Source organism: Shewanella sp. Shew256, from assembly GCF_002196695.1.
In the GTDB taxonomy this organism is placed as follows: Bacteria; Pseudomonadota; Gammaproteobacteria; order Enterobacterales; family Shewanellaceae; genus Shewanella; species Shewanella mangrovisoli.
The window spans coordinates 173,015-218,378 of record NZ_NAJR01000007.1 but is presented as its reverse complement, the minus strand read 5'-3'; the positions used below and the strand labels follow the sequence as shown (position 1 = coordinate 218,378).

The 45,364-nt window shown below is 47.3% G+C and carries 46 protein-coding genes, 4 tRNA genes and 2 pseudogenes (1 of these 52 only partly in view); 30 read left to right on the top strand and 22 right to left on the bottom strand.

What is annotated here, in order from left to right:
- Positions 1-207 (bottom strand): annotated as a pseudogene (locus tag B5P39_RS15085) (IS4 family transposase); the annotation flags it as partial.
- A gap of 101 nt (positions 208-308) precedes the next feature.
- Between B5P39_RS15085 and B5P39_RS15080 the strand changes: the two are divergent.
- A pseudogene (locus tag B5P39_RS15080) lies at positions 309-608 on the top strand (methyl-accepting chemotaxis protein); the annotation flags it as partial.
- Positions 609-837: 229 nt separating this feature from the next.
- A complete protein-coding gene (hpf, locus tag B5P39_RS15075) occupies positions 838-1,194 on the top strand; it encodes a ribosome hibernation-promoting factor, HPF/YfiA family (RefSeq protein ID WP_023266557.1) in 357 nt (118 codons plus the stop codon).
- 156 nt (positions 1,195-1,350) lie between these two features.
- Here the strand turns inward: hpf and B5P39_RS15070 are convergent, their stop codons facing one another.
- A complete protein-coding gene (locus B5P39_RS15070; RefSeq protein WP_254915793.1) occupies positions 1,351-2,028 on the bottom strand; it encodes a response regulator transcription factor in 678 nt (225 codons plus the stop codon).
- Between the two features lie 45 nt (positions 2,029-2,073).
- The gene (locus B5P39_RS15065; RefSeq protein WP_441347616.1) at positions 2,074-3,201 is read right to left on the bottom strand and encodes a sensor histidine kinase; all 1,128 of its coding nucleotides are present in this window, start codon (positions 3,199-3,201) and stop codon (positions 2,074-2,076) included.
- 399 nt (positions 3,202-3,600) lie between these two features.
- Here B5P39_RS15065 and B5P39_RS15060 point away from each other — a divergent pair, with 399 nt between their 5' ends.
- Positions 3,601-4,146 (top strand): cysteine hydrolase family protein, encoded by a 546-nt coding sequence (locus B5P39_RS15060; protein WP_088212098.1) that lies wholly within the window; start codon positions 3,601-3,603, stop codon positions 4,144-4,146.
- 55 nt (positions 4,147-4,201) lie between these two features.
- On the opposite strand, the gene B5P39_RS15055 is transcribed toward B5P39_RS15060, so the two are convergent.
- On the bottom strand, positions 4,202-4,924 hold the full coding sequence (locus B5P39_RS15055; protein WP_088212097.1) for a YebC/PmpR family DNA-binding transcriptional regulator: 723 nt from the start codon (positions 4,922-4,924) through the stop codon (positions 4,202-4,204).
- A 391-nt stretch (positions 4,925-5,315) separates the two neighbouring features.
- On the opposite strand from B5P39_RS15055, the gene B5P39_RS15050 reads away from it, so the two are divergent.
- The gene (locus B5P39_RS15050) at positions 5,316-6,887 is read left to right on the top strand and encodes a methyl-accepting chemotaxis protein (protein WP_088212096.1); all 1,572 of its coding nucleotides are present in this window, start codon (positions 5,316-5,318) and stop codon (positions 6,885-6,887) included.
- A gap of 314 nt (positions 6,888-7,201) precedes the next feature.
- Positions 7,202-7,426: a TIGR02922 family protein gene (locus tag B5P39_RS15045; protein ID WP_011621944.1), complete on the top strand. Its 225-nt coding sequence runs from the start codon at positions 7,202-7,204 to the stop codon at positions 7,424-7,426.
- Between the two features lie 126 nt (positions 7,427-7,552).
- Here B5P39_RS15045 and B5P39_RS15040 read toward each other — a convergent pair whose 3' ends face one another.
- Positions 7,553-8,134, bottom strand: coding sequence for a TetR/AcrR family transcriptional regulator (locus B5P39_RS15040; RefSeq protein ID WP_088212095.1), 582 nt, complete (start codon positions 8,132-8,134; stop codon positions 7,553-7,555).
- Positions 8,135-8,263: 129 nt separating this feature from the next.
- On the opposite strand from B5P39_RS15040, the gene B5P39_RS15035 reads away from it, so the two are divergent.
- The gene (locus B5P39_RS15035; RefSeq protein WP_088212094.1) at positions 8,264-9,331 is read left to right on the top strand and encodes an alkene reductase; all 1,068 of its coding nucleotides are present in this window, start codon (positions 8,264-8,266) and stop codon (positions 9,329-9,331) included.
- Between the two features lie 67 nt (positions 9,332-9,398).
- On the opposite strand, the gene B5P39_RS15030 is transcribed toward B5P39_RS15035, so the two are convergent.
- The gene (locus tag B5P39_RS15030) at positions 9,399-11,816 is read right to left on the bottom strand and encodes a Lon protease family protein (RefSeq protein ID WP_088212093.1); all 2,418 of its coding nucleotides are present in this window, start codon (positions 11,814-11,816) and stop codon (positions 9,399-9,401) included.
- Between the two features lie 396 nt (positions 11,817-12,212).
- Here B5P39_RS15030 and B5P39_RS15025 point away from each other — a divergent pair, with 396 nt between their 5' ends.
- A complete protein-coding gene (locus B5P39_RS15025; RefSeq protein ID WP_088212092.1) occupies positions 12,213-14,852 on the top strand; it encodes a bifunctional diguanylate cyclase/phosphodiesterase in 2,640 nt (879 codons plus the stop codon).
- A 129-nt stretch (positions 14,853-14,981) separates the two neighbouring features.
- Positions 14,982-16,211, top strand: a complete 1,230-nt coding sequence (locus B5P39_RS15020; protein WP_088212091.1) for a DEAD/DEAH box helicase — start codon at positions 14,982-14,984, stop codon at positions 16,209-16,211.
- A 262-nt stretch (positions 16,212-16,473) separates the two neighbouring features.
- On the opposite strand, the gene B5P39_RS15015 is transcribed toward B5P39_RS15020, so the two are convergent.
- The gene (locus B5P39_RS15015) at positions 16,474-16,983 is read right to left on the bottom strand and encodes a hypothetical protein (RefSeq protein ID WP_088212090.1); all 510 of its coding nucleotides are present in this window, start codon (positions 16,981-16,983) and stop codon (positions 16,474-16,476) included.
- Positions 16,984-17,184: 201 nt separating this feature from the next.
- Between B5P39_RS15015 and B5P39_RS15010 the strand changes: the two genes are divergently transcribed.
- From B5P39_RS15010 to B5P39_RS14955, 12 genes are all read left to right on the top strand, one after another.
- Positions 17,185-18,138: a YbgA family protein gene (locus tag B5P39_RS15010; RefSeq protein WP_088212089.1), complete on the top strand. Its 954-nt coding sequence runs from the start codon at positions 17,185-17,187 to the stop codon at positions 18,136-18,138.
- 74 nt (positions 18,139-18,212) lie between these two features.
- Positions 18,213-19,271, top strand: a complete 1,059-nt coding sequence (locus tag B5P39_RS15005; RefSeq protein WP_088212088.1) for a MerR family transcriptional regulator — start codon at positions 18,213-18,215, stop codon at positions 19,269-19,271.
- Positions 19,261-20,742, top strand: coding sequence for a deoxyribodipyrimidine photo-lyase (phrB, locus tag B5P39_RS15000; RefSeq protein WP_088212087.1), 1,482 nt, complete (start codon positions 19,261-19,263; stop codon positions 20,740-20,742). Before B5P39_RS15005 ends, phrB begins: the two co-directional genes overlap by 11 nt.
- Before the next feature lie 45 nt (positions 20,743-20,787).
- Entirely contained in the window at positions 20,788-21,234 is a 447-nt protein-coding gene (locus B5P39_RS14995; protein ID WP_011625607.1) for a nuclear transport factor 2 family protein, read from the top strand.
- A complete protein-coding gene (locus tag B5P39_RS14990; protein ID WP_088212086.1) occupies positions 21,234-22,034 on the top strand; it encodes an SDR family NAD(P)-dependent oxidoreductase in 801 nt (266 codons plus the stop codon). The genes B5P39_RS14995 and B5P39_RS14990 overlap by 1 nt, the downstream gene beginning before the upstream one ends.
- A complete protein-coding gene (locus B5P39_RS14985; RefSeq protein ID WP_088212085.1) occupies positions 22,031-23,281 on the top strand; it encodes an NAD(P)/FAD-dependent oxidoreductase in 1,251 nt (416 codons plus the stop codon). The genes B5P39_RS14990 and B5P39_RS14985 overlap by 4 nt, the downstream gene beginning before the upstream one ends.
- The gene (locus B5P39_RS14980; RefSeq protein WP_088212084.1) at positions 23,278-24,069 is read left to right on the top strand and encodes a DUF1365 domain-containing protein; all 792 of its coding nucleotides are present in this window, start codon (positions 23,278-23,280) and stop codon (positions 24,067-24,069) included. The genes B5P39_RS14985 and B5P39_RS14980 overlap by 4 nt, the downstream gene beginning before the upstream one ends.
- 1 nt (position 24,070) lies before the next feature.
- A complete protein-coding gene (locus B5P39_RS14975) occupies positions 24,071-25,327 on the top strand; it encodes an SAM-dependent methyltransferase (protein WP_088212083.1) in 1,257 nt (418 codons plus the stop codon).
- Between the two features lie 12 nt (positions 25,328-25,339).
- The gene (locus B5P39_RS14970; protein ID WP_088212082.1) at positions 25,340-25,885 is read left to right on the top strand and encodes a DUF2878 domain-containing protein; all 546 of its coding nucleotides are present in this window, start codon (positions 25,340-25,342) and stop codon (positions 25,883-25,885) included.
- 53 nt (positions 25,886-25,938) lie between these two features.
- The gene (locus B5P39_RS14965; RefSeq protein WP_088212081.1) at positions 25,939-26,511 is read left to right on the top strand and encodes a chalcone isomerase family protein; all 573 of its coding nucleotides are present in this window, start codon (positions 25,939-25,941) and stop codon (positions 26,509-26,511) included.
- A complete protein-coding gene (locus B5P39_RS14960; RefSeq protein WP_088212080.1) occupies positions 26,499-27,047 on the top strand; it encodes a DUF3833 domain-containing protein in 549 nt (182 codons plus the stop codon). Before B5P39_RS14965 ends, B5P39_RS14960 begins: the two co-directional genes overlap by 13 nt.
- A gap of 96 nt (positions 27,048-27,143) precedes the next feature.
- Positions 27,144-27,353, top strand: a complete 210-nt coding sequence (locus tag B5P39_RS14955; protein WP_088212079.1) for a hypothetical protein — start codon at positions 27,144-27,146, stop codon at positions 27,351-27,353.
- Between the two features lie 94 nt (positions 27,354-27,447).
- On the opposite strand, the gene B5P39_RS14950 is transcribed toward B5P39_RS14955, so the two are convergent.
- Entirely contained in the window at positions 27,448-27,792 is a 345-nt protein-coding gene (locus tag B5P39_RS14950) for a DUF3634 family protein (protein WP_088212078.1), read from the bottom strand.
- Positions 27,793-27,945: 153 nt separating this feature from the next.
- On the opposite strand from B5P39_RS14950, the gene B5P39_RS14945 reads away from it, so the two are divergent.
- Positions 27,946-28,131, top strand: coding sequence for a hypothetical protein (locus B5P39_RS14945; RefSeq protein ID WP_011716270.1), 186 nt, complete (start codon positions 27,946-27,948; stop codon positions 28,129-28,131).
- A gap of 70 nt (positions 28,132-28,201) precedes the next feature.
- Here B5P39_RS14945 and B5P39_RS14940 read toward each other — a convergent pair.
- The 4 genes from B5P39_RS14940 to B5P39_RS14925 all read right to left on the bottom strand — a co-directional run bounded on the left by B5P39_RS14940 (position 28,202) and on the right by B5P39_RS14925 (position 28,981).
- Positions 28,202-28,277, bottom strand: a tRNA-Thr gene (locus tag B5P39_RS14940).
- 6 nt (positions 28,278-28,283) lie between these two features.
- Positions 28,284-28,359: transfer RNA gene (locus B5P39_RS14935), tRNA-Phe, on the bottom strand.
- Between the two features lie 464 nt (positions 28,360-28,823).
- Positions 28,824-28,899 (bottom strand) — tRNA-Thr (locus tag B5P39_RS14930).
- Between the two features lie 6 nt (positions 28,900-28,905).
- Positions 28,906-28,981: transfer RNA gene (locus tag B5P39_RS14925), tRNA-Phe, on the bottom strand.
- A 388-nt stretch (positions 28,982-29,369) separates the two neighbouring features.
- Here B5P39_RS14925 and B5P39_RS14920 point away from each other — a divergent pair.
- Positions 29,370-29,921 carry a cytochrome b gene (locus tag B5P39_RS14920; RefSeq protein WP_088212077.1) on the top strand — a complete coding sequence of 184 codons (552 nt, stop codon included), beginning with the start codon at positions 29,370-29,372 and terminating at the stop codon, positions 29,919-29,921.
- Between the two features lie 4 nt (positions 29,922-29,925).
- Positions 29,926-30,501 (top strand): YceI family protein, encoded by a 576-nt coding sequence (locus B5P39_RS14915; protein WP_088212076.1) that lies wholly within the window; start codon positions 29,926-29,928, stop codon positions 30,499-30,501.
- Positions 30,502-30,586: 85 nt separating this feature from the next.
- Here B5P39_RS14915 and B5P39_RS14910 read toward each other — a convergent pair whose 3' ends face one another.
- Together B5P39_RS14910 and mutY are read right to left on the bottom strand one after the other, a co-directional pair.
- The gene (locus tag B5P39_RS14910; protein ID WP_088212075.1) at positions 30,587-30,865 is read right to left on the bottom strand and encodes an oxidative damage protection protein; all 279 of its coding nucleotides are present in this window, start codon (positions 30,863-30,865) and stop codon (positions 30,587-30,589) included.
- A gap of 9 nt (positions 30,866-30,874) precedes the next feature.
- Positions 30,875-31,993 (bottom strand): A/G-specific adenine glycosylase, encoded by a 1,119-nt coding sequence (gene mutY / locus B5P39_RS14905; protein ID WP_088212074.1) that lies wholly within the window; start codon positions 31,991-31,993, stop codon positions 30,875-30,877.
- Positions 31,994-32,172: 179 nt separating this feature from the next.
- Between mutY and trmB the strand changes: the two genes are divergently transcribed.
- The 5 genes from trmB (at position 32,173) to B5P39_RS14880 (ending at position 36,535) form a co-directional block, all read left to right on the top strand.
- A complete protein-coding gene (gene trmB, locus B5P39_RS14900) occupies positions 32,173-32,889 on the top strand; it encodes a tRNA (guanosine(46)-N7)-methyltransferase TrmB (RefSeq protein ID WP_088212073.1) in 717 nt (238 codons plus the stop codon).
- Between the two features lie 45 nt (positions 32,890-32,934).
- Entirely contained in the window at positions 32,935-33,261 is a 327-nt protein-coding gene (locus tag B5P39_RS14895; protein ID WP_011621970.1) for a YggL family protein, read from the top strand.
- Entirely contained in the window at positions 33,261-34,175 is a 915-nt protein-coding gene (gene glsB / locus B5P39_RS14890; protein WP_011621971.1) for a glutaminase B, read from the top strand. Before B5P39_RS14895 ends, glsB begins: the two co-directional genes overlap by 1 nt.
- Before the next feature lie 178 nt (positions 34,176-34,353).
- Positions 34,354-35,175: a YggN family protein gene (locus B5P39_RS14885; RefSeq protein WP_088212072.1), complete on the top strand. Its 822-nt coding sequence runs from the start codon at positions 34,354-34,356 to the stop codon at positions 35,173-35,175.
- A 418-nt stretch (positions 35,176-35,593) separates the two neighbouring features.
- Entirely contained in the window at positions 35,594-36,535 is a 942-nt protein-coding gene (locus tag B5P39_RS14880; protein WP_011625622.1) for a LysR family transcriptional regulator, read from the top strand.
- 621 nt (positions 36,536-37,156) lie between these two features.
- Here the strand turns inward: B5P39_RS14880 and B5P39_RS14875 are convergent.
- The 8 genes from B5P39_RS14875 to B5P39_RS14840 all read right to left on the bottom strand — a co-directional run bounded on the left by B5P39_RS14875 (position 37,157) and on the right by B5P39_RS14840 (position 44,268).
- Positions 37,157-39,004, bottom strand: a complete 1,848-nt coding sequence (locus B5P39_RS14875; RefSeq protein WP_088212071.1) for a DUF885 domain-containing protein — start codon at positions 39,002-39,004, stop codon at positions 37,157-37,159.
- Positions 39,005-39,156: 152 nt separating this feature from the next.
- A complete protein-coding gene (hemW, locus tag B5P39_RS14870; RefSeq protein WP_088212070.1) occupies positions 39,157-40,314 on the bottom strand; it encodes a radical SAM family heme chaperone HemW in 1,158 nt (385 codons plus the stop codon).
- Positions 40,314-40,931 carry an RdgB/HAM1 family non-canonical purine NTP pyrophosphatase gene (rdgB, locus tag B5P39_RS14865; protein ID WP_011625625.1) on the bottom strand — a complete coding sequence of 206 codons (618 nt, stop codon included), beginning with the start codon at positions 40,929-40,931 and terminating at the stop codon, positions 40,314-40,316. Before rdgB ends, hemW begins: the two co-directional genes overlap by 1 nt.
- A gap of 160 nt (positions 40,932-41,091) precedes the next feature.
- Entirely contained in the window at positions 41,092-41,526 is a 435-nt protein-coding gene (locus B5P39_RS14860; protein ID WP_011621977.1) for a DUF4426 domain-containing protein, read from the bottom strand.
- Between the two features lie 68 nt (positions 41,527-41,594).
- Positions 41,595-41,885 carry a DUF167 family protein YggU gene (gene yggU, locus B5P39_RS14855; protein WP_011621978.1) on the bottom strand — a complete coding sequence of 97 codons (291 nt, stop codon included), beginning with the start codon at positions 41,883-41,885 and terminating at the stop codon, positions 41,595-41,597.
- Positions 41,885-42,433 (bottom strand): YggT family protein, encoded by a 549-nt coding sequence (locus tag B5P39_RS14850; RefSeq protein WP_011716279.1) that lies wholly within the window; start codon positions 42,431-42,433, stop codon positions 41,885-41,887. The genes yggU and B5P39_RS14850 overlap by 1 nt, the downstream gene beginning before the upstream one ends.
- 75 nt (positions 42,434-42,508) lie before the next feature.
- Positions 42,509-43,327, bottom strand: coding sequence for a pyrroline-5-carboxylate reductase (proC, locus tag B5P39_RS14845; protein WP_088212069.1), 819 nt, complete (start codon positions 43,325-43,327; stop codon positions 42,509-42,511).
- Between the two features lie 224 nt (positions 43,328-43,551).
- The gene (locus tag B5P39_RS14840) at positions 43,552-44,268 is read right to left on the bottom strand and encodes a YggS family pyridoxal phosphate-dependent enzyme (protein ID WP_088212068.1); all 717 of its coding nucleotides are present in this window, start codon (positions 44,266-44,268) and stop codon (positions 43,552-43,554) included.
- Positions 44,269-44,303: 35 nt separating this feature from the next.
- Between B5P39_RS14840 and B5P39_RS14835 the strand changes: the two genes are divergently transcribed.
- A complete protein-coding gene (locus tag B5P39_RS14835) occupies positions 44,304-45,341 on the top strand; it encodes a type IV pilus twitching motility protein PilT (RefSeq protein WP_011716282.1) in 1,038 nt (345 codons plus the stop codon).
- A gap of 9 nt (positions 45,342-45,350) precedes the next feature.
- A protein-coding gene (locus B5P39_RS14830) for a PilT/PilU family type 4a pilus ATPase (RefSeq protein ID WP_011716283.1) crosses the window boundary here: on the top strand, positions 45,351-45,364 show its start. The gene runs 1,099 nt beyond the window's last position; 14 of the gene's 1,113 nt are visible here — the first part of the coding sequence; it begins with the start codon at positions 45,351-45,353; the stop codon falls past the right edge of the window.

Sequence of the window (45,364 nt, the reverse complement as noted above, 5' to 3'; positions counted from 1 at the left end):
ATGCGTGTTGCCGAGCAAACGATCAATGCGCTTGATGTTGTGCTTGGTTCGGGCCGTGGTTGGTAAATTTCGACCTAACTCAGTCAAGGTCAGTGTCTTACATTCAATCAGTGCCTTAGAGGCCAGCATCAAGCTGTTTAATCGTTTTAGGTGAAGTTCTGGGCAGTATTGGTGTAAAGAATGTTGTAGGATATTGGCTTCGCGCATCTTGTTGTCCAAGTGTAGTTTTTGGCGAAACCATTTGATCATGCAACAAGATGCGCTTCCACCCTAATTTGATGATTTATTTGTAAATCATCAGGGGATTCTTCAGGGTTAAGCGCTCAGTCTCCTTAGCGCAGGATGCCAGTGTTGCCTTTGGCGAGCTATTATCCTCTATTGCTAGGATCAATTCCTTAAGCGATGACAATGCGGCGGCAATGACGCAACAGACGTCGGTGGCGGCGGAAATTAGCCGTGCTATCCATGTGATCAGCGATTTGGCCCAGCAGAGCTTACAACAGACGCAGGATGCGGCGGCGAGGGGCGATCAGGTATCGCGCTTATCGACTAAAACCCACCACCTGTCGCAACAATTTTGGCAGCAGAGCGTACAGCGTAAGTATTAAATCTAGTCACGTTGCTGGTTGGTTTATATTTATAGTCGATTATAAATCAACCAGTTACTCATTTTTAAAATTCCCTTCAATTGCTATTTCTTTGATTGGTCTCACATTTAGCGACGGCTAATACCCGTTTCAGTCGAAATATTTGTCTAGGGGGCTTGTGTTTTATTTGCCATGCCCCAAGCTCTAATAGTGAAGCGAAAAAAAGTAAAGACACTAAAAGGGACAACCTATGAAAATTAATCTTTCTGGTCACCATGTCGATGTTACTGATTCTGTAAAAGAACACGTTAACGAAAAGTTTTCTAAAATCGCCACTCATTTCCCCACATTGATCGGCCTCGATATCATTATTGCTAAGGAGCATGGCGAGTTTCAGGTTGAAATTAGAACGAATTATGAAGGCAGTCGCATCTCAGCCTCGGGTACGGATGAAATCATGTATCCCGCGATTGCCGCCGCAGCGAAAAAACTCGATGCTGCACTCAAACACCGTAAAGGCCAGTTAAAGGCGGACTTACATGAAAAGCCAACCTGCACTACGCCACCTATCGCCCATGAAATTATCCAAGAGATGGATTTGCGTTAGGGATTAACCTTTACGATGCAATAAAAAAGGGCCTGTTGGCCCTTTTTTATTGGCTGCGATTTGGCTTAAACCAATTAGTTCAAGTCAAAAAATGTAGAACCAAGGCATTTAAGCCAAGGTATTTAAAACCCGTTGCCTTAAACTTGCTGTAATTTCTTAAATCAAAGAAAGCTGCAATCCCTTTAGCACGGCTTGGGTGCGGTCACGGCAATCGAGTTTAGCCAGTATGGTGGAGACGTGGTTTTTGACCGTGCCTTCGGCCAGAAATACCGCATTGGCGATTTCTTTATTGGAAAATCCCCCCGCCATAAAGCCTAAGATCTCCCGCTCGCGGTCGGATAATAAGCCGTGAGTCGGCCCGCTTTGCGCCGTTGGCGAGGATTGCTGTATCTGTTCAAGTACTGAAGGCTCTATCAAGTGTCCGCCCTGAGCGACGGTTTCAATGGCATGCAGTAACTTATCCAGTGACACATCCTTCAATAAGAAACCATTTGCGCCTGCTTGAAGGCTATTTAAAAACAATTCGCTGTCATCAAAGGTGGTTAACATAATCACAGGTAGGGGATTTTGTGCGGCGCGAAGCTGTTTTAATAGACTGATACCATCGAGCACTGGCATGCGTATATCGCTTAGCAACACATCTACGGCATCTGTTTGCAGCAGTTTCAGCGCCTCTTGACCATTCTCAGCCTGCCAAATCACTTTGATATGTTGTGAGATGGCTATTAGGCTGGCGATGCCCTGACGCACCAATTGCTGATCTTCCACTAATCCCACTCTAATCGGGCGAGGCGCTGGCGGATTATCTTCGGTCATTATTTGATGACTTTCCATGAATGTGACTTATTCCTTGGTTAACTGTTCGTTATGAATGCCATTTTACGCTGCGTTGCTGCGCGGCAGACGAATCATTAGTGAGCAGCCTTGGGCGTGCGAACCATCTTCGCTTATGTCATTGGGTTGCAAACGCGCGCTGCCGTGAAAGGGTGACAATCTTTCTTGCATACTGTTTAGGCCAACGCCCTGAGAGGCGCTTTGGCTTATCCCTTGGCCATTATCTTTAAGGCGAATGATAAGCTCTGCTTGCTCCTCTTGCATCGACAGCGTGAGCTGATTGGCCTTGCCATGGCGCACGGCATTACTGATCCCTTCCTGCAACACCAGCAATAAGGCTTGGGCCAGTTCAGTCGATTGGAGCGGCATTAATGATTCATACCGCAGGCTAACATTGGGCAAACGGCTTGCAATGGCATCGAGCGGCGGCGTTAAATCGAGACCAATATTCACCCGCTGCGCGCGAACCACGGCGCGGATACTCTCTAATAATTCCTTGGCAAGCGATTTACTCTGATTGACTGTGGTTTTGAGCTCCGCAGGCGCCTGATGACTTAAGAGCTCAAGTTGCAGTGATAATGCCGTGAGCTGGTGGCCGAGAATATCGTGCAAATCCCGTGAGATCCTTAATCTTTCTTGCTGCTCGCTGGTTTGGCTCAGCAAGGCTCTCGTGGCGATAAGTTGTTGATTAAGCTGTTCCTGTATTCGGCGAGACTCGCGCTCTGACAATCTCGCTTGGCTACTGCTGTAGGCAAACAGCTGGAACCCCATATAAATAAGCACATTAATCATCACACTGTTTGAGGTTTGGGTGTGCAGGATCAGGTAATAACCAATATTAGCTAACAGGATCTGTGCTACTGCGGCGCGGCGATTAAAAAATTCTGGCAAGAGCGAGGCCCAAATCACCAGCAGAATGGGGAGCAATGGATGTTGACTCAACAGCATCAATCCGAAGGCGCTGCCGACGAGTGCGGTGCTTAACAGCCTGCTCAGATTAAGGTTTTTTCGGGGAAACTCCAGTGTCGTTAATAACAAGAAGAGCAAAATAAATAAGGTATACAGGGCGATATGGCTAAAGGTCGCGAGTATGGGGAGCTTTGCTTGCATATCCTGATTGAGCCCTAGCCAAGCGATAAGCGCCCAGGTGAGGCTGCCTGCACCAATCAGCATAGTTTCTGCTCTGATGAATCGATTTCCCTGCACTGATTGGTTTCCTGTTATTCATGCTGCCATCCATTCTAAGGCAAGAATGCAATAAGTCACTAAATCACTAAGCCAATAAGCCACTAAGTCACTATGGCAAATGTGACAGAGTTTCAGCGTCTGTCGGCTCATCAGTAATTTGATTTATTTCATTAAAATGTCATCAATCTTGGCTTGATCTTCTTAAGCGGCTGACATAGTTTGGCCTTATGCACAAATTTATCGTTTACTTCACCCACACTACGACCACAACTGCTTCGGCGGTGCGTGCGTAGCGATTTGTGCCTAAAAAATCGATTACTCAACCCCGCCCAAAGTGGCGGGGTTGTTTTTTCCGTCTTTTGGGCAATAACGCTGGAGAATGTGATGGATAACATGAGCTTGCCTAAAACTGCGCTGTTAATTATTGATATGCAGCAGGGACTGTTTTACGCCGATGCGCCGCCCTTTAATCGGGAACCGGTGCTAAATAATATCAATCTCTTAATTGCCAACGCCCGTGAGGTCGGGGCCCCCATTTGGGCGGTTCGCCATACGGGGCCTGAAGGTTCCCCGATAGCTGCAGGAACGGCAAATTGGCAATTGATTGAATCCTTAGCGATTAATCCGCAGCTGGATAATATCTTTGATAAAACCAAGCCAAGTTGTTTTTATCAAACTGGATTGGCAGAGGCATTAACCCATGAGGGGATCGGTGAGCTGGTGATAGTGGGGATGAAAACCCAGTATTGTATCGATACCACTTGTCGGATTGCGGCAGAGCTTGGCTGGCAGGTGGTGTTAGCCGCCGATGCGCACACTTGTATGGATACGGCGCAGCTCTCGGCTGAGGCAATTATTGCCCACCACAATGCCACGCTCCAGGGCGCTTTTGTGCGTTTAGCCAAGAGCGCGGATATTGAATTTCATTAATGCTTGCAAACAAAAACGCAGCCCTTAGGCTGCGTTTTTTGATATCGGAATCAACTTATTCTTGAATATCTGCGTTGTGATACACGTTTTGCACGTCGTCACAATCTTCTAATGCAGCAATAAACTTATCGAATGTGGCCACATCTTCACCAGAAACTGGCGTCATGTTCTGTGGTACGAAGGTGATGTTTTCCACTTCGAAGTTGATGTCTGGCATCGCATCTGTCAGTGCGGTTTTGACTTTGAAGAATTCAGTGTGCGGCGCGATAACACTGATCATGCCGTCTTCGACTTCCACTTCATTTACATCGACATCGGCCATCATCAGGATTTCGAGGATGGCGTCTTCGTCTTCACCTGGGAATACGAATACCGCAGATTGATCAAACATATGGCCAACAGTGCCTGGCGTACCGAGTTTTGCATCGTTCTTCACGAAGGCTTGACGCACTTCGGTGAAGGTACGTTTTACGTTGTCGGTTAAGCAGTCCACGATAACCATACAGTTGCCTGGGCCGAAACCTTCGTAACGCGCAGTATCATAATCTTCACCGCCGCCACCTTTGGCTTTATCGATTGCACGTTCGATAACGTGTGCCGGCACTTGGTCTTTCTTAGCGCGTTCGATTAAACGGCGAAGTGATAAGTTGCCGTCTGGCTCAACGCCACCTTGTTTTGCGACTACGTAAATTTCTTTACCGTAGCGCGAGTAAAGGCGGGTTTTCTGGCCAGCTGTTTTCGCCATGGATTCTTTACGGTTTTGATATGCTCTGCCCATCTTGATCTCGTTAGCTCAAAAAAATTGCGCCGATATTAGCAGTTTTCAGTCCTGTTGTGCAGTCACTCGAACTGGAATTATTGCGGATAAAGCGATGGATACCACATTTTATGGTGGCATTAATTGTTGGCAGTTTTGACTTGAGGGATTGGGCAATTCTGCAATATCTATACTAAGGTCTAATGCCATAAGCACGATAGAGTGCTGATGATAGCGATATAGCTTATATTTCCTAAGGGTGAATAGTTCAATTTAGTCAGAGGGATAGACTCACTATACCGATCTTAATCTTGCCTATTTAACTTGGCTGCGGCGAAGCGAATAGCAAAGGATAGCATGTGAATGTCCGCTTCTCTCACTCCCCTGGTGCGTGTATTCAGTGAGAAACATTATGGAATTACAACATAAAGTCGCCATTGCGCTCAGCTTTGTTTTGGTCGTACTCAGTAGCCTTCTTCTTAACGCGATAGCATTGTCCGGTTTCATGCAGGCGCTGATCTTAGGGGCAATTGTCTGTGCTTGGGTGCTGTGGATAGTGCAGCGCTTGGTGAGCCATTACACGCCAAAGCCTGAGCAAGTAACGAAGGCATTCAACTCTGTTAACACGCCGGAGCATGAGATAAGCGTGCAAACCAGTAAGATTGCGATTGGCTCGGCTGAGGTATCGCATTTTATTGATCTATTGAATAAATCCATCGAGTCCAATGGTGAACATGCCAGCGTTATTGCGGTAGCGGCGTCACAATTAAGCCATACCACGGCGCTGTTAGGCGACAATGCCACGCATATCTTAGGGCAAACCCAAGAGGCGGAGCGTTTAAGTGTGCAGGGGCGAGACCAAGCGCAAAAGGGCGTATCGGCAATTGAATCATTAAGTGGTGACATCAATACCGCCGCACAGCAAGTGCAAGCGCTAAAATCTAAAGCCGAACAAATTCAAAAGATTACCGAAGTGATTAACTCGGTTGCCGAGCAAACAAACTTACTGGCTCTCAATGCCGCGATTGAAGCTGCGCGGGCGGGCGAGCAGGGCCGAGGTTTTGCCGTGGTCGCCGATGAGGTCCGCAGCCTTGCGGGTAAAACGGCGGGCGCAACTAAAGATATTGGCAATATGCTGCTCGAGATCCGCGCCGAAACCGATAAAACCTCGGGGCTGATGGAGCGGGTCGTCTCGCAAACCGCCGATGTGGTGATGGCGATGGGAACGCTCGATGGCCATTTTACCGACATTTCGACATCCGTTACTCATTCGGCGCAGGCTCTGGGTGATATGGAAGATTCACTCAAACAATATAACCGCACCACCAATGAGATCAGCAGCTCAGTGAGCCAAATTCGCGACTCCCTTACCGTCACAGGCAAACAAAGCCACAGCGTGTCGGAGCAAGCGTTTACCCTGTCTTTAACTACCGAAGGAATCTTTAAAGCGCTGGCGAATTGGGATACTCATACCTTTGACCAACAAGTGTTATTACTCGCCAATGAAGCGGCTAAAGCCTGTGGCGAAAAACTCTCACAGGGATTAGCTAATCGTAGTTTTACCGAGACTGAATTGTTTAACCCACAATATCAGCCCATTGCTAATACTCAGCCGCAAAAGTACAGCACGGCGTTTGACCGCTATACCGATCAACATTTTCCTGCCATTCAAGAGCCTATTCTCGCCAAGCACGCTGAGATTATTTATGCCGGCGCCGTGGATAGAAAAGGCTACTTCCCAACCCACAATAAACGCTTTAGCCAAGCCTTAACTGGTAAGGTGGACATCGATATGGTGCATAATCGCACTAAGCGTTTGTTTAACGACCCTACCGGGATACGCTGCGGCGCCCATACTGAGCCAGTTTTACTGCAAACCTATAAGCGAGATACCGGGGAGGTGATGCACGATTTATCCGTCCCTATTTATGTTAATGGTAAACACTGGGGCGGCTTTAGGGTTGGCTTTAAAGCGAAGTCCTAACTAGTGTATTTATTCTAAATTTATTGCATAACGACCCAGTACAAAATGTTGGGTAGATGTGATCTTTCACGCGTATTTGATTAACAAACTAGAAATAGATTGGCATCCATTTGCTGAAGTGTTTAAATAACTGGATATTCATGGCGCTAAGATGTTCCTATCTGTTGTAATTAGGCTTGTCGCTTGGTATTTTTTAGTTTGTTGATTTTTAAAGGTAAAAAGCATCTTGGAGTTTTGTTGTTATAAGAGATGAAGGGAGACTCTTGCCACTTTGATCGATAGCAGTAGATTCTGCTTAATGTGAGTTAAAAGTTATGCAAGCAACACAAGCGACTGTTACCGTTTTATATTATGACGCCCCTGTCGGGTTAATTATGCATAATGCGGTGTTAGAAGGTTTACCTGTTAGCGACTCTGGTCGTGTGATGATCCCTGCGAGTTTTCGCAAAGGAAAATCGATTATCGCCGTGCTAGAAGGTGAGTGTAAGATATTGAACTCACTCGGTGAGCGGGTGTTTGCACAGGCTAATATAGGTTAACAAAAACGAAAAATAGCACTGGCAAAACATAAAACGAAAAGGACGATAAAGTTGATTTATCGTCCTTTTGCTTTTGGGGCTAAAGCGGCATAAGCCGTGGTCACGCTCGGCTGTTATCTGCAAACATTATCTGCAAACATCGGCAAACAATTTATCGGCCAATTGTTGCAGGATTTCCGCCTGGGGATGGGTATGGGCAAAGGTTCTTAAGCCATAAATGCCCATCATCAAGTATTGTGCCCGCTGCTCACTATTGAGCTCGCCTTGCAATAATCCTTGGGAGGTCGCTAATTCAAATTGTGCCGTCAGCGCATTCTGCCAAAGTTTTAGATTCTGGCTGATAATATCTTGAATTTCATCATCTTGCTCTGCAATCTCGTTTAATGCCTTAGTGAGCAAACAGGCTTGCTGGCTATCACAACTTAAACATTCGACCACGATATTATTTAAGTAGGTCTTCAGATTACCCAGCACCGGGCGGCTATCTGAGAAGATAAGCTTGAACTGCTCGTTTCTATCCTGTTGATATTGCTCGATGGCGGCGATAAGCAATCCACGTTTATTGCTGAAGGCGCAATAAATGGAGCCGGGATGTAACCCCGTTGCTTGGGTCAGATCCTGCATGCTGGTTTTGGTGTATCCCTTGTGCATAAAGGCGGCCATTGCCCCCCTGAGCACCTGCGCCCTATCAAACTCTGCGTTTCGCATTGCAATCTCACCTCTCACCGATACTTGCGGCAGATTCTACCTAATTTTGAACAAACATTCAAAAATGTTCTTGAATGATCGTTCAAATAAGAATATCTTGAATGCACATTCAAGAATGGGGCGACACCAATGACGATTGAACATGCAGTGAATTCCGTGGGTAATTTATTCGACACCTACAAACTTAATGACACTATTACTTTAAAAAACCGTATTTTAATGGCGCCATTAACGCGCTGTATGGCCGATGCGGATTTAGTGCCGACCGATGATATGGTGGCTTACTATGCTCGCCGCGCCGAAGCGGGATTGATTATTTCCGAAGCGACGATCATCCGCCCAGATGGTCAAGGTTATCCAAATACCCCTGGCATTTTTAATCAAGCGCAGATCGCCGGCTGGCGTAAAGTGACGGATGCAGTGCATGCTAATGGCGGTAAAATTTTTGTACAGCTATGGCATACCGGCCGTGTCGCGCACCCACATTTCTTCGGTGGCGGTGATGTACTGGCGCCTTCGGCGGAAAAAGTAGAGGGCAGTGTGCCTAGAATGCGTGAGCTGACCTACGTCACTCCGAAAGCGGCAACGCTTGAAGATATTCAGGGCCTAGTCCGCGATTATGCGAAAGCAGCTGAAAACGCGATTGAAGCTGGATTCGACGGGGTTGAGATCCACGGTGCAAATGGCTATTTAATCGATGCCTTCTTACACCATGACAGCAACCGTCGTACCGATGAATACGGCGGCACGCCTGCCAATATGTCACGCTTTGCCTTAGAAGTAGTGGATGCGATTGCGGCACGTATTGGTAAAGACAGAACCGGTCTGCGTATTTCTCCCGGCGCTTATTTCAATATGGCCGTCGATAACCGTGACCGCGCCGTGTTTGACTATCTGTTACCCGAGCTCGAAAAACGTGAACTGGCCTTTGTGCATATCGGTATCTTCGACGACAGCATGGAGTTCGATTACTTAGATGGCCGTGTTTCAAGCTATGTTCGTGCTAACTATGGCAAAACCTTAGTAGGTGTCGGTGGCTACAGCGCGCAATCAGCCAGTGAAGCGATTGCTGCCGATAAGTTTGATTTAATCGCGATTGGTCGCCCCTTTATTGCCAACCCAGATTACGTGGCAAGAGTGCGCCAAGGTCATGAATTGGTGACCTATAGTGATGAGATGCTTGCCAGCCTAGTGTAACTAAGCGCAATCATTACTGATAAAAAAGGGTTAGCTTAGCTAACCCTTTTTGCTTTTGGTCCTACTATCAATTGGCTTTAGGGAGCGTCCTCAGAGCATTGAGTTTTTGCTGGGCAATCCCGAATACGCACTCTGGGGCATAATGATCTGGGTGTTTCGCATCATCGGCTTTTAAGGTCGCCGCCGTTTTACCCAAGAGTAGGGCCATCGCTTGAGTGACATGACTAATCGCCCAAATATGGAACTCTCCGCGCTCAACGGCTTCAACAATGTCTTGGCGTAACATGAGGTTCGCGATATTCGATTCGGGGATAATTACCCCTTGGCTCGATGAGCGGCCCTTAATCTTACATACATCGAAAAAGCCTTCGATTTTTTCATTTACGCCGCCGATGGGCTGCGCCTCGCCAAACTGATTCATTGAGCCGGTAATGGCAATATCCTGCCTTAAGGGCAACTCACTGATAGCGGAGATAATGGCGCAGCATTCGGCCATTGAGGCGCTATCACCATCGACACCGCTGTAGGATTGCTCGAAGGTAAGATAAGTGGTGAGGGGGATTTGCGCGGTTTTGCCTAATATCGAAGCTAAATAAGCCGTCAGGATTAACACCCCTTTGGAGTGAATGCGGCCACCGAGTTTGACCCTATGCTCAATATCCAGCACTTCACCCTTACCAAAGGCGGTGGTGGCGGTAATGCGATTCGGGAGACCAAATTGATGGTCTGAGGTGGATATAACTGATAACGCATTGATTTGGCCAACAACTTTATCGTGGGTATTGATTAATGTGGTGCCGTTGATAAAGCTCTCCATAATATTATCGTGCAGGCGTGAGACCCGTTGCTCTTGGTTTTTCAGCGCCTGCTCAACATGTTGCTTTTCAATAGATTGACTTGCGGCGGCCTTGGCGCAGAAGTTGGACTCCCGCAGCAGATTGGCGATGTTTGCCGAATGAAGTGAGAGCTTTTGTTGGTCCTGCGCCTCACGGGAACTGTATTCGATGATCCGTGCGATGGCGCTACGATCACAGTGCAACATATTGTTATCGTGGACTATGCTGGAAATAAATCGTGCATACTGCGCCTCCGATACATCGGTTCTGTCCATCACATCTTCAAAGTCGGCGGTGACCCTAAATAACTCACTAAAATCAGGATCATAATGCTGTAAAAGTTGATAGGTTTCGTGATCCCCAAACAGAATGATCTTCACATCTAAGGGAATGGGTTCCGGTGCCAAAGAGATAGTGCCAGAGAGTGAAACCTCCCGCTCTAAGGAGCTTAAATCTAATTTGCGCGAACGCAGCGCGCGTTTCAAACCGTCCCAAACATAGGGGCGCTCCAGTACTTTGATGGCATCCATCAACAACACGCCACCGTTTGCCTTGTGTAAGCTGCCTGCACGGATCAGTGAGAAGTCGGTAAACACTGTGCCCCTAAAGGTGGCATTTTCGACATAGCCAAACAGGCTGTGATAACTTGGGCTTTCTTCCACCACTATGGGGAATGTTTGCTCCCCTTGGCATACGATGACGTTGACTTGATAGCGGCGTGGCATCTTCTTCTCAAGTGAGGCGTAGGCGAGGGCGAGTTGCTCCTCACTCTCCTCAAGGAAAATATCTAAATTACTTAAAATATCCGCCTGCATGCCCGTCAAAAAGGCTCTGACCTCGGGCTGATGTTTGTACTTGTCCTTCAAGGGCTTAAAAAAGTGTATCAGCACATCTTTAGCGACTTGTTCGTCGTGTTCCTGCTGGGTATCGCTAAATTCTTCTTCCCATTCGGTATTTTGGCGAATGATGCCGCGAAGTTTGACTTCGAGCCCATTAATATTGCTTTCAAACTGAGTACGCTCAGCTTCGGTCAAGGCGCCAAAGGAGACTTCGTCATGGGGCTCTTCGCCATTGAGGGCAACCATTTGATAGTCGCCCTGTAGGGTTAAACTGAGACTAATGTTTTTCTGTTTGGCTTCTTCACTCAGCTCAGTCAGTGCGGCTTCTTGTTTTTGTGCCAGCTGGCTTTTGAGCTTTTCGGCACGGGCATAATACATTTCATTATCAAAGGCTAAGGGCAGCGCTTTGACGAGTTTAAGCATGAGTTTTTCGATGGACTTTTTAAACTCTTGCCCCGTTCCAGCGGTGAGTTTGAGCACTTTGGGACTGCGGGTATCGTCAAAGTTGACCACATAGCACCAGTCAAACAGTGATGGCTCGATAGGCTCATGGCGATTCAGGTAACGCAGCATCATAGTGCGTTTGCCTAAGCCGTTTTGGCCAATGGCATAAATGTTATAGCCCTTTTCCTTAATCCCCATGGCGAATTCCACCGCCTGTTGGGCACGTTCTTGACCGACAATATCATCGAGTGGGGTGAGCTGAGCGGTAGACTGGCACTCAGGGTTAAGCTGTTTAAGGTCGGATTTCCGATAAAGCTGTTGACTCGTTAACGGGATGGCGGGTGTGGCTGTGGGCACGGTAGGCATAGAGATCCTTGTTTTTCATCCTGATTATTTCCATTGTAGACAATAAGATAAGGTTTTTGTCAATCACAAGGCGGTAATTTACGGTTAAATCAGTGTTGTTGATGACGAGTCGATTTTTGACGGAAGCTAAACTTAAAAACAGTCTATTATCATTAGGATAGATATTGTCATTTGCCCATGCTGGCTCTCGAAACAAAGTAATCGCTGAATGAGTCAAATATTTATGTATTAGTGAATGACGATGCTTGATTGTCTGCGGTAATATGGCCTACAGAATGCGACTATCGCGTTATCCATCTATTGATACTCTGTGTTGGTTATGGCTGTGTTTTATGGTGAGGGAGTGTAAATGCCCTCAGTCACAATGGAATTGTAGAGGCTAGAGTTAGCAAGCTTATGAATGATGTTGCAATTTCACCAAAGCAGTTAGCGAACTGGGCAAGCGACTTACAATTAATTGCCGATATCACTCAGTCACATGCAGCGATTTTTAGGGTTACCCCCGCAGGAGAGCGCAGTCTATTATTGCAGTCGGTGGATTGTGAGCCACGCCATTTAGAGGCGCTCCTTTTACAGGCCAATTTGAAAGCGCATTTTAGCCTGTATCAAAATGCTTCCCCTAAAGCTCAGGTCTTTTCCCAACACTGTGCATCCTATAATCCCTTTAATGAGTCGAGTGCCTTTAGCCACTATCAGGTGAATCTGCCCGAAGATCTCAGTGCTGGTGCTCATCAGCCGTCTGCATTATTGATCCGCGATGTTAACGCCGATCCCCAATGGCGTGCGACTGGGATTGGAAGCTTGATTTACCTGCCGATACTTTGGCCATCTGGCGCTCATTTCGGGGCTTTATGTCTTTATCACAGTGCGGCTTTGCACTTAGACGATAAGGCGTTGCAACTGGCATCCCTTACCGTCAATAGCCTGCAACTAAACTTGGCTGAATTACTCAGGTTGCAACAACAAGATGTGACGGCAACGCGTACAGAGAGCAAAGCCGTCGACGTGATTGGCCTGCAAACCTTTATCGACAGCTTTGAAGAACATATCTGGGTGAAAAATACCGCAGGTGTTTATACCATTTGCAATCAAAGTGTTGAAAAGGCATGGGAATTACCTCGTAGTGAAATCGTCGGCAAGACAGATGAGGAACTCTTTGGTAAAGATATCGCCGAGATTTTTCTTAATGGTGACAGGCTTGCGATTGAAACCGGTGCGCCGATTATTGTCGCCGAGTGTTTGGATGGCGAAAAGCAAAACAAGCACTTATGGCTAGAAACCCTGAAAATTCCCGCCTTAACGCCAGAGGGCACGTTGGCGGGAGTCATCGGCATGACCCGCAATATCTCCAAGCATAAAGAAGTGGAAGAGCAGCTCACGCTGGCGACTAACGTGTTTAAACATTCCCTCGAAGGCGTTGTGGTGACGGATAGACACGGCAATATTACCGATGTGAATGGCGCCTTCTATGAGATCACTGGCTACTCGCGGGAAGAGTTGCTCGGTCAAAACCCACGGTTATTTAACTCGGGTCGTCATGAGAAAGCCTTTTTCGATACCATGTGGACTCACTTACTCGAGACGGGTAAGTGGAATGGCGAAATTTGGAATCGCCGCAAGGATGGCACTATCTTCCCGCAAAATATCACCATCAGCACCATTTATGATGACAGTGGTGATGTGCGCTATTTTGTTGCCGTCTTTGCCGATATTTCCGCTCAAAAACAGAATGAAGCTCAGCTTGCCCATCTGGCCTATTTTGACCCGCTAACCCATTTGCCAAACCGCATGAAGCTGATGATGCAGCTTAAACAGGAAGTGAAGCATGCAAAACGGCTCAATGCCCAGTTAGCGACAGTCTTTATTGATGTGGATTTGTTTAAACATATCAACGACAGTTTTGGCCACAGCATAGGTGATGAGATGCTGGTGGAGCTGGCAAAACGTTTGCGCTGCCAACTGCGGGAGCAAGATGTGCTGTCGCGTATTGGTGGTGATGAGTTTGTGGCACTGATCTCGGGGATCCAAGATCACGAGGATGCCGCCGCGGCCATCAATCAATTACGCCAAGTATTTGAACAACCTTTTGTGGTAAGTACGGGCGATCATCTACGTCTTACCGCCAGTATGGGGGTTTCAATTTACCCTAGCGATGGCAATAAGGCCGATACTCTGTTGCGTAACGCCGATGCTGCCATGTATCGCGCTAAGAGTGAGGGCCGCAATAACTTTGCCTTTTACACTGAGTCACTTACCAAACAATCCTTTGAGCATTTAAAGCTGCAGAGTGCACTCTATGGCGCGCTTGAAGAGAATGCTTTGTATCTGATGTATCAGCCTAAATTGGATTTAGTGACCCGTAAAACCCTTGGCGTGGAGGCGCTACTGCGCTGGAATGACCCCATATTGGGGCAAATATCCCCCGGGGTGTTTATTCCCGTCGCCGAGAAAATTGGACTGATTTACGATATAGGTTTGTGGGTGCTTGAAACCGCTTGTCTACAAGGTATGCGTTGGCTCGCCGAGGGCAAACCCTTTGGCCGAATTGCGGTGAACGTTGCCGGACAACAGCTACAACGTAGCTCCTTTGTTGAAGATGTTAAGCGTATCTTGGCTCAAACGGGCTTACCTGCCACTTGCCTTGAGCTTGAGGTGACAGAGAGCGTGATGATGCATAATCCCGATGTGGCGATTCGTGACTTAAAGCTGCTAGGGGATCTTGGCATCGAACTCTCGGTCGATGATTTTGGAACCGGATATTCCTCCCTTAACTATCTGAAAAAACTGCCTATCCATAAGCTTAAAATTGACCAATCCTTTGTGCGGGATATTCCCTTCGACACCAACAATACCGCTATCGCCAAAGCTGTCATTGCCTTGGGGCATGCGCTGAAGTTAGAGATAGTGGCAGAAGGGGTTGAGACCCAAGCACAGGCCGAGTTTTTAACCCAAAACCTGTGCGATCAGGCGCAGGGCTATCTCTTTAGCCGCCCGCTATTACCCGCGGATGTCGAGGCGTTTTTAGCAAAAGCCTAAGCGCGTCTAGCGAAAATCTAAGTGCAATTGGGCACCATTAAAGCCGTAGCAACTGACAGATGTAATGCAACTGGTCGCTCTAGCGGCGGTCTGTTAACATGGCGCCATTATTGTTTTTGGTGATCTTCCATGTCTTTTAGCGCGCTTTCCTTACATTCTCAGTTAGTGAATACCTTAGCCGAACTAGGCTATCAGCAGCCCACGCCCATCCAGATTGAAGCCATTCCCGCTATTTTGGCAAAACAGGATGTGATGGCGGGCGCACAAACGGGAACGGGGAAAACCGCAGCCTTTGCTCTCCCCATTTTGCAGCTATTACTCCTAGATAACGAAAGCTCCGATGCACCCAAAGAGATTCGAGCCTTAGTGCTAGTGCCCACTCGTGAGTTAGCGGTGCAAGTGCAGCAGAGTTTTGTTAAATATGCCAAAGGCACGGATATTCGTGTCGGGATTGCTTACGGCGGCGTGAGTATCGAGGCCCAGCAAGCCGAATTTAAGGCTGGCATCGATGTGCTTATCGCAACGCCTGGCCGCCTGCTCGATCATCTGCGTCAAGGTGCGCTTAATCTTAAACGCTTGAGCGTGCTGGTATTTGATGAAGCCGACCGTATGCTCGATATGGGATTTATGGATGAAATCAAAGCCGTGCTCAAGCAAGTGCCCGCGCAGCGACAGACACTGCTGTTCTCGGCCACCTTAGACGATTCGATTTTCGGTTTCAGTAAAAACCTTTTGCGGGATCCCAAGCTTATCGAAGTGACGAAACGCAATACCACGGCCGCACAGGTGGAGCAGCGGGTTTATGCCATCGACAGTGACCGTAAAACCGAGTTTGTCAGCCATTTAGTGCGCAGTAAAAATTGGCAACAAGTGCTGATCTTTAGCCGCACTAAGCAGGGCGTCGATAAACTCACCACTCAGCTCAATCAGCTTGGAGTGGCAACGCAGGCATTTCACGGTGACTTATCCCAAGGCGCAAGGGAGAAGGTTTTAAAGGATTTTAAACAAGGACTGGTGCAGGTACTGGTGGCGACCGATGTCGCCGCTCGAGGCCTCGATATTGCCGACTTACAGTATGTGATTAACTTCGAACTGCCCTTTATTGCCGAAGATTATATCCACCGTATCGGTCGCACTGGGCGTGCGGGCAGCGCAGGTTTGGCGATTACGCTCTTTAGCCCAGAGGATGCACTGCTGCTCGAAGAGGTCGAAGCATTACTCGATAAACGCCTGCCGCAGCAATGGTATCCCGGTTTTGAGCCTGATTTTAATAAAATGGAACCCGAGCCAAGACGCAATAGTAAAGCAGCGCAAAAACAGCGAGCTAAGAAGCGCGCCTTAGGCGGTAAGAAGCGGTAACGATAGCCTGCTTATCGGCATAGCTTACAGGTTTAAAGCGTGATAAAAAGTCCTGTCTTGGATACTTGTCCGCCCCAGAAATGGGGCGGCTTTCGTTTATAAACAGTTCACGATTCTTCTGTTATCTTTCGCGGCAGTTTACTTATTTTTCACGATTCTCACGCTGCCGATGGCATTTGGGATCGCATCTTACTCATTGTGTGTCTAGTGACTTGCTTATCAAGGTCTTATTTTTCAGGTTTTTAGCACAAAATATTAAGCATTAACTAAAATAGACTTCAGCTTGGTTATTGCGTTGTCGCTCTTCATTTTTTTCAGTCGCTTCTTTAATTAACTCGGTTTTTTGGGCTTCGAGTAGCGCTATCTGCTTGGCCTTTTCTTCCTCGGATAAGCTGTCATTGGCGGCAATTTTCGCCATTTCCTCTTCTAGCTGCTTCAGTTTTTCCCTGTCTACTCCGGTGCGTTTGTCGAGGATAGCCTGCATGGCTTCCGCTAATCTGTCTTCGGGTTTTGCGCTCTCTTCGGTACCGGCAATATTTTGCACATTACTGGTGTAATTTTGCTTGGCATTGGGCGCGAGCTGGCTATAGGTATCGCTGGTTTCAGCGCTTCGAGTCATGCCGTCCGATAGGGTAACTGTATCTTGCGGGACTGTCATTTGAGGGCTCGGACTTGCCGCAGCGCTTGGTACGCCTTGCGTTTGTTGAGTCTGAGCCGATTTTAACTGGCTTAATGCGATGGCCGCATAGCTATTGGGATTGATAACCGTCATTTCCTTATTCTCCCTCGTCGATGTTCACTTTCAGATGTCGCGCCAATCGGGCGAATAAACTAAGCAATATCAAGGCCAAGCCCTAGCGACTTTCGTTGGATTTTTAGCGTCAGGAAATTTTTATAAAAATTTGTACAAGAACTTGATCCTTGTACAAGAATGGGCCGTAATACTATTTAAAGTGATACAAGGAATAGCATTATGTACAAGTTTAATCCGCAGCGAATTCAAATCGGGATCAGTGCCTGCTTATTAGGGGAGAAGGTGCGCTTTGACGGTGGGCATAAAAATTCTTCCTATTGTAATCAAGAGATTGCCCCATTTTTTGATTATGTTCCCTTGTGTCCAGAAATGGCGATTGGCCTAGGTGCACCGCGAAAAAGCATTCGATTAGTGCGCGATGGTGAGCTGATCCGCGTGCAGAGTGGTGATGGCAGCTTAGATGTCACCGACAAACTCAATAGTTTTAGCGAGCAAAAGGTTGAGGAATTAGGCTTTTTAGGCGGTTACTTACTCTGCGCTAAATCGCCGACCTGCGGTATGGAGCGGGTGACCGAGTACAAAATGGGCACCAATAATGGCACTAAATCAGGCATTGGAGTGTTTGCCCGTAAGTTGATGGAGCGTTACCCCTATCTACCGGTTGAAGAAGAAGGTCGTCTGCACGATATGGTGCTGCGGGAGAACTTTTTTACCCGAGTCTATGCCTATCATGACTGGCACAGAATGTGTCATGAAGGCTTAACTAAGCACAAGCTAGTCAAGTTTCACTCCCGCTATAAGTATCTGTTGATGGCCCATAGCCCCAAATGGTACCGCGAGCTTGGGCCGATAGTGGCCAATATTGAAGACTTAGCACAAACCGCGGAGCACTATTTTGCGGGCTTTATGACCGCCTTAAAAATCAATGCGACCCGTCGAAATCATACCAGCACCTTACAGCATATTCAGGGCTATTTTAAAAAGCATTTGAATAAGGAACAGAAGTTAGAAATGTCTGAAATGATAATGAAATATCGTCAAGGACTTCTCCCTTTGCTGGTGCCAATCACCTTGATTAACCACTATTTACGCCAATTTCCTACCCCCTATATTGAGGATCAAGTGTACTTAAATCCTCACCCAGAGGAATTAAAGCTGCGCTATGCCTATTAATCACTGGCACTAGCCGATATATGTGCTTGAACGATTCGATAATACATTAAAAATTAAAGATTTAAGTGATAGATATGAAACGAGATGATTCAAAGGTTGAGGCCGAAAACCTCGAGAGTCGCGAGCTACTCCCGATAGGCGAAGTGTCGCAACTGACCGGGGTTAACGCGGTCACGCTAAGAGCATGGCAGCGCCGCTTTGGGCTGGTCATTCCTGCGCGCACGCCTAAGGGCCATAGGTTATACACACCTGAAAATATTCAACAAATCCATGAGATCAATGCCTGGTTAGCCAAGGGGGTCGCCATCAGTAAGGTCAAACCCTTATTGATGAGTTCGGCGCTTGCGACCAATGCCGACAGCACTGCATTGCAAGAAGGGGATTTGTGGCAGGAGCAGATCATTGGGTTAAATGGCGCACTATTTGAGCTAGACCAACAAAAGCTGCACCAAATCCTTGATGAAGCCCTAGGTTTATATCCCTTTCAATTGGTTAAGCAAAAATTGCTGCTGGCTTGGATGGCGCAGTTACCTACGTTGCTTGAGTCTCGTTTAGATGCCGAGCTGTTGCTTGCATGGTTAGAAAGCGAATTAACCAGTCGCATTGGAGGGCGCACCAGTTTTGCCGGGCAGGGGAGTTTGGCGCAAATCGCTGTAGTGTGTTTGCCATCTGTTCAAGGGCAAAAAACGGCCGAGCAGCTTAGCGGTCATTCGAACATGACTCATTCGAGCATAAGCAATTCGAGTATGACTAATCGCTTGTATAGCCTGGTTTTACGCTTGGAGCTTGCCGAGTTAAGAGTGTCAGTCATTAACCTTGGCGTGCTCGACACCACAAGCCTTGGACTTATCAACAATCGGCTCAAGGTAGATGCACTCTTGCTACTGCCTGAGGCGAATCATCCGCCATCGAAAATCTTCGAGCTGCAAAGCGTGCTCGAGCAAATGCCACTTTCCTGTTATCTCATCGGCCCCTTTGCACCGACTCTCACGACCTTATCGGCGTTTATGGCGCCAGACTTGGCTGAATGGGTTAGCCAAGTTTCGGCGGCAAAAGAGCAACATAAGAAACAGCTGCGCAAGCAGAAAAACGCGGCCGAAGCGCAGCAAGGAGAGCAAGCCGATGAGCGATAATCAACCCCCAGCGGCAAAGCACGCCTTAATGTGGTTTCGTCAAGACCTGCGCCTAACGGATAACCAAGCGCTGACGGCTGCCTGTGATTGGGTGCGGCAAGCGCCTGGCGCAAAACTCAGGGCGATTTATATTGCGACTCCGAGCCAGTGGCTTAGCCACGATATGGCGCCGATCCAGATTGATTTTATCCAGCGGCATGTGAATTTACTTGCCCAAGGACTCGCAAGCCTAGGGATTGAATTTGAGCTTATTCAGCTCGATAGCTTTAAAGAGGTGCCCACCTTTTTAGCGAGTTACTGCGAAAAGCTAGGGGTTGAGCGGGTGTTTGCTGGGCGAGAACCCGAAATCAACGAGCAAAAACGTGACCAAGCCTGTCTCGATACGGGTATCCCCTTGGTGCTCAGCGACGAACACTGCCTATTGCCGCCAGGCACTGTGCTTAACTTAAGCGGTGAAATGTATAAGGTGTTTACGCCCTTTAGTCGTAAGTGGCGAGAAATTGCCGCCAAACGCGCCATTTTGCCGCTTGCTGTCCCCGCGCCGCTTGGCCCTATGTTACCTGAACCAAAGCCAATCAGTTTTAAAGAACGTTTTACATCCACTAGCAAGCTAACCTCAAGCGAGCAATGGGCGGGGGGAGAGGGGCAGGCAAAGCGTATTCTTACCGCATTTATTCAGCAAAAAGCCCAAGACTATAAACAGGATAGGGACTTTCCCGCTCTCGAGGGTACCAGCGTCATCTCCCCTTATTTGGCGCTGGGCGTGCTCAGCCCAAGGCAATGTATCGCGGCGCTGCTTGGGCGTTTTCCCGAGGTGATTGTCGATGATACTAGCCCTGGGCGAACCTGGTTGAATGAGCTTATCTGGCGGGAGTTTTATCGCCATTTGCTGGTGGCTTTTCCAGATTTATCCAAGGGGCACAACTTTAATCGTCAGGCCGACCATGTGCAGTGGCGCAACAATCAAGCTGAGTTTGTAGCATGGTGCGAGGGCAAAACGGGTTATCCGATTGTGGATGCGGCGATGCGCCAGCTCAACCAAACTGGCTGGATGCACAATCGGCTACGCATGGTGGTGGCGAGCTTTTTAACCAAACACTTGCTTATCGATTGGCGCTGGGGCGAACGTTATTTCCGGCAGCATCTTATCGACGGCGATCTGGCGGCTAATAACGGTGGCTGGCAATGGTCGGCGGGCTGTGGCTGCGATGCCCAGCCTTATTTCCGCATTTTTAATCCCATCAGCCAGAGCGAAAAGTTTGATCCAGATGGCAGCTTTATCCGTAAGTACTTACCAGAGCTGGCATCTTGGGGAATCAAGCGTTTGCATCAACCCAATATGCAAAAAATGCTTTCGTTGTTTGAGGCGCCAATGCTGGAGTCTGACTCGGCTTATCCCTATGCGATTGTGGAGCACAATGCGGCAAGGGCGAGGGCGCTGGCGGTACTTGGGGTGCTGAAAAAGGCCTAGGCCATAGGCTCAACCTTACAACTTATCCCTTAGGGAGTTATCTGGATGATAAACCAAGCGAAGATTGAACAGAGCGGTGTGGTTGATGAGTTTATCGCGCTCTATCAAGCATTAAACAAAGACAATCTGCATCTGTTGGCTCAGGTCTACGATGACAATATTTGTTTTATCGATCCTATGCATCAAGTGAATGGTTTAACTGCCTTGACTGAGTATTTTGCCAAACTCTACAAAAACGTTGGCTACATTCACTTTGAAATCAAAGAAGTATTGCAAGATGACTCCCAAGCTTCGCTATTTTGGCAGATGCAATATCGCCATCCCAAGTTAAACAAGGGCGAACTCATCCGAGTCGATGGCATGAGCCAGCTTAAGTTTCATCAGCGGATTTACTTTCACCGGGATTATTTCGACTTAGGGCAAATGCTGTATGAGCATTTGCCCTGCATGGGCGGTCTCATTCGCTTGCTTAAAGACAGGGCGGCAAAGTGATGACTTCGGTGCAGATCCACAAAATCAACACTGTGCTGATCACAGGGGCAAGCTCGGGTATTGGGCTGCAATTAGCCAAGGATTATCTCGCCGCTGGCTGGCATGTGATTGCCTGCGGGAGAGATAAAGCCAAGCTCGATGCCCTTGCCGAAACCGTGCTGATAGGGGCGACTTGCATCAGCTTTGATATTAGCGAGCGCAGCCAAGTCCAAGAGAATGCTCGCCACATCAACGAGTTACTGACTCAGTGTGCCTGTCAGCTGGATCTGGTGATCCTCAATGCAGGTGGCTGCGAGTATATCGATGACGCTAAACACTTCGACGACAGATTGTTTGAGCGTGTCGTGCACACCAATCTGATTGCCATGGGCTACTGCCTTGGCGTGTTTTTACCCTTAATGCCAAGAGGCGCGCGCTTGGCACTGATGAGTTCGAGCGCAACTTATTTAGCCTTTCCCCGTGCTGAGGCCTATGGCGCTTCTAAGGCCGGCGTGCAGTACCTAGCCGCCAGTCTGAGGCTCGACCTTGCTCAACATGGGATATCTGTGAGTGTGATTTGCCCTGGATTTGTGGCGACGCCTCTAACGGCCAAGAATGATTTTGCCATGCCGATGCAAGTCGATGTAAAGGCGGCGTCAATGGCAATTCGCCGCGGGCTTTCGCGCGGCAGATCCGAGATCCATTTTCCCAAACGATTTACTTATTTATTGAAATTGATGTCATTTCTACCAGTCTTGGTTTGGCAAAAAATAATCCAACGGGATAACCAGCCAAGGGCGCTTAAGGATGCAGGACGATGAAAAATATTGCCATTGTAGGGACGGGAATTTCAGGGCTGACCTGTGGTTATCTACTCAGCCAATCCCACAAGGTTACTGTATTTGAGGCCAATGACTATATAGGTGGCCATACCGCGACCGTGGATGTGGAGCATTTTGGTAAACACTATGCGATAGACACAGGGTTTATCGTGTTTAACGACCGAACCTATCCTCGTTTTGAGCGGCTGTTAGCCCGTTTAAATGTCAGTATTTTGCCGACCGAAATGAGTTTTAGTGTACATAACGCCCTGACGGGGCTTGAGTATAATGGCCATAATTTTGCCAGTTTGTTTGCCCAAAAGCGTAACCTCCTGAATCCGCGGTTTTGGGCCTTTTTAAATGAAATTGTGCGCTTCAATAAAAGCTGTAAGGCGATTTACCAGCAGGATAATTATCCCGCTGGCAACTTAGGGGATTTTCTCGACCGCGAGCAGTTTTCCGACTTTTTTGCCGAGCATTATATTTTGCCCATGGGGGCGGCAATTTGGTCATCGAGCATTGAAGATATGCGCGCCTTTTCGCTGCGCTTCTTTATCCGTTTCTTTGAGCACCATGGCTTACTAAACGTCAGTAACAGGCCGCAATGGTATGTGCTTAAGGGCGGCTCACGCAGTTATATCCCTGATTTAATTGCCCCCTTTAAAGACAATCTGCATTTAAACAGCCCAGTAAGTGCCATCGAACGCCATGCTGATGGAGTCAAACTGTATGTGAATGGCGAGTGGCAGGTATTCGATGAGGTGATCCTTGCGTGTCATAGTGACCAAGCGCTTAAGATGCTAACCGATGCCACCTCGGCTGAAAAAGCGATTCTGGGTGACTTGCAGTATCAAAATAATGAGGTGGTTTTACATACAGATACCAGCCTTTTACCTAAGCGCAAGGCGGCATGGGCCAGCTGGAATTATCGTTTGGATGGCAATCAAAAACGCCCCGCCTCAGTGACTTACAATATGAATATTCTGCAGCGCTTACCTAGCGACGCGCCAACCTTTTGCGTGACGCTTAACCAGACTGAGCTGATTGACGAAGCCAAAATTCTACGCCGTTTTAACTATGCGCACCCTGTTTTTAATGAGCAGAGTTTGCAGGCGCAGGCGCGCCGAGAAGAAATCTCTGGGCAAAACCATACCCATTTTGCGGGCGCCTATTGGCACAATGGTTTCCATGAGGACGGTGTCCGTAGCGCCTTAGATGTGTGCGCTCACTTTGGGGTGACGCTATGAGTGAGCTCAATAGCGGTATTTACTACGGCAGCGTGACCCATAGTCGCTATACGCCTGTAAAACATCACTTTAGCTATCAAATGGCGTTGCTTGCGATTGATTTAGACGAAGTCGATAGCATCTGTGCCATGGGGCGCAGTTTCGCCAGTCAGCAGCGCGCGCTGCTCAGATTTAATCCCAAGGATTACCTTCGCAGTTTTACGACAAGGGATAACCAGAGCCGACAACTTGAGATAAATGAGCCAAGCAGCTTTGCCCTTAAGCAACGGGTGCTTGAGCAAGTTGCTGAGTTAGGCGGTCACCAACCTTGCGACAGAGTGCTATTTGTTGGGCAGATCCGTCACTTTGGCGTGTACTTCAGCCCTGTGAATTTTTACTTTTGTTATCAAGCACAACAGCCTCTATATATGCTTGCCGAAGTGAGCAATACCCCGTGGGACCAACGCCACTGTTATTTAGTGGATTTATCCGCCCCTAAAACCACGGATAAAGTGTTTCACGTTTCGCCTTTTATGAACCTCGATATGCGCTATCAATGGCATGTTGAACCGCCTACTGAACGCTTAAACATTGGCATCGAGAATCTACCGAATCAGACGGGTAAGCGTTTGTTCAATGCCAGCCTGTCGATGACTCGCCAAGCTATCAATGCGCAATCCCTTCGCGCCTTGTTGTTTCGCTTTCCATTTATGACGCTGAAAATTGTCGGCGGGATTTATTGGCAGGCGTTAAAGCTGTTCTTTAAGCGCGTACCTTTTGTGCCGCATCCTGCCCAAGTGGAGAAATAAGATGGAAAATACTGCATCGCAATCTTCTGTTATTACGGCAAAATTGCCTGACAGTCTGGCCCGTAAGCTATTGCTTAAAGCATTAGAAAATCTCCCCCATGGCTGCTTAACCTTAGTGGAGGGCGACAAGAGCTATCGTTTTGGTGAGCATCACAGTGATTTACATGCCACCTTGGTGGTGAAGCATCCGAGCTTCTATCGCCAAGCGATGTTTTCGGGCTCCATTGGCGCCGGTGAAAGCTATATTCAAGGCCATTGGACTAGCCCAGATCTCACTAAGGTGGTGCAACTGTTTGCCCGCAATCTTCCCTTGCTCGATAAGATTGAAGCGAAATTCGGTTGGCTGACTTGGTCGGTTAACCGTATGAAACATTTGCTGAATCGCAACTCTCAGCAGGGATCGAAACGTAATATCTTGGCTCATTACGACTTAGGTAATGCCTTGTATGAGCAGTTTTTAGACCGCGAAATGTTGTACTCCAGCGCCCTCTATCCCGATAGCGCCGCGAGTCTGGAGCAGGCGCAGCTGCATAAACTGAAAACCATTTGTGAGCGGCTCGACCTACAACCTGGGCAGACCTTACTCGAAATCGGTACGGGTTGGGGCGCCTTAGCCATTTACGCCGCTAAGCATTATGGCGTGCATGTGACGACCACAACGATTTCGGATGCGCAATATGTCTACGCGAAAACGCGAGTCGAACGGGAAGGCTTAAGCGATAGCATCACCCTATTGACTGAGGATTACCGTAATCTCGGCGGCACCTACGACAGACTAGTGTCTATTGAGATGATTGAAGCAGTTGGCCATGAGTACCTGCCGGGGTTCTTTAAAAAGCTCGAATCCTTACTCAAACCCCATGGCCGTATGTTATTGCAGGCTATTACCATCGCCGACCAACGTTACGACAGTTATCGCAAGGGTGTTGATTTTATTCAGCGATATATTTTCCCTGGCGGTTGCTTGCCTTCTGTGCACCAAATGGTTGGACACTTGGCCAAGCGCACCGATATGCAGGTGTGGTCGATTGATGATATGGGCCTCGATTATGCCAAGACGCTGAGGGACTGGCATAACAACTTCGACCGTGCCATCGAGCAAGTGCAAGCCCTTGGCTATGGCGACGACTTTATCCGCATGTGGAAGTTTTACTTAAGTTATTGCGAAGGAGGCTTTTTAGAGCGCACCACGAGCACAGTGCATTTAGTGGCAGTGCGCCCTGACTATCGTTTACCAAATGTGGTGAGCGGTAACTAAGGTGGTGATGAGATGTCCTCTATGGCGGGAACCATACTCAATATCACAAAATATCAGGGCTTTATATTCTACAACGCCTTGAGTTTTCAGAGTGTTTGGTGGACTGGCGTGTTGTTTGGCAATAGCGCGCTGTTACTGAGTATCCCGCTGTTAGTGCTGCATTTTATGTTACTGCCGCGAGTGGAAACCGCCGCTGCTATCCCTCGGGACTTAAGCACAATGCTTAAGATTGGGTTACTCGGTATGGCGGTTGATAGCTTGCTAACGTTGGCGGGGGTATTTGAATTTTCGACTTTTCCCGCTTGGCTGGCGTGTCTCTGGTTGCATTTTGCGGTGAGTTTGCACCATAGCCTTAAGCTTATTCGCGCCTTTGCGATGGTATTGCAAGCCATTTTAGGGGCAATCTTCGGCAGCCTGAGTTACTTGGCTGGGGCTGCATTTGATGCCGTGAGCCTTCCCTATGGTGAGGGCGTTTCTGCGGTGTTTCTCGCGGTTATTTGGGCGCTGTTATTGCCTCTTTTCATCACACTCTCGCGCAGCCATAGGTCTATGGGGTGAACTTTCAGGCGTATTTATATGCTCGTTAATCCTTGTCTTGCTGGAGAAATCTGATGTCTCATCCTTCATCCATATTGTCAGTGATGTTGTTAAAAAAGCGATATCTCGGCGCCCTGTTTGGATTAATGCTGCCAGTCGCAGGATATAGCGCCACGCCAGTGGCCATCGAAAATACTATGACCTCAGGGCTGGTTGAGGTTGGCCGAGGTGAGATGGATTGGCTCTGGTTTAATGTCTATAAAGCCAAACTGATGACTACTACGGGTAAATACCAGAGTGGGATTTATCCGCAGTTATTAGACATTGAATATTATCGTGATATTGAGGCGAATGATCTGCTAGAGGCGACGGCAGATCAGTGGCGACACTTAGGCTACACCAAAGATGAGATTGCCAATTGGCTGCAATTACTCAAGGGAATTTGGCCTAATGTTGTGCCCGGCGATCATTTAAGTTTCAAACTCATCGATGCGCAGCGCGGTCAGTTCTTTTTCAATGGTCAGCCGCTTGGCGTTATCGAAGAGCCCAAATTAGCCGAAGCATTTCTGGCGATTTGGTTATCGACCAATACCAGCCGGCCAACCTTAAGGGCGCAATTATTAGGAGAAAAATCATGCGATTGCTAAAGCTTAACTGGGGTAAACCTGTTGTCTTAGGGTTGTTGATGGCCAGTCTTTTGACGAGCTGCTCCAGCGTCGATGTGAGTGACTATCGAAATACTAATCCCCCCTTAGTGTTAGAAAGCTTCTTTAATGGCCCGCTTAAGGCATCGGGCATTGTTGAGAACTTCAGTGGCAAAGTGATACGTCGGTTTAATGTCACCATGGAGGCAAGTTGGCAGGGGACGGAAGGCACCATCAAAGAATGGTTTGTCTATGATGATGGTGAAACCCAAACTCGCATCTGGCGCATTCAATCCCAAGGGGAAGGGCAATACACTGGCAGGGCTGACGATATTATCGGTACTGCGGAAGGGAAGGCGAGCGGCAGTGCGCTGCGGTGGCGCTACGATATGCTACTGCCCGTAGATGGTGATGAATACCAAGTACACTTTGATGATTGGATGTACTTAGTGAACGACAATACCATTATTAACCAAAGCGATATTATTAAATGGGGCGTCACTGTCGCCAAAGTGACCTTAGTGATCCAAAAGCGCTAGTATTTTGTTGTCGAGTTAACGGTATAGCTTGGCTAATAATCCAGCGTTTAATGCTTTAGACTGAGTGAAATAAATCAATCTTATATGAGTTTTACGATGAAAAAGCATTGGATCTTATTGGTGGTAGTCGCAAACCTTTCTTTGACCGCTTGCTCAAATATTGATTTTCGCTTTGAAGATACTTCAGAAAAGCAAGCTGAACCCAATCAACCCATTAGCGATCCTATGGTGCAGGATAATGAGCGCCGTGTTCGTGATGCGCGCGAAGATGGAAAGCTAGAGCCAAAGGATCCGATTAAATTCTAAGATTGGTAAATCTGAATAGAGTTTGAATGACTCACTAGAGTTTGGATGAATTGTGCAGCCCTTACTTTGACATAAGGGCTGATGATTCTGAAAATTAACCCGCTTGATGGCTATTGTCGACCGCCTTTTTATCGTAATACTCAAAGGGAAATTGGTTACGGATCCGCTGCTGTAGGTTGTCATTCACATTGGCAGAAATATGCAGGCGCACGCCGGAGTTTTTTTCTGCTCTGATAGTGCAAGTCAACTTTTCCGCTTTGGCCAGTTGGCGGCATTCGCGCTCGAAGCGTTCTGGGATTTTGCCTTTATGCTGAGTCATGCGACCATCTTTAAAATGCATTTCAAAAATTGTCAGTCCTTTCTTACCTGCAAAAATCAGCTTATAAACCAGAAACAAACCAATAGCGATAAAAATGAGCTTTAAAATCGTGGCTGTCATAATGCCTCCTCTCTTATGTTTATAGGACAAAGATACTCTGGAGTTATGGCTTTTAACAGTGCGCTAACACGCAATTTTTATTTGGCAATGGAATGAATTTGGCCTAGTCTTAAACTGCTCAGGAAACGTACTCCCTCAGTTAAGGAAAACGCCATGTACCTATCGAATGCAGACCGTTGGTCGTTATTGTGCAAAAAACAAATTGATATTATTGATAAATTATCTGCACAGTTTCCAGAACGAAAAGAACCGCTTAATGAGTTGACCCATGGTTGGCGGCATTTGCAACATCAAGTGCAGGCGGGGGATAGGCCGATAGTGCATGAGCTGACTAAGTAAGTCATTTAAAGTTCTGATACAAAATACAGATACAAAAAAGCCACTCACTGAGTGGCTTCATTGTTTTTTATGGTGCCGGCACCAAGAGTCGAACTCGGGACCTACTGATTACAAGTCAGTTGCTCTACCAACTGAGCTATGCCGGCGAATGGTGGTGCCCGAACCCGGAATCGAACCAGGGACACGAGGATTTTCAATCCTCTGCTCTACCGACTGAGCTATTCGGGCAACTAAACTAAGCGTTAGTTAACTACTTCAAACCGAGTGCTTAACACCCCATTCGTCCGAAGTGCGCGTATCATATAGTGCTCGCTTTCGCTGTGCAAGCCCTTTTAATTCGACTGACCAAGTATTAAACAAAAAGCGCCTTATTTAAGGCTTTATAGAGATACGAATGGTTCACTTGGCCGAACTATCAATGGGTTAATAGGATTTAGTTGTGGGATATATGAATAAAACGGCAGTGGATTACTGGCAATTTTAAAAATTTGCATCGCTAAGTATTAAGTTGCTAGTCAGTATTTTGCTTATTACTTGTTTATATGGCGATATGACCATGAAGGGGGCTTGGTAACAACCGGAACTGTCGTGAGTCGGCTAGCAGCAACTTGCATTAAACATTGAGTGGGCTCTAGCTAACTCAAATCCCAGATACAAAAAAGCCACTCACTGAGTGGCTTTTTTGTTTTTTATGGTGCCGGCACCAAGAGTCGAACTCGGGACCTACTGATTACAAGTCAGTTGCTCTACCAACTGAGCTATGCCGGCGAATGGTGGTGCCCGAACCCGGAATCGAACCAGGGACACGAGGATTTTCAATCCTCTGCTCTACCGACTGAGCTATTCGGGCAACTAAACTAAGCGTTAGTTGACTACTTTAAACTGACAACTTAATGCTGCCTCGTTCTAAGTGCGGCTATATTAGCGAGGGTGTTTATCCTCTGCAAGCGCTTTTTCCTGATAAATGATGTGTTCGACTGTTTAATGTGCACTTTGGCTGTTTTTTATCTATAAACCCGTTGGAATAGGGCTTATTTGATGCCGTAAAGTTGTTTTCCCTGTCGCGTGAGTGACCCGTTTAAGCCCCAGAATCAGCGTTAACACCATAATAGCGTTAATCTTTCTGAATTTTAGAAAGATATGAGCGATTTTTACTGATTTTAGTTTTTAATTTTCGTTTTATGATAATGACTATTATTTGATTGTGCGACTTAAGTGCATAGGTGTGGAGTAGCTATATGCTTAGAAATACTAAGTTGAATTATGGACTTATTGCTATTGCCAGCCATTGGTTGAGTGCGGTTGTGGTGATTGGACTCTTTGCTGTCGGTGTGTGGATGGTGGAATTGACCTACTACAGTGCATGGTACAAAACGGCGCCACATTGGCATAAAAGCGTTGGGATTTTGCTGCTGGTGGTAACGCTGTTTCGTTTAGTTTGGCGTTTGGTTAATCCAAAGCCTGCTCCTGAGCAAAATCACCAGACATGGGAAAAGATTAGCGCCCACATTGCCCATGGCGCGATTTACCTCTTATTACTGGTGATTATGGCCGCTGGTATTTTGATTTCGACGGCAGAGGGTCGTGGAATTATGGTGTTTGACTGGTTTGAGTTACCCGGCCTAACGCCGCTGATTGAAAATCAGGCTGATATCGCGGGGGATATTCACCAATACGCCGCCTACAGCTTGATTGCTCTGGTTTTACTGCATGCGTTAGGGGCGTTAAAGCACCATTTTATCGATAAAGATTCAACACTACTCAAGATGATTAAATTTAACCGAGGATAATATAATGAAAAAACAACTATTAGCTGCTTTGATTGGTGGGTCTTTACTGGCTCCTATGGCTGCATCAGCTGCCGATTATGTGATTGACCGCGAAGGCGCTCATGCCTCTATTACCTTTAAAGTAAGCCACTTAGGTTATAGCTATGTCGTAGGTCGTTTTAATGATTTCAGCGGTGATTTCAGCTACGACGCTAAAAATCCAACGGCAGCTAAAGTGAATGTTAAAGTGAACACCTTAAGCGTGGACTCTAACCATGCTGAGCGTGATAAACACATCCGTAGTGCTGACTTTTTAAATACGGCTAAATTTGCTGAAGCGACTTTCGTTTCTACCTCGGTTGAAGATAAAGGCAATGGTGATATGGTTATCACAGGTAACTTCACGCTAAACGGTGTGACTAAACCGTTGGCAATCCAAGCGCATGCTGTGGGTGAAGGTCAAGATCCTTGGGGCGGATACCGTGCAGGCTTTACCGGTACGACCACGTTTGCGATGAAAGATTACGGTATCAAGATGGACTTAGGCCCAGCGTCTGCCAATGTTGAGTTAGATTTAGTGGTAGAAGGTGTGCGCAAGTAACCTTAAGGTTACTGAGCTGCATTTATCAGCGAATAAAAAAGCGCCCATGGGCGCTTTTTTGCTTTCTATAGATAGGCGCTTAGGCTTATTCCTGACCCTTTTCAGGCACAAAGCCTTCAATTTCAACGTCTTTTCCTTCAAAGAGGAAAGAGGTCATTTGTTCTTCTAAAAACTTACGATCATCAACATTCATCATGTTGAGTTTCTTTTCGTTAATCAGCATGGTCTGCTTTTTCTGCCATAGGCCCCAAGCTTCTTTACTGATGTTATCAAAAATGCGTTTACCTAAATCACCTGGATACAGTTGAAAGTCTAGGCCGTCGGCTTCTTTGTTTAAATATACGCAATTGACTGTACGCGCCATGATTATTCCTTACTGACTGTCGAGGTTGCTAGCATTAGCTACGAGTGATCCCAAATTGGCTAACACGCGCTCGGTTGCGGCGGCGAGTCCCACTTTGGAAGGTTGATTGATGTTATACCAGAGAGACTGGTTTTGTTCCATGACTGCGCCCACGCTCTGCATACCCGAGATTTGCTTGTTGTAGCCATTCGCCTGGCTATCTAAATTCAGTAGCATGGGCTGAATATCTAAATGGAAATGGCTAAAGGTATGTCTAAAACCGATTAATGGTTCGAGTTGCGCGGCGTGATAACCTTGGGCTTCAAGCTCTGCATTGAGTGCGGCTTGAGTACTAAACTCGGGGAAGCACCATAGTCCACCCCAAATGCCAGCAGGCGGGCGCTTAGCCAAGAAGACTTGGTTATCTTTAAGTAAAACCAACATCCAAGCGGCTTTCTCTGGGATAGTTTTCTTCGGTTTTTTACCCGGAAAATCGGTCTGCCTGCCCATAAGTTGGGCCTTGCAATCGACAGCTACAGGGCAAGCGGCACAATTGGGTTTGCTGCGAGTACAAATACTGGCACCAATATCCATCATGGCTTGGTTATATTTTTGAATATCCTGCTCAGGCGTTAACTGCTCGGTTAATTGCCAGAGTTGTTCTTCCACAGGTTTTTGACCGGGCCAGCCCGCAATCGCGCCATGTCTTGCTAATACGCGCTTAACATTACCATCGAGGATCGGATGATGTTGCCCAAGTGATAGGGATAACACAGCACCTGCTGTCGAGCGACCAATACCTGGCAGCGCTAACACTTGTTCAAAGTCTGTTGGAAATTGCCCCTGATACAAATCGCGAACCATCTTAGCGGCTTTATGCAGATTGCGAGCTCTGGCGTAATAACCAAGGCCAGTCCAATGATGCAGTACTTCATCATCCGGCGCGTTAGCGAGGGCTAACACATCGGGGAAACGTGCCATAAAACGCTGGTAATAGGGGATAACAGTCGCCACTTGAGTTTGTTGCAGCATAATCTCTGAAACCCATACGCGATATGGGGTTTTATCTTGCTGCCAAGGGAGGGTTTTACGACCGTGGTTGTCGTACCAATTAACGATACGTGTAGCAAAGGAGGCTGTAGATTTCATCGGCGCAGTGTAGCGGGAGATTGGTTGGCAAACAAGTAACACTCCATCGAAAAATCGGCCTAGATTCGCTCTCTAGGATAATCTTGTTATACTTCGCCTCCATTAGTGCTTGCACTGTAAGTTGAACTTTGGATAATGCCCTTCTTTTTAGATGGTGTTGTCCACGAGACGAGGCAAAAATGAGCGAAGTCACTACCGCTGAATTTAATGAAGAAGGCAAGTATCTGCGTAAGATCAGAAGCTTTGTCCTAAGAGAAGGTCGTTTGACTAAAGGTCAAGCGCAAGCCATTGAGACTCAGTGGCCAACAATGGGCTTAGATTACACCCCTACACCATTAAACCTGACCGAAGTCTTTGGTCGCGAAGCCGATACCGTACTGGAAATTGGTTTCGGTATGGGCGCTTCTTTAGTACAAATGGCACAAGAAGCTCCTGAGCAGAACTTTATCGGTATTGAAGTCCATAAGCCTGGCGTTGGTTCATGCTTAAGTGACGCAGCCGCCGCTGGCGTGACTAACCTTCGCGTGTATCACCATGATGCAATGGAAGTATTAGAACATGCAATCGCCGATGGCAGCCTTGCGCGGGTGCAATTGTTCTTCCCCGATCCTTGGCATAAAAAGCGCCACCACAAGCGTCGCATCGTGCAGGCGGAGTTTGCTGAGCTTATCCGTCGTAAACTGAAAATTGGCGGCGTGTTCCATATGGCAACCGACTGGGAAAACTACAGCGAGCATATGCTGGAAGTCATGAATGCGGCCAATGGTTACAAAAACCAATCCGCCGATGGTACCGTGGTGCCGCGCCCAGATCATCGTCCACTGACTAAATTTGAAGCTCGCGGTCATCGCCTCGGCCATGGCGTGTGGGATCTGATGTTTGAGCGTATCGCTTAACATCTTTTATTGATTTTATTTTTTAACACAACGGGGAAAATCACTATGGCAAAGAATCGTAGCCGTCGTTTACGTAAGAAAATGCGCGTTGATGAATTCCAAGAGTTAGGTTTTGACATTACTTGGACCTTCGATGCATCTGTCTCTGAAGCCGATATTGATGCAACAGTCGATAAGTTTATCGATGAAGTCATTGAAGCCCGTAAGTTAGGTTTCCACGGCGGTGGTCATATCGAGTGGGAAGGTATTATTGCTACCCAAACTATCGGTAAGTGCACCGAGGAAGATGTTGCTGCAGTGAAGGCATTCTGGGCGGGTCAAAAAGTGACTCAACTCGAAGTTAGCGATCTGTACGATATCTGGTGGAGTTAATGCCAGAACAGGCGTTATTAGAGGAAGTGGTCGACAAAGTTCGACCCTTGCTCGGCCAAGGAAAGGTTGCTAATTATATCCCTGCGCTCGCCAATGTTGATGCTGGTAAATTGGGCATCGCCGTGACCACAATCGACGGTGAAACCATAGGCGCGGGCGATTACCTTGAGCCATTTTCAATTCAAAGTATTTCTAAAGTTTTCAGCTTAACCTTAGCGCTAACTTTATATGAAGAAACCGAAATTTGGAGCCGCGTCGGCAAAGAACCCTCGGGACACTCCTTCAATTCATTAGTCCAAGTTGAACTCGAGCGGGGAAAACCTCGCAATCCCTTTATTAATGCTGGCGCGTTAGTCATCGCCGACTTATTACAGAGCCGTTTAGGGGCACCTAAGCATCGGATGTTGGAATTGGTCAGGGCGCTGAGCCAAAACGATAAAGTCTGTTTCGATAAGCAAGTCGCGGATTCTGAATATCAGCACAGTGCACGTAATGCGGCCATCGCTTATCTAATGAAATCCTTCGGCAATTTTCAAGGCGATGTCGATACAGTGCTGCGCACTTATTTTCATTATTGCGCCTTAAAAATGAATTGCGCCGACCTCTCACGGGCGATGTTGTATTTAGCCAACCGCGGTAAAACCTTAGACGGCACTGAGCTTATTTCGCAGGTACAGACGCGGCAGTTAAATGCCCTGTTAGCAACCTCTGGCTTGTACGACGGTGCCGGTGAGTTTGCCTATCGTGTTGGTATGCCGGGTAAAAGCGGTGTCGGTGGCGGCATTATTGCGGTGATCCCTGGAGAACTCTCGGTCTGCGTTTGGTCTCCCGAATTAGACAATCAAGGTAACTCCCTCGCGGGGACGGCTATGCTTGAGCATCTTAGCCAGCGTCTCGGACGTTCAATCTTCTGATTTAACTCTTTTATTAGCACTGTTAGGCTAACTATTAGTGAAATTCACTAATCTGCTATCGGTGCTAATTTTTATAACTCCTTACTAATCATGTTGTTATAAAGTTGGCATGTCTTCTGCTATTCGTCTTTTAGCATGTTAGCTTAGTCGAATCCCTCAGATTAAAGGATGAACAACAATGAAGATAAATACGCTATTAACTGGAGTGGCATTATCGGGCGTTATTTTAGGCGCTTCTGGCTTGCAATCAGCACAAGCGAAAACTGAGCCACAAATTGATGAGCGCTGTGAGGTTTCCCTTAATTATGATGTGAGAGTCGAGCCTAAAAAATTAGTGATGAGCGAGAAGGGCGCCGAGAAGTATCGCATCGAGGTCGACAAGTTATACGTTGAAGGCAAGCAGGTAACCTTAACCGACAAACAGAAGAAACTGGTGAGCCAATATGCCGATGAGGTGTCGACTCAGGTTCCTGAAGTCATTGAATTAGTGAATGAAGCGGTTGCACTGGCCTCTCAAGCTGTGAGTATGGCATTAACGCCACTGATGGGTGATGCCGCAGGCGCAAAGTTTGATGAGATGATGGCGGGCGTGCAGAAGCGTGTCGATACCGTAGCCTACAAACAGGGCGATAGTTTTTACCTTGGCGCGACCGAAGAGTCGATGCAAAACACCTTTAACGATGAATTTGAACGGGAAATGGAGCAAATCGTACAAAACTCCATTGGCACTCTGATGATGAATATCGGCGGTCAAATTCTTGCGGGCGACGGTGAATCCTTCGAAGCCAAGATGGACGCATTCTCACAAAAAATGGACAGATTAGGCGATGATATTGAGCAGCAAATTGAGTCCCAGTCTAAGGGGATTGAAGCGAAAGCCGACCGTTTATGTGACCGTTTTGAAAATCTGCTCGTGCTTGAAAATCAACTGCGTAAAGAAGTGCCAGAGTTAGCACCCTATGTGTTGACGCAAAACACGCACCGTGAATTACGTGAATAGTGCTTGCAAGGGTAGTTAAGGTCTAAATGGGTTTGAACCAGGTAAAGCCGACCTAACTGACACTATCAATGCCGTGATATAAATGATAAAGCCCCAGTACGTTAAGTATCTGGGGCTTTTTCTTGATTCATTTTAGCCAAGCCGATTGATATTAATCTGATTGCTTGCAGCTATTTACTATGGAATATTACATTCTAAAGACTAATGTTTGGTATACTCTTAAAATATAATGAAAAGCTGGCAATTCAGTCAGATAGAACACTCTACTTTAGCGGACTTTTTCGGGCTAAATCTCTACAACTAACCCAATTGCTGTGAGATATTAAGGCATTGAGGGATGCTTTGAGGCATTTGTGCTGCATTCCTATGCTATTCCGAAAGTTAATATCACTGTCGAAACTGCTTAAGGCGACTTTCCATGTTAGAACTGTTAGAACCTATTGCGATTTTTACTCATGTGGCCAGAGCTGGTAGTTTTAGTGCCGCCGCAAGAAGGCTTGGGATCTCTAAATCTAAGGTCAGTACGCAGGTCGCCGATCTCGAGCATAGACTCGGTGTTCAACTGATCCAGCGTACCACTCGAAGCTTAAGTCTGACTGAAGCTGGACATTTGTTATATCTGCAAGGTGAAGAGTTGCTCCGCGATGCCGAACAGGCCATTGCTAGCGTGCATAACTTAAACGATGCCACCCGCGGCGTATTAAAGGTGGGGATTTCCCAGTCCTTTGGCGCTATGCATATCATTCCCGCACTGCCATCATTTATGGCCAAACACCCTGAGCTCGAGCTGCAAGTCAGCTTATTAGATCATAAGGTCGATGTGGTCAGCGAAGGTTTAGACCTATTGTTGACTATGTCTGAGCAGCTTCCTCTCGGTATGGTGGCGCGTCCTTTGATGAAGTGTCAGTTCCTCCTCGTTGCCTCCCCTGATTACATTGCGAAACATGGTGAACCGTCGCGCCCTGAACAATTGGTCGACCATAACTGCTTGGTCTATCAAGGTGAGTGGCATGAGCACAGCATGTGGCAGTTTAAAAAGGGCGATGATTACTGTGAGATAGGTGTCTCTGGTAACTTTAGAGTGGATAACGCTCCAGCATTAAAATCAGCTGCGATCAGTGGCTTAGGGGTTGTATATCTGGCCAGTTACTTGATGGAAGATGAAATCGCTAAGGGCACCTTAGTGCCGCTGCTGAGGGATTGGCAACTGACTCATCATTTACCGCTACAGGCCGTTTACCCACGCCGTAAACACTTAGCGCCTAAGGTGAGTGCTTTCATTGAGTTTATTAAAGATCACATTGGTAACCCGCCTTATTGGGACATTCCCTATGCAGAACTCTTCAGTGAACGTCAGTAATTTTGGAAACATTGTTCTTAAAATGCGTTTAATGCATTTTTAGGGAGTTTGATGGTTTTAAAATTCATTTAAAATCAATCAGCTGAGTCGTGACTGGCTTGTATTTTAGTTTGGTTTTTTAGGGTTATCTAAAACAGCTTTTTAGTAGGTGTATTGAAGTCTGTTCTTAAATGAATACAATGGTTGCCAGATGATTCGGAATGACCTGAGTCCTACACTTATACTGGAAATGACCCCTTTTGGTATTAGCGTACAGGTTGGCAGCAATGCAGTTTCGGATCACAGCCAGCAGAAGTTTGCGAACTAAAACAATGTTGGCTTTTAAACCATCATCCTAGTTTTTGGTTTACCTCAGCTCATTAGGCTGAGGTAATTTTTTTCTGATGGTTGAGTGCGGGAACGAGTTTTGTCTCTCTGTACCCTAAAGTCACACCGAGTGTTAAGTGCATGCTTAATACATCAAATATAGTGACCCACAGTGAGATAGGGTTTTATGACCTAGCCGGTAATAAATCCAATAAAAAAGCCACTTAATAGTGGCTTTTTTATTGGCTGCGATTTAACTATTTTATTGGCAAGGCGTTCAAGGGAGGCTAGCGTTAGCCTCCCACGGTTTCAAGCTTAGGCTTTGTTAACACTAGCAATCCATTGATCGACTTGCTCTTCCAGTACATCTAAAGGCAGCGCGCCATTTGCCAAGACTAAAGTATGGAAATCCCGGATATCAAACTTATCACCCAGTTGTTTTTCCGCCTTGTGTCTCAGTTCGAGTAACTTAATCATCCCAACTTTATAGGCAGTAGCTTGCGATGGCATAACGATATGACGTTCGACCATTTTCTTCGCATCGGATTTTGCGTTAGGGGTATTATCGACGTAATAAGCTATCCCTTGTTCGCGGGTCCATTTTTTGGCGTGGATCCCGGTATCGACCACTAAACGACAAGCTCGCCATAACTCCATCGCCAGTCGACCAAAATCGGAGTAAGGGTCAGCATATAAGCCCATCTCCTTCGGGAAAGACTCACTGTAGAGCCCCCAACCTTCGATATAAGCGGTATAGCCACCAAACTTACGGAACTTAGGAATATCCTTTAGCTCCTGTGAGATAGCGATTTGCATATGGTGGCCAGGGATCCCTTCATGGTAAGCCAGTGCTTCCATCTGGTATTTGGGCATGGCTTTCATATCGTAGAGGTTGGCATAGTAGCTGCCAGGGCGAGAGCCATCGGGCGCCGGTTGTTCATAAAAGGCTTTACCCGCAGATTTCTCCCTAAAGGCTTCAACCTGTTTGACTATCATGGCCGCCTTAGGCTTGACCTTAAAGACTTCATCCAAGCGTGAGCGCATATTATCGATAAGCTTGGTTGCATCGGCTAAATATGCCGCTTTGCCTTCGGCGGTATTTGGATAATAGAACTGCGGATCATCGCGCATAAAGGCAAAGAACTCTTGCAAGGTGCCGTTAAAATTCACCTTTTTCATAATGGCGCGCATTTCATTATGGATGCGCTCCACTTCGGCAAGACCAAGTTGATGGATTTCATCCGCCGTCATGTGGGTAGTCGTGGTGCGCGCAAGGGCATTGTTATAAAACGCCTCGCCGTCGGGGAGTTTCCAAACCCCATCGCGGGTATCGGCCTTGGCTTCTAAGGTTTTGATATAGGCGATAAGCGTCTTGTATGCGGGCTCAACTTGGGACACTAGCGCTTTTTCTGCATCGGCAATAAGCTGGGCTTTTTCTGCTTCAGTGATGCTGAGTGCGCTCACTTTTTTGCGAAAATCCGCCAACAAGGCACTGTCTTCGCCTTTATCGAAGGGGGCGCCTTTAATGATGTTTTGGCTGTCAGAAATCACGTAACCAAACACAAATTTAGGGGTAATAATGCCTTTATCAGCGCGCACTTCTAGCGCCTGTTGCAGTTGGCTTAGGCGTTTGGGCACGCCATTTAAGCGGCTGATATAGGCCTTAGCATCGCTGACATCGGTGATCTGGTGTTGATTAATCAGGAAGGAGGCGATTATCGAGTGGCCACCATGCATCTGATTCACTGGGTAGTTATGGTAGCGCCACTGGTAGTCTTTGATATCGTTATTCAGGTTTTGGGTGAGTAACGTCAGGCTTAGGCGAGTTTGTGGGTCAAGCTTACTCGCATCCAGTTGATTCACTTCGGCTAGCTGTTTCTTGGTTCGCGCCAACTCACGGGCATCCGCTTCATCGCCAATGTCATCCCACTTATCATAGTCCTGCTTTATACCCATATAGGTTTGCGCAATGGGGCTTGCCATGATGTTTTCCATGAAGATGGCTTCAAACAAGGCGTTGGCTTTTTCTGACTCGCTTTGGGCAGCAACACTTGCACTGGTCACATTATGTGAGTCACTTAAGGTGGGCACCGCATAGGAAGGCAGTGCTAGCAGGGAGGAGAGGGTAAATGCGACTAAGCTGATGTTCGTTTTTATTGGCATGATCAGGCTTCCTTAACAATGTTCAGGCAATTCTAAAGAAGCAGGGGAAAAATGTATGAATATAAATGTTAGAAAATGTGTTAGCCATAAAAGATATCTCATTGAGAAACCTAGGCTAACACATTATTTATATAGGAAATTTAATCAGCGAATTAACAAAATTGCGTCAGTAAATCGTTCACAAACATGTGACCTTTACTGGTTAATTGCCAATGTTCAGCCGATTCGGTCAGTAAACCCCGTTGTTTGGCCTTTTCCATTCCCTCTTTCAAAGTATCACGGTGTAAACCGGTTCTGTCTTCAAACTCTTGCTTTGGGATAGGCGTCATTAAGCGCAGACGATTCATCAAGTATTCGAGGGCACGATCTTCTTCGGCGACCTCAGTTTGCTCGAAGTGATAGCTGTCGGCGGCTAAATAACCCTTAGGGTGTTTGATTTTGACCGTGCGAATAATGCGGTTCTCTTCGGGCAAGGTCACTTTGCCATGAGCGCCACAGCCAATACCTAAATAATCGCCAAACTGCCAATAGTTAAGGTTATGCCTGCATTGATAACCGGGTTTGGCATAGGCCGAGATTTCATACTGCTCATAACCGAGTGCCGCTAACTTTTGTTGCCCTTGTTCGTAGATCTGCCAGAGATCTTCATCGTCGGGCAGCTGCGGCGGTTTTGAGTGGAACAGGGTATTGGGCTCAATCGTCAGTTGATACCAAGACAAATGCGGCGGATTGAGCGCAGCAGCGGTATCGATATCTGCCATGGCCTCAGCAAAACTTTGATTCGGAAGTCCGTGCATCAAATCCAAGTTAAAACTTAAATAACCCGCTTGGCTGGCTTTTTGGGCGGCGGTTTGAGCTTCGTTTTGATCGTGGATCCGTCCCAGCAGATTGAGCTTATCCTTAGAGAAACTCTGTACCCCAATGGATAACCGGGTGACCCCTGCGGCGCGGTAGGCACTAAAGTCATCGTGCTCTAGGGTGCCAGGGTTGGCCTCCATGGTGATTTCAATATCGTCACTGAAGGGGATCAGCGCATTGGCGCCATCCAATATCCGTTTGATTTGATTGGCATCAAACAGAGACGGCGTTCCACCACCAATAAAAATGGTGTGCAGCTTACGGCCCTGTACTAAGTGCAAGTCTTGGCGTAAGTCCGCTAGCAGCGCATCCACATAGGCCTTTTGGGGTAATTCGCCATTTTGCCCATGGGAGTTAAAGTCGCAGTAAGGGCATTTTTGTACACACCAAGGGATATGGATGTACAGGCTCAACGGCGGCAGGGTTAACTGAGGTGACACATTCACTGACATTATTGGGCGTTCCCGTCGGTAAATACGCCTTTTTCCTGCATGGCAGCAATCAGTTGCACTAAAGCTTTACCTCGGTGACTCAAGGCATTTTTCTCGTCACTGCTCATTTGCGCAGCGCTGCAATCGTGGTGCTCTGGAATAAAAATCGGGTCATAACCATGGCCGTTGTCACCACGCTGGACGAAATCTATTTGGCCTTCCCACGAGGCTTGGCAAATGATGGGCGTTGGGTCCTTCGCATGGCGCATATAGACTAAAACGCATTGGAATCTGGCCGTACGCGGGGCAGGATTATCCTTTAATGTGTCTAAGAGTTTTAACACATTGTCTTGATCCTTAGCGTTTTCCCCCGCATAGCGCGCTGAGTAGATGCCCGGCGCACCTTGGAGTAAATCGACTTCTAATCCCGAGTCATCGGCAATGGCGGCAAGTCCGGTAATTTGCGCCGCATGTCTGGCTTTGATAATGGCGTTTTCGACAAAGGTGGTGCCCGTTTCGGCCACTTCGCTAACGTTAAATTGGCTTTGTGGCAGCACTTTTACGCCATAGGCGGCGAGCATTTGATCGAATTCGGCAAGTTTACCTTTATTGCCACTGGCGAGGACGATTTGTTGCATGGAATACCTATTGGATTGGGCGCTCTTGGCTGTGTGTCACTGAGTGTGAACATTGAGCGATGTCATTGGACTGTATGCGGCAATGATACCCAAGCTTGGCGGTAAAGGACAGAAAAAGGCAGGACGATACTTGGTATCGTCTTGCCCTGTGAGGTTGGAATTATTCGACGTAGAACTTTTGCTTAAACTGCAGATTGGTGTTGAGTTGATTACCGTGTTTGATGGCGATGTTGAAATTGATTTCTTGATCGTCGCGGTAAGGTACTTCGGCGATGTAGTAAATCGCCTTACCCTCACGGATCTCTCTAAATTTCAAATCGATACGGGCATCGAGTAGGTTATTGGCCACGCCAGTGATTTCAACGGGCACTGCGGGTGAGCCTTCTTCACTCATATCTAATACCGCAATGTTAATGATGCCTCTGTAGCTACTGCGTTCGATGCCATAGGATTTCGCAATACTAGGCGTTAAAAAGGTGCTGCCCAGTGCCATGTAATGAATATCGAAGTTACCGACGGTTTCTTTTTGCTCGGCATTAGCGACACCGCACAGGCTTGCGGTTAAGGCGAGCATAATAAGGAGATTACGTAACATGATGTTGTACCTTCATATGAGGGATTACTTGAGTATAGGTCGCAGGAAGGAGACTTCCAACGCTGTGTTTATTCGAGCAGTGTCGCGATTTCTGCGGGGACGTTTTTAGGGGCGCTAATGCGTACCTGCTTATGACGTCCTAATTCGCCCTTAAGGATGTGAACATCGCTTTTAGGGACTTTAAAGGCCTTGGCTAAATACTTGCTTAAATGGGCATTGGCCTTGCCATCGATAGGCGGTGCTGTGATGGCGACTTTTAACTCATCACCGTGTAGCCCGACTATCTGATCGCGACTCGCTTTAGGTTGAATATACAAATTAAGCAGCAAGTCGCCTTGCTGCATAATGACTGCGCTCATTAAATCACGGCCCAAAATGGTACGTATTGCGCCAACAGCATGTTGATAAAGTTCATGCCGATAATCACCAACATCACCGACAGATCTAAGCCACCAATGGGCGGAATAATGCGGCGCACTGGTGCTAAAATGGGCTCTGTTAGTTGTCCCATGATCATCACAATGGGGTTATAGCCTTGATTGAACCAGCTTAAAATTGCACGAATGATCAGCATCCAGAAGAGCAAAATGCCCGCCTGCTTGATGACAGTAACAAGCGCAAACACAAAGAACAGCACTATATCAATACCGCCGCCGGCAATAAGACTTATCAGCAGCACTTTGACCATCACCACTAATAGGGCGAGCACAAATGAAGAAGTGTCGAATCTTCCCATTGAAGGAATTAATCGACGCATAGGTGCGATCAACGGGTGAGTGGCTTTGACCACAAACTGACTGAAGGGATTATAAAAATCGGCACGGGCCAAGGGGAGCCAGATCCGTAATATCACCACCATCAAATACAAATCGAAGAGTGTGCTGATCAAAAAGGTTAATGCATTCATCGAGATTTCTGCCTATATGAGTCCGATTAAAAACGCCCGCGTTAAAAGTGAGTGAGTCACCCAGCCATTGCTGGATCAAAAAGTATTGGCCATTTCCTCTGCACGTTTGATGCAGTTTTCCATCGCATTTTTGACCACACCACGGAGATCCGCCGCTTCAAATGTGGCGATGGCTTGCGCTGTTGTGCCGCCCTTCGAGGTGACATTCTCCCGTAAATTACCCAGCGTAAGCTCAGGATTTTGCTTTGCCATCATAGCAGCACCGAGGGCCGCTTGCTGTACTAAGCTTCTGGCTTTGGCTTCATCCATGCCCATTTGTTTGCCGGCATCAATCATGGATTCCATCAGCAGGAAGAAATAGGCAGGTGAACTACCCGCAAGGGCAATCACTTGATTAATCTCAGATTCCTCATTCACCCACACAATTTCACCGCCGCTGGACATCAAGCGTTCGGCAATGGCTTGTTGGGCATCAGAGAGCGGCTGTGGCGCGTAGAGTCCTGTCATACCGACACCGATTTGCATTGGCGTGTTTGGCATAGTGCGAACCAGCGTAATGGATTGCGCTAAATACTGGCTGTAGCGCTCTGCTTTAATCCCCGCGGCAATGGTAATGACCAGCTTGTTAGACATGTCAATGCCTTGCAGCGCTTGGCATACTTGCTCCATCAACTGCGGCTTGACGGATAATACGATGACATCGGCATCTTGGGCGGCGCTGAAATTGTCTTGGGATACACGCACACCAAAGTCGGCGGCGAGGGCATCGAGTTTACCTTGGCTAGGATTGGTAGCTTGCACTAGCGCAGCAGGATAGCCGCTGCGAATTAAGCCGCTGATAATACTACGGGTCATATTGCCCGCACCGATAAAGCAGATTTTTTGTTGATTCATGTGTACCCCATAATGTCTGGCCTAGGCTGAGTGGATAACATTCAGCATTAATATCATTAAATTAGCGTTATTAGGCCGGATAAAAATTTCTATTTGATGTTCTCTAACAGTATTTGGGCTTTAGCCACTAAAAACAAGGCTAAAGCCGATTTTGCTGGCTCGCCTTTGGCTATCTCGCTGATTTCCCTTAACGTCAATCGTTCAGATGCATTAACTAGTAACGACTAATTGCGGGTGGTCTCTTTTGCACCGTAATCCCGTTCACCAAAGATGGCGCTGCCGATACGCACCATGGTTGAGCCGCACTCAACCGCGACGTCTAAGTCATTACTCATGCCCATGGAGAGAGTATCTACCGCGGGATAATGCTGCTTTAGCGTATCGAATAACAGCTTAAGCTTGCTGAGTTCACGGGTCTGCTGCGCGATGTCATTGGTGGCACTGGGAATCGCCATTAAGCCCCGCAGTTGTAAATGGGGTAATTGGCTGATGCTATCGGCCAGCTGTAGCATCTGCTCGGCACCGATACCAGATTTAGTGTCTTCATCACTGATGTTGATTTGAATACACACATTGAGCGGCACAAGGTGTGCTGGGCGCTGCTCATTGAGTCGCTGGGCAATTTTCTCCCGCGAGAGGGTGTGCATCCAATCGAAATGTTGGGCGACTAAAGCGGTTTTATTGGATTGCAGTGGCCCAATAAAATGCCATTCGATATCAGGGTGTGTGCCCTTTAGCGTCTCAATTTTTGTCACACCTTCTTGAACATAGTTCTCGCCAAAGCAACGCAGGCCCGCATCATAGGCTGCTATAATATCTTCAATGGGTTTAGTCTTACTGACGGCAAGTAAGCGAATACTGTGAGGTAGGCGTGCGCATTTTTGCGCCGCTTGCGCGATCCTGCTCTGGGCGACTGCGAGTCTGTCTGCTATTGTTGTCATGATGTAATTATCTGGTTGCAAGGATATCCCAAACTATGGAAATCACTGAGTTATTAGCCTTTAGTGTAAAACACAAAGCCTCGGATCTACACCTCTCTGCAGGGATATCTCCCATGATCCGTGTCGACGGTGAAGTGAGAAAAATTAACCTGCCCGCGCTCGATCATCAGGGTGTACACAGCCTTGTGTACGACATTATGAATGATAAACAGCGTAAGGACTTTGAAGAGCATTTAGAAATCGACTTTTCGTTCGAAGTCCCTAATTTAGCGCGTTTCCGTGTGAACGCCTTTAACCAATCCCGCGGCGCGGCGGCGGTATTTCGTACCATTCCAAGCGAAATTTTGTCGCTCGAGCAGTTAGGGGCGCCAGAAATTTTTAAAAAAATTTCCAGCTTTCCCCGCGGCTTAGTGCTTGTTACTGGGCCTACTGGTTCGGGTAAGAGTACCACACTTGCGGCCATGGTGGATTACATCAATGAGAACCGCCACGACCATATCTTAACCATTGAAGATCCTATTGAATTCGTTCACCAGAATAAGCAATGTTTGATTAACCAACGGGAAGTGCATCGCCATACCCACAGCTTTAACGCGGCGCTACGTAGCGCACTGCGTGAAGACCCTGACGTTATTCTCGTCGGTGAGATGCGTGACCTTGAAACCATTCGTCTGGCGATGACGGCGGCTGAAACGGGTCACTTAGTTTTTGGTACCTTGCATACCACCTCGGCGGCTAAGACCATCGACCGTGTGGTTGACGTTTTCCCTGCCGGTGAAAAGGACATGGTGCGTACCATGTTATCTGAATCATTACAGGCGGTTATTTCGCAAACCCTGATTAAGAAAATCGGTGGTGGCCGTGTGGCTGCCCACGAAATCATGATGGGTACGCCCGCTATTCGTAACCTTATCCGTGAAGATAAAGTGGCGCAGATGTACTCAGCCATTCAAACGGGGATGGCCCATGGCATGCAAACGCTCGAACAGTGTCTGCAAAACTTAGTCAACCGTGGCCTCATCACCCGTGAGGATGCCATGTCGAAGAGTTCAAACAAACAAGCGACGTTTTAAGGATTTATGATGGATGTCCGTCC

Bases quoted from the DNA above. Each gene is read 5' to 3' on its own strand.
- hpf (WP_023266557.1), top strand. From the start codon at position 838: ATGAAAATTAATCTTTCTGGTCACCATGTCGATGTTACTGATTCTGTA.
- B5P39_RS15070 (WP_254915793.1), bottom strand. From the start codon at position 2,028: ATGGAAAGTCATCAAATAATGACCGAAGATAATCCGCCAGCGCCTCGC.
- B5P39_RS15065 (WP_441347616.1), bottom strand. From the start codon at position 3,201: ATGCTGATTGGTGCAGGCAGCCTCACCTGGGCGCTTATCGCTTGGCTA.
- B5P39_RS15060 (WP_088212098.1), top strand. From the start codon at position 3,601: ATGGATAACATGAGCTTGCCTAAAACTGCGCTGTTAATTATTGATATG.
- B5P39_RS15055 (WP_088212097.1), bottom strand. From the start codon at position 4,924: ATGGGCAGAGCATATCAAAACCGTAAAGAATCCATGGCGAAAACAGCT.
- B5P39_RS15050 (WP_088212096.1), top strand. From the start codon at position 5,316: ATGGAATTACAACATAAAGTCGCCATTGCGCTCAGCTTTGTTTTGGTC.
- B5P39_RS15045 (WP_011621944.1), top strand. From the start codon at position 7,202: ATGCAAGCAACACAAGCGACTGTTACCGTTTTATATTATGACGCCCCT.
- B5P39_RS15040 (WP_088212095.1), bottom strand. From the start codon at position 8,134: ATGCGAAACGCAGAGTTTGATAGGGCGCAGGTGCTCAGGGGGGCAATG.
- B5P39_RS15035 (WP_088212094.1), top strand. From the start codon at position 8,264: ATGACGATTGAACATGCAGTGAATTCCGTGGGTAATTTATTCGACACC.
- B5P39_RS15030 (WP_088212093.1), bottom strand. From the start codon at position 11,816: ATGCCTACCGTGCCCACAGCCACACCCGCCATCCCGTTAACGAGTCAA.
- B5P39_RS15025 (WP_088212092.1), top strand. From the start codon at position 12,213: ATGAATGATGTTGCAATTTCACCAAAGCAGTTAGCGAACTGGGCAAGC.
- B5P39_RS15020 (WP_088212091.1), top strand. From the start codon at position 14,982: ATGTCTTTTAGCGCGCTTTCCTTACATTCTCAGTTAGTGAATACCTTA.
- B5P39_RS15015 (WP_088212090.1), bottom strand. From the start codon at position 16,983: ATGACGGTTATCAATCCCAATAGCTATGCGGCCATCGCATTAAGCCAG.
- B5P39_RS15010 (WP_088212089.1), top strand. From the start codon at position 17,185: ATGTACAAGTTTAATCCGCAGCGAATTCAAATCGGGATCAGTGCCTGC.
- B5P39_RS15005 (WP_088212088.1), top strand. From the start codon at position 18,213: ATGAAACGAGATGATTCAAAGGTTGAGGCCGAAAACCTCGAGAGTCGC.
- phrB (WP_088212087.1), top strand. From the start codon at position 19,261: ATGAGCGATAATCAACCCCCAGCGGCAAAGCACGCCTTAATGTGGTTT.
- B5P39_RS14995 (WP_011625607.1), top strand. From the start codon at position 20,788: ATGATAAACCAAGCGAAGATTGAACAGAGCGGTGTGGTTGATGAGTTT.
- B5P39_RS14990 (WP_088212086.1), top strand. From the start codon at position 21,234: ATGACTTCGGTGCAGATCCACAAAATCAACACTGTGCTGATCACAGGG.
- B5P39_RS14985 (WP_088212085.1), top strand. From the start codon at position 22,031: ATGAAAAATATTGCCATTGTAGGGACGGGAATTTCAGGGCTGACCTGT.
- B5P39_RS14980 (WP_088212084.1), top strand. From the start codon at position 23,278: ATGAGTGAGCTCAATAGCGGTATTTACTACGGCAGCGTGACCCATAGT.
- B5P39_RS14975 (WP_088212083.1), top strand. From the start codon at position 24,071: ATGGAAAATACTGCATCGCAATCTTCTGTTATTACGGCAAAATTGCCT.
- B5P39_RS14970 (WP_088212082.1), top strand. From the start codon at position 25,340: ATGTCCTCTATGGCGGGAACCATACTCAATATCACAAAATATCAGGGC.
- B5P39_RS14965 (WP_088212081.1), top strand. From the start codon at position 25,939: ATGTCTCATCCTTCATCCATATTGTCAGTGATGTTGTTAAAAAAGCGA.
- B5P39_RS14960 (WP_088212080.1), top strand. From the start codon at position 26,499: ATGCGATTGCTAAAGCTTAACTGGGGTAAACCTGTTGTCTTAGGGTTG.
- B5P39_RS14955 (WP_088212079.1), top strand. From the start codon at position 27,144: ATGAAAAAGCATTGGATCTTATTGGTGGTAGTCGCAAACCTTTCTTTG.
- B5P39_RS14950 (WP_088212078.1), bottom strand. From the start codon at position 27,792: ATGACAGCCACGATTTTAAAGCTCATTTTTATCGCTATTGGTTTGTTT.
- B5P39_RS14945 (WP_011716270.1), top strand. From the start codon at position 27,946: ATGTACCTATCGAATGCAGACCGTTGGTCGTTATTGTGCAAAAAACAA.
- B5P39_RS14920 (WP_088212077.1), top strand. From the start codon at position 29,370: ATGCTTAGAAATACTAAGTTGAATTATGGACTTATTGCTATTGCCAGC.
- B5P39_RS14915 (WP_088212076.1), top strand. From the start codon at position 29,926: ATGAAAAAACAACTATTAGCTGCTTTGATTGGTGGGTCTTTACTGGCT.
- B5P39_RS14910 (WP_088212075.1), bottom strand. From the start codon at position 30,865: ATGGCGCGTACAGTCAATTGCGTATATTTAAACAAAGAAGCCGACGGC.
- mutY (WP_088212074.1), bottom strand. From the start codon at position 31,993: ATGAAATCTACAGCCTCCTTTGCTACACGTATCGTTAATTGGTACGAC.
- trmB (WP_088212073.1), top strand. From the start codon at position 32,173: ATGAGCGAAGTCACTACCGCTGAATTTAATGAAGAAGGCAAGTATCTG.
- B5P39_RS14895 (WP_011621970.1), top strand. From the start codon at position 32,935: ATGGCAAAGAATCGTAGCCGTCGTTTACGTAAGAAAATGCGCGTTGAT.
- glsB (WP_011621971.1), top strand. From the start codon at position 33,261: ATGCCAGAACAGGCGTTATTAGAGGAAGTGGTCGACAAAGTTCGACCC.
- B5P39_RS14885 (WP_088212072.1), top strand. From the start codon at position 34,354: ATGAAGATAAATACGCTATTAACTGGAGTGGCATTATCGGGCGTTATT.
- B5P39_RS14880 (WP_011625622.1), top strand. From the start codon at position 35,594: ATGTTAGAACTGTTAGAACCTATTGCGATTTTTACTCATGTGGCCAGA.
- B5P39_RS14875 (WP_088212071.1), bottom strand. From the start codon at position 39,004: ATGCCAATAAAAACGAACATCAGCTTAGTCGCATTTACCCTCTCCTCC.
- hemW (WP_088212070.1), bottom strand. From the start codon at position 40,314: ATGTCAGTGAATGTGTCACCTCAGTTAACCCTGCCGCCGTTGAGCCTG.
- rdgB (WP_011625625.1), bottom strand. From the start codon at position 40,931: ATGCAACAAATCGTCCTCGCCAGTGGCAATAAAGGTAAACTTGCCGAA.
- B5P39_RS14860 (WP_011621977.1), bottom strand. From the start codon at position 41,526: ATGTTACGTAATCTCCTTATTATGCTCGCCTTAACCGCAAGCCTGTGC.
- yggU (WP_011621978.1), bottom strand. From the start codon at position 41,885: ATGAGCGCAGTCATTATGCAGCAAGGCGACTTGCTGCTTAATTTGTAT.
- B5P39_RS14850 (WP_011716279.1), bottom strand. From the start codon at position 42,433: ATGAATGCATTAACCTTTTTGATCAGCACACTCTTCGATTTGTATTTG.
- proC (WP_088212069.1), bottom strand. From the start codon at position 43,327: ATGAATCAACAAAAAATCTGCTTTATCGGTGCGGGCAATATGACCCGT.
- B5P39_RS14840 (WP_088212068.1), bottom strand. From the start codon at position 44,268: ATGACAACAATAGCAGACAGACTCGCAGTCGCCCAGAGCAGGATCGCG.
- B5P39_RS14835 (WP_011716282.1), top strand. From the start codon at position 44,304: ATGGAAATCACTGAGTTATTAGCCTTTAGTGTAAAACACAAAGCCTCG.